The 57,671-nt window shown below is 67.8% G+C and carries 50 protein-coding genes and 4 tRNA genes (2 of these 54 cut by a window edge); 9 read left to right on the forward strand and 45 right to left on the reverse strand.

The features are described from left to right. The 9 genes from aroB to rpsD all read right to left on the reverse strand — a co-directional run. Positions 1–91, reverse strand: the start of a protein-coding gene (gene aroB, locus AACX88_RS09370; protein WP_339392743.1) for a 3-dehydroquinate synthase. Its footprint begins 1,022 nt before the window's first position; only the first 91 of its 1,113 coding nucleotides appear in the window; it begins with the start codon at positions 89–91; the stop codon falls past the left edge of the window. Beyond that, the gene (locus AACX88_RS09375; RefSeq protein WP_339392744.1) at positions 88–711 is read right to left on the reverse strand and encodes a shikimate kinase; all 624 of its coding nucleotides are present in this window, start codon (positions 709–711) and stop codon (positions 88–90) included. Before AACX88_RS09375 ends, aroB begins: the two co-directional genes overlap by 4 nt. Continuing rightward, entirely contained in the window at positions 708–1,907 is a 1,200-nt protein-coding gene (gene aroC, locus AACX88_RS09380) for a chorismate synthase (RefSeq protein WP_339392745.1), read from the reverse strand. Before aroC ends, AACX88_RS09375 begins: the two co-directional genes overlap by 4 nt. 10 nt (positions 1,908–1,917) lie before the next feature. Continuing rightward, on the reverse strand, positions 1,918–2,745 hold the full coding sequence (locus AACX88_RS09385; protein WP_339392746.1) for a prepilin peptidase: 828 nt from the start codon (positions 2,743–2,745) through the stop codon (positions 1,918–1,920). An 11-nt stretch (positions 2,746–2,756) separates the two neighbouring features. Further along, positions 2,757–3,620, reverse strand: a complete 864-nt coding sequence (locus AACX88_RS09390; RefSeq protein ID WP_339392747.1) for a shikimate dehydrogenase family protein — start codon at positions 3,618–3,620, stop codon at positions 2,757–2,759. Further along, the gene (mltG, locus tag AACX88_RS09395; RefSeq protein WP_339392748.1) at positions 3,617–4,744 is read right to left on the reverse strand and encodes an endolytic transglycosylase MltG; all 1,128 of its coding nucleotides are present in this window, start codon (positions 4,742–4,744) and stop codon (positions 3,617–3,619) included. The genes AACX88_RS09390 and mltG overlap by 4 nt, the downstream gene beginning before the upstream one ends. Continuing rightward, positions 4,741–5,211, reverse strand: a complete 471-nt coding sequence (gene ruvX / locus AACX88_RS09400) for a Holliday junction resolvase RuvX (protein ID WP_339392749.1) — start codon at positions 5,209–5,211, stop codon at positions 4,741–4,743. Before ruvX ends, mltG begins: the two co-directional genes overlap by 4 nt. After that, entirely contained in the window at positions 5,208–7,862 is a 2,655-nt protein-coding gene (gene alaS, locus AACX88_RS09405) for an alanine--tRNA ligase (RefSeq protein ID WP_339392750.1), read from the reverse strand. Before alaS ends, ruvX begins: the two co-directional genes overlap by 4 nt. Before the next feature lie 191 nt (positions 7,863–8,053). Beyond that, positions 8,054–8,653 carry a 30S ribosomal protein S4 gene (gene rpsD, locus AACX88_RS09410; protein ID WP_339392895.1) on the reverse strand — a complete coding sequence of 200 codons (600 nt, stop codon included), beginning with the start codon at positions 8,651–8,653 and terminating at the stop codon, positions 8,054–8,056. Between the two features lie 594 nt (positions 8,654–9,247). On the opposite strand from rpsD, the gene AACX88_RS09415 reads away from it, so the two are divergent. Further along, positions 9,248–9,802 (forward strand): NUDIX hydrolase, encoded by a 555-nt coding sequence (locus AACX88_RS09415; protein WP_339392751.1) that lies wholly within the window; start codon positions 9,248–9,250, stop codon positions 9,800–9,802. A 6-nt stretch (positions 9,803–9,808) separates the two neighbouring features. Here the strand turns inward: AACX88_RS09415 and AACX88_RS09420 are convergent, their stop codons facing one another. The 4 genes from AACX88_RS09420 to aspS form a co-directional block, all read right to left on the reverse strand. Continuing rightward, positions 9,809–10,459: a response regulator gene (locus AACX88_RS09420; RefSeq protein WP_339392752.1), complete on the reverse strand. Its 651-nt coding sequence runs from the start codon at positions 10,457–10,459 to the stop codon at positions 9,809–9,811. After that, a complete protein-coding gene (locus tag AACX88_RS09425) occupies positions 10,456–11,646 on the reverse strand; it encodes a sensor histidine kinase (RefSeq protein ID WP_339392753.1) in 1,191 nt (396 codons plus the stop codon). Before AACX88_RS09425 ends, AACX88_RS09420 begins: the two co-directional genes overlap by 4 nt. A 95-nt stretch (positions 11,647–11,741) precedes the next feature. Next, positions 11,742–13,388, reverse strand: a complete 1,647-nt coding sequence (locus AACX88_RS09430) for a replication-associated recombination protein A (RefSeq protein ID WP_339392754.1) — start codon at positions 13,386–13,388, stop codon at positions 11,742–11,744. A 7-nt stretch (positions 13,389–13,395) separates the two neighbouring features. After that, complete coding sequence (aspS, locus tag AACX88_RS09435) at positions 13,396–15,177, reverse strand: aspartate--tRNA ligase (protein ID WP_339392755.1); 1,782 nt, start codon at positions 15,175–15,177, stop codon at positions 13,396–13,398. 97 nt (positions 15,178–15,274) lie between these two features. Between aspS and AACX88_RS09440 the strand changes: the two genes are divergently transcribed. After that, complete coding sequence (locus tag AACX88_RS09440; RefSeq protein WP_339392756.1) at positions 15,275–15,616, forward strand: ArsR/SmtB family transcription factor; 342 nt, start codon at positions 15,275–15,277, stop codon at positions 15,614–15,616. 21 nt (positions 15,617–15,637) lie between these two features. On the opposite strand, the gene hisS is transcribed toward AACX88_RS09440, so the two are convergent. Together hisS and AACX88_RS09450 are read right to left on the reverse strand one after the other, a co-directional pair. Then, positions 15,638–16,972, reverse strand: coding sequence for a histidine--tRNA ligase (gene hisS / locus AACX88_RS09445; protein WP_339392757.1), 1,335 nt, complete (start codon positions 16,970–16,972; stop codon positions 15,638–15,640). A 61-nt stretch (positions 16,973–17,033) separates the two neighbouring features. Beyond that, positions 17,034–17,681 carry an MBL fold metallo-hydrolase gene (locus AACX88_RS09450; protein WP_339392758.1) on the reverse strand — a complete coding sequence of 216 codons (648 nt, stop codon included), beginning with the start codon at positions 17,679–17,681 and terminating at the stop codon, positions 17,034–17,036. A 106-nt stretch (positions 17,682–17,787) separates the two neighbouring features. Between AACX88_RS09450 and AACX88_RS09455 the strand changes: the two genes are divergently transcribed. Continuing rightward, entirely contained in the window at positions 17,788–19,140 is a 1,353-nt protein-coding gene (locus AACX88_RS09455) for a DUF349 domain-containing protein (protein ID WP_339392759.1), read from the forward strand. A gap of 95 nt (positions 19,141–19,235) precedes the next feature. Then, entirely contained in the window at positions 19,236–19,826 is a 591-nt protein-coding gene (locus AACX88_RS09460; RefSeq protein ID WP_339392760.1) for a hypothetical protein, read from the forward strand. On the opposite strand, the gene AACX88_RS09465 is transcribed toward AACX88_RS09460, so the two are convergent. The 19 genes from AACX88_RS09465 to AACX88_RS09555 form a co-directional block, all read right to left on the reverse strand. Continuing rightward, positions 19,805–22,102 (reverse strand): RelA/SpoT family protein, encoded by a 2,298-nt coding sequence (locus AACX88_RS09465; RefSeq protein ID WP_339392761.1) that lies wholly within the window; start codon positions 22,100–22,102, stop codon positions 19,805–19,807. The two genes, AACX88_RS09460 and AACX88_RS09465, sit on opposite strands and share 22 nt — an antisense overlap. 69 nt (positions 22,103–22,171) lie before the next feature. Next, complete coding sequence (gene secF / locus AACX88_RS09470) at positions 22,172–23,188, reverse strand: protein translocase subunit SecF (RefSeq protein ID WP_339392762.1); 1,017 nt, start codon at positions 23,186–23,188, stop codon at positions 22,172–22,174. After that, entirely contained in the window at positions 23,185–25,524 is a 2,340-nt protein-coding gene (gene secD / locus AACX88_RS09475) for a protein translocase subunit SecD (RefSeq protein ID WP_339392763.1), read from the reverse strand. Before secD ends, secF begins: the two co-directional genes overlap by 4 nt. A gap of 29 nt (positions 25,525–25,553) precedes the next feature. After that, positions 25,554–26,141, reverse strand: a complete 588-nt coding sequence (yajC, locus tag AACX88_RS09480; protein ID WP_339392764.1) for a preprotein translocase subunit YajC — start codon at positions 26,139–26,141, stop codon at positions 25,554–25,556. 87 nt (positions 26,142–26,228) lie between these two features. Then, the gene (gene ruvB, locus AACX88_RS09485) at positions 26,229–27,272 is read right to left on the reverse strand and encodes a Holliday junction branch migration DNA helicase RuvB (protein WP_339392765.1); all 1,044 of its coding nucleotides are present in this window, start codon (positions 27,270–27,272) and stop codon (positions 26,229–26,231) included. A gap of 125 nt (positions 27,273–27,397) precedes the next feature. Continuing rightward, entirely contained in the window at positions 27,398–27,994 is a 597-nt protein-coding gene (gene ruvA / locus AACX88_RS09490; protein WP_339392766.1) for a Holliday junction branch migration protein RuvA, read from the reverse strand. Between the two features lie 334 nt (positions 27,995–28,328). Continuing rightward, the gene (locus tag AACX88_RS09495; RefSeq protein WP_339392767.1) at positions 28,329–30,440 is read right to left on the reverse strand and encodes an HNH endonuclease signature motif containing protein; all 2,112 of its coding nucleotides are present in this window, start codon (positions 30,438–30,440) and stop codon (positions 28,329–28,331) included. Between the two features lie 1,052 nt (positions 30,441–31,492). Further along, complete coding sequence (ruvC, locus tag AACX88_RS09500; protein WP_339392768.1) at positions 31,493–32,089, reverse strand: crossover junction endodeoxyribonuclease RuvC; 597 nt, start codon at positions 32,087–32,089, stop codon at positions 31,493–31,495. Beyond that, complete coding sequence (locus AACX88_RS09505; RefSeq protein ID WP_198498907.1) at positions 32,089–32,841, reverse strand: YebC/PmpR family DNA-binding transcriptional regulator; 753 nt, start codon at positions 32,839–32,841, stop codon at positions 32,089–32,091. Before AACX88_RS09505 ends, ruvC begins: the two co-directional genes overlap by 1 nt. A gap of 312 nt (positions 32,842–33,153) precedes the next feature. Next, entirely contained in the window at positions 33,154–33,633 is a 480-nt protein-coding gene (locus AACX88_RS09510) for an NUDIX hydrolase (protein ID WP_339392769.1), read from the reverse strand. Beyond that, positions 33,620–34,240 (reverse strand): phosphatidylinositol phosphate synthase, encoded by a 621-nt coding sequence (pgsA, locus tag AACX88_RS09515; protein ID WP_339392770.1) that lies wholly within the window; start codon positions 34,238–34,240, stop codon positions 33,620–33,622. Before pgsA ends, AACX88_RS09510 begins: the two co-directional genes overlap by 14 nt. 4 nt (positions 34,241–34,244) lie before the next feature. Beyond that, positions 34,245–36,248: an alpha/beta hydrolase family protein gene (locus tag AACX88_RS09520; protein ID WP_339392771.1), complete on the reverse strand. Its 2,004-nt coding sequence runs from the start codon at positions 36,246–36,248 to the stop codon at positions 34,245–34,247. Beyond that, on the reverse strand, positions 36,245–36,856 hold the full coding sequence (locus tag AACX88_RS09525; RefSeq protein WP_422614425.1) for an HIT family protein: 612 nt from the start codon (positions 36,854–36,856) through the stop codon (positions 36,245–36,247). Before AACX88_RS09525 ends, AACX88_RS09520 begins: the two co-directional genes overlap by 4 nt. Beyond that, positions 36,853–38,859 (reverse strand): threonine--tRNA ligase, encoded by a 2,007-nt coding sequence (thrS, locus tag AACX88_RS09530; protein ID WP_339392772.1) that lies wholly within the window; start codon positions 38,857–38,859, stop codon positions 36,853–36,855. Before thrS ends, AACX88_RS09525 begins: the two co-directional genes overlap by 4 nt. Before the next feature lie 165 nt (positions 38,860–39,024). Beyond that, positions 39,025–40,365, reverse strand: coding sequence for a DUF4190 domain-containing protein (locus AACX88_RS09535; RefSeq protein WP_339392773.1), 1,341 nt, complete (start codon positions 40,363–40,365; stop codon positions 39,025–39,027). Positions 40,366–40,524: 159 nt separating this feature from the next. Further along, a tRNA-Val gene (locus tag AACX88_RS09540) sits at positions 40,525–40,596 on the reverse strand. 38 nt (positions 40,597–40,634) lie between these two features. Continuing rightward, positions 40,635–40,706: transfer RNA gene (locus AACX88_RS09545), tRNA-Val, on the reverse strand. Between the two features lie 33 nt (positions 40,707–40,739). Beyond that, a tRNA-Cys gene (locus tag AACX88_RS09550) sits at positions 40,740–40,810 on the reverse strand. Between the two features lie 26 nt (positions 40,811–40,836). After that, positions 40,837–40,909: transfer RNA gene (locus AACX88_RS09555), tRNA-Gly, on the reverse strand. Between the two features lie 134 nt (positions 40,910–41,043). On the opposite strand from AACX88_RS09555, the gene AACX88_RS09560 reads away from it, so the two are divergent. Beyond that, positions 41,044–41,523 carry a PGPGW domain-containing protein gene (locus tag AACX88_RS09560; RefSeq protein ID WP_339392774.1) on the forward strand — a complete coding sequence of 160 codons (480 nt, stop codon included), beginning with the start codon at positions 41,044–41,046 and terminating at the stop codon, positions 41,521–41,523. A gap of 26 nt (positions 41,524–41,549) precedes the next feature. Here the strand turns inward: AACX88_RS09560 and zapE are convergent, their stop codons facing one another. The 8 genes from zapE to hrcA form a co-directional block, all read right to left on the reverse strand. After that, complete coding sequence (zapE, locus tag AACX88_RS09565; RefSeq protein WP_339392775.1) at positions 41,550–42,563, reverse strand: cell division protein ZapE; 1,014 nt, start codon at positions 42,561–42,563, stop codon at positions 41,550–41,552. A 65-nt stretch (positions 42,564–42,628) separates the two neighbouring features. Then, positions 42,629–43,564 carry a GTPase Era gene (gene era, locus AACX88_RS09570; RefSeq protein WP_339392776.1) on the reverse strand — a complete coding sequence of 312 codons (936 nt, stop codon included), beginning with the start codon at positions 43,562–43,564 and terminating at the stop codon, positions 42,629–42,631. Position 43,565: 1 nt separating this feature from the next. Further along, the gene (locus AACX88_RS09575; protein WP_339392777.1) at positions 43,566–44,831 is read right to left on the reverse strand and encodes a hemolysin family protein; all 1,266 of its coding nucleotides are present in this window, start codon (positions 44,829–44,831) and stop codon (positions 43,566–43,568) included. Positions 44,832–44,835: 4 nt separating this feature from the next. After that, complete coding sequence (gene ybeY / locus AACX88_RS09580; protein ID WP_339392778.1) at positions 44,836–45,324, reverse strand: rRNA maturation RNase YbeY; 489 nt, start codon at positions 45,322–45,324, stop codon at positions 44,836–44,838. Then, positions 45,321–46,367, reverse strand: coding sequence for a PhoH family protein (locus tag AACX88_RS09585; protein ID WP_339392779.1), 1,047 nt, complete (start codon positions 46,365–46,367; stop codon positions 45,321–45,323). Before AACX88_RS09585 ends, ybeY begins: the two co-directional genes overlap by 4 nt. 34 nt (positions 46,368–46,401) lie before the next feature. Further along, positions 46,402–47,151 carry a 16S rRNA (uracil(1498)-N(3))-methyltransferase gene (locus tag AACX88_RS09590; protein WP_339392780.1) on the reverse strand — a complete coding sequence of 250 codons (750 nt, stop codon included), beginning with the start codon at positions 47,149–47,151 and terminating at the stop codon, positions 46,402–46,404. Next, positions 47,148–48,260 (reverse strand): molecular chaperone DnaJ, encoded by a 1,113-nt coding sequence (gene dnaJ / locus AACX88_RS09595; protein WP_339392781.1) that lies wholly within the window; start codon positions 48,258–48,260, stop codon positions 47,148–47,150. The genes AACX88_RS09590 and dnaJ overlap by 4 nt, the downstream gene beginning before the upstream one ends. 136 nt (positions 48,261–48,396) lie before the next feature. Next, the gene (gene hrcA / locus AACX88_RS09600; RefSeq protein WP_339392782.1) at positions 48,397–49,476 is read right to left on the reverse strand and encodes a heat-inducible transcriptional repressor HrcA; all 1,080 of its coding nucleotides are present in this window, start codon (positions 49,474–49,476) and stop codon (positions 48,397–48,399) included. Between the two features lie 136 nt (positions 49,477–49,612). Here hrcA and AACX88_RS09605 point away from each other — a divergent pair, with 136 nt between their 5' ends. Continuing rightward, a complete protein-coding gene (locus AACX88_RS09605; protein WP_339392783.1) occupies positions 49,613–50,470 on the forward strand; it encodes a DUF3097 domain-containing protein in 858 nt (285 codons plus the stop codon). 129 nt (positions 50,471–50,599) lie between these two features. Beyond that, a complete protein-coding gene (locus tag AACX88_RS09610) occupies positions 50,600–51,400 on the forward strand; it encodes a DUF4870 domain-containing protein (RefSeq protein WP_339392784.1) in 801 nt (266 codons plus the stop codon). 80 nt (positions 51,401–51,480) lie between these two features. Here the strand turns inward: AACX88_RS09610 and hemW are convergent, their stop codons facing one another. Then, positions 51,481–52,710, reverse strand: coding sequence for a radical SAM family heme chaperone HemW (gene hemW, locus AACX88_RS09615; protein ID WP_339392785.1), 1,230 nt, complete (start codon positions 52,708–52,710; stop codon positions 51,481–51,483). Beyond that, positions 52,711–54,579 (reverse strand): translation elongation factor 4, encoded by a 1,869-nt coding sequence (lepA, locus tag AACX88_RS09620; RefSeq protein WP_339392786.1) that lies wholly within the window; start codon positions 54,577–54,579, stop codon positions 52,711–52,713. A gap of 208 nt (positions 54,580–54,787) precedes the next feature. On the opposite strand from lepA, the gene AACX88_RS09625 reads away from it, so the two are divergent. Together AACX88_RS09625 and AACX88_RS09630 are read left to right on the forward strand one after the other, a co-directional pair. Then, positions 54,788–55,567 carry an endonuclease/exonuclease/phosphatase family protein gene (locus AACX88_RS09625; RefSeq protein ID WP_339392787.1) on the forward strand — a complete coding sequence of 260 codons (780 nt, stop codon included), beginning with the start codon at positions 54,788–54,790 and terminating at the stop codon, positions 55,565–55,567. Positions 55,568–55,612: 45 nt separating this feature from the next. Further along, positions 55,613–56,227: a type II toxin-antitoxin system PemK/MazF family toxin gene (locus AACX88_RS09630; RefSeq protein ID WP_339392788.1), complete on the forward strand. Its 615-nt coding sequence runs from the start codon at positions 55,613–55,615 to the stop codon at positions 56,225–56,227. A gap of 158 nt (positions 56,228–56,385) precedes the next feature. Here AACX88_RS09630 and AACX88_RS09635 read toward each other — a convergent pair whose 3' ends face one another. Then, positions 56,386–57,671 carry the 3' portion of an APC family permease gene (locus tag AACX88_RS09635; protein ID WP_339392789.1) on the reverse strand. It continues 16 nt past the right edge of the window, so only the last 1,286 of its 1,302 coding nucleotides appear in the window; the start codon falls outside the window, past its right edge — the gene reads right to left on this strand; the stop codon is at positions 56,386–56,388.

The raw sequence follows: 57,671 nt of genomic DNA on the forward strand, positions 1-57,671 counted from the left end.
CGAGCAGTTCGGGCAACTGGGAGAGGAGTCCGTGTCCGACGAGGACCGGGTACTTCCCTCCTGCGTCGACGTCGATCGTGGTCACGCTCATGTGCTCTCCTTCGTCTGTTGGTACTTCGCGTACTCCTCGGCGCGCTGGAGGCCCGTGAGCACGTCGACGATCCGGTTGACCACGGTCGACGGCGGCGAGCTCGAGGCCTGCACGCGGAAGGTCGCGACCTGTTCGTAGAGGGGTTCGCGATCGGTCACGAGCGCGAGCCAGTTCTCCACCGGGGTGCCCGCTCCTTTGAGGAGCGGCCGGTGAGGCGCGTTGAGGCGGGGGGCGACGGTCTCGACGTCGATGTCGATGTGGACGACCTTGATCGCGGGGTGGAGCAGCTGGGCGCGGGTGCCGGAGTTGAGTATCGCTCCCCCGCCGAGGGAGACGATGCCGGGCCGGTCGAGGAGACGGCGCAGCGCCCGACGGACGACTTCGCGTTCGAGCGTGCGGAAGTGGTCCTCGCCGCGGTGTTCGAAGATCTCGGCGATGACGCCGTAGCGGTCGACGATGTTCGCGTCGGTGTCGATGAGCGGCAGGGCCAGGCGGTCGGCGAGCAGTCTGCCGATCGTCGACTTCCCGGCCGCCGGCGGACCGGTGAGCACGATGCGCGAATGCGCGGCGGGCACCGGTTCGAGCGGCGGCACCGGTTTCGGAAGCGGGTGCTCGTTCATCGTCCGATGCGGAGGTTCTCCGGAATGGCGGCGAGGTAGCCCTCGAGGTTCCGCTTCGTCTCCGCCACGGAGTCGCCGCCGAACTTCTCGACGACCGCCTCGGCGAGGACGAGGGCGACCATCGCCTCGGCGACGACGCCGGCAGCGGGGACCGCGCAGACGTCGGAGCGCTGATGGTTGGCCTTCGCCGGCTCCCCGGTGGAGACGTCGACGGTTTTCAGGGCGCGCGGGACCGTGGCGATGGGCTTCATCGCCGCGCGCACCCGCAGCGGTTCGCCGGTGGACATGCCGCCTTCGGTGCCGCCTGCCCGGTTCGAGGACCTGCGGTAGCCGGAGCCTGCGACGAGGATCTCGTCGTGGGCGGCCGAACCCGGACGGGTCGCGGTGAGGAAGCCGTCGCCGACCTCGACGCCCTTGATCGCCTGGACGCCCATGAGGGCGCCGGCCAGGCGCGAGTCGAGGCGGCGGTCCCAGTGGACGTGGGAGCCGAGGCCCGGCGGCAGGTCGTACGCGAGGACCTCGACGACACCGCCGAGGGTGTCACCTGCCTTCTTCGCGTCGTCGATCTCGGCGACCATGCGGGCGGAGAGGTCGGGGTCGAAGCTGCGCACGGGGTCGCCGTCGAGGGCGTCGACGTCGCTTGCCCGCGGCAGCGGGGCGTCGGCGCCGGGGGCGTTCTCGACGCCGCCGATGGCCACGGTGTGAGAGACCATGGTGATGCCGAGTTCGGCGAGGAACTTCGCGGCGACCGTGCCGAGGGCCACGCGCATCGCGGTCTCACGGGCAGAGGCGCGTTCGAGGACCGGCCGGGCCTCGTCGAAGCCGTACTTCTGCATGCCGACGATGTCGGCGTGGCCGGGACGCGGGCGGGTGAGCGGGGCGCTGCGGGCCTGACCGTCGAGCTCGGATTCGTCGACGGCGTCGGCGCTCATCACCGTCTCCCATTTGGGCCATTCGGTGTTGCCGACTTCGATCGCCACGGGTGAGCCGAGCGTCTTGGCGTGCCTGACCCCGCCGAGGATGCGGACCTCATCGGCTTCGAACTTCATCCGTGCGCCGCGGCCGTAGCCCAGTCGGCGCCTGGCGAGGTTGACGCGGATGTCGTCCCTGGTGATGGGGATATGGGCGGGAAGCCCTTCGATGATCCCGATCAGCGCTTCGCCGTGGGACTCTCCTGCAGTCAGCCATCTCAACATTCCACCGATTCTATAGAACGAACGGTGCCGACACCGACCCCACCCACAATCCGGTCAGCATCGCGGGACCGAATGCGATCGTCACCCCGGCCAGACTGCCGGCGCGCAGTCCCGCGAGGATCGCCCACACGCCGGCGATGAGCATCGTGAGGACGAGGACGAGCGCCGGGGCCCACGGGTCGACGAGACCGGCGAGGCCTGCGACGACGAACGCGAGCTTGACGTCGCCGAGACCCATCGTCGGCCGTCGGAGCACGCGGCCGAGGAGGTGGAGGCCGCCGAAGAGGGCGAGCCCTGCCGCGGCCCAGGCGAGGGCGAACCACCACCTCGGCGAGGCGCCGAGGAGGATGCCGGTGACGATCACAGCGCATGTGAGGCCGATGAGGGGGTAGACGATCCGGTCGGGCAGACGCCGGACGAGGAGGTCGGTGACGATGAGGACCGGGGTGGCTCCGGCGACGGCGCCGAGGAGGAGGACCGTGAGTGCGAGGTCGACCCAGTTCGGTGCCAGCGGGGCGAACGTGGTCCCGCTGCCGGGTGCCGTGGCCGTCCAGGCGAGGGCAGTGAGGAGGTCGGAGGCCACGCTGAGGGCGGCGGCCCCGGCGATGAGCACGCCGATGAGGACGAGCAGCCACGGGCGGAAGGCGCGGGATCCGGTGACTTCGGCTGAGTGGGAGGCGTCGTGGAGCCAGCGCGCCGGGGTCGTGACGAGGAGGATCGCGGTGAGGGCCGCGAGAGCCATGGACACGACGATGAACAGGGCCGCGGCAGGCAGTCCGGCCGCGGCGGGCAGTCCGGCTGCGGCGGGCAGCCCCTCTGCTGCGGTCAGTCCGGCCATCGACGGCTCCGTCAGCTCGCGCGGTCGAGGACGGCCGAGTGCATCGCCGCAGCGACCGTCTCCAGCTGGGCGTCCGTCGGTTCGGTGCCCGTGGCGGCGGTGAGGAAGAGCGCGAACTGGGCGACGGCCTGCTCGACGAGCATCGCCGTGCCCGGCACGGGTACGTACCCGTGTGCGGCGGCGGAGGCGAGGAACGCCGAATCCGCGGCGTAGGCGACATCGAGCGCCGCACCCGAGCCCGCGTCCCAGCTCAGGGCGGGGGCCGCCTCGGCGGGCAGGGTCGAGACGACGATCGCGGAGGGACGGATCGTACTCAGCTGTCCGATCGACAGGGCGAACCCGAGGCGGTCGGCGAGTTCGGCGGCGGACTGTGCGCGGGAGGGATTCCGCACGAGGAGGTCGACCTCGGTGATCCCAAGACGATGACACGCGAGCAGCGCCGACCGGGCGGTGGCTCCGGCCCCGAGGATCGTCGCGCGCGACGCACTGTCGCTCGTCAACCACGGCGCACTGTCGCTTTCCGCCAGTGCCGGTGTGAGGGCGCGGACGATGCCGTCGACGTCGGTGTTGGCCACCGTCGGCGGGGTGGTGGCCACATACGTGTTCGCGACCCCCGTCGCCTCGGCGGTCTCCTCGATCCGCCAGCCCCGCTCACGGGCGAGGTCGACGAGACGCTCCTTGAGCGGCATCGTCAGGGAGAATCCGGTGTGCTCGGGGTGGGCGTCGAGGAAGTCGGCGAGGTCCTCCGAGCCGAGTTCGGCCCGGGTGTACTCACCGTCGCCCAGCCCGAGGGCTGAGAACGCGGCGCGGTGGAGGGCCGGGGAGAGCGAATGCGCGATCGGCCGGCCGAGCACCGCGGCGCGGACGGGACTCACCCGTTCTTCTCCCGCAGCCACTTCCGGTACTCCTCGACGTTCTTCTGATGCTCTGAGTACGTGTTGGCGAACTTCGTCTCCCCCGTGTCGGGGTTGGTCGCGACGAAGAACTGCCACGTGCCGTCGGCGGGGTTGAGTGCGGCGTCGACGGCGCCGGCGCTCGGGGAGTTGATCGGCCCGGGAGGCAGGCCCTTCTTCTTGTACGTGTTGTACGGACTGTCGGAGTTCCGCTCCTCCTTCGTCGTCGTCAGGTCCGCGCGGGCGCCGAAGATGTAGGCGACGGTGGCGTCGGACTGGAGCAGCTGACCGGTCTGCGACTTGTCCGAGATCCGGTTGAGGAAGACGCGGGCGACCTTCTTCCGGGTCTCCTCGTCGCCGGGCGATTCGACCTCGACGAGGCTGGCGAGGGTGAGGATGCGGTTGGCGTCCTTGTTCGCGATGCCGGCGGTCTCGAGTTCGAGCTTCGTCTTCGCGACCATCTCCTTGACGATGTCCTCAGCGGTCTTCGCCTTGTCGAGGTCGTAGGTCGCCGGGTAGAGGTAGCCCTCGAGGCTGGGGGCGTCGACCTCGAGGCCGTAGTCCTTCGGGGTCTTGTCGTCAATGGCCTTGTCGACCGCATCGGGCTGCATCCCGGATTCGATCATCGTCGCTTTGATCTGCTCGATCTTCCTGCCTTCGGCGATCGTCATCTTCGGAGGTTTGATCGGGTTGACGAGTGCGTCGACGGCGGCCTTCGAACTCATCTCCTTGCGCATGATCACCGGGCCCGCCTGGATCGTGACGTTGCGGCGTTCGACTTCCTTGAGGAAGGGCTTGGAGTCCTTGATCACGCCTTCCTCGACGAACTGGTTCGCCACCGACCGGGCCGACGAGCCGGGTTGGATCTCGAGGGTGACCTCGCTGGTGCCGTTGCCCTCGTAGTCGGCGCCGCCGCCGAAGAGGTCGTCGACGACGCCGCCGGCGGCGCGGATGCCGAAGAAGCCGCCGAGGCCGAAGACGAGCACGCAGATGAGGACGATGACGGTGGTGCGCCGTTTGCGCATCATCCGCCGCCGCTTCTTCGCTTTGAGCTCTGCGCGTGAGAGCCCTTCGTCTTCCGAGAACTCACCGGGGAACGGAATCATTGCTCACTCTCCTGTGGGGGCAGTTCGCGGCCTGCGGGGCTGCCCGTGTTGCGTTCGGACTCGAGCGCGTTCTGCAGAATGATGACGGCCGCCTGGGCGTCGACGATCTCACGGCGCTGGCGGGAGCTCTTGCCGGCCGCGGCCAGCGAGTTGTGCGCCTCGACGGTGGTGAAGCGTTCGTCGACGAGGCGGATGGGCACATCGGTGTCGATCCGGCGCGCGAAGTCGAGGGCGGCGCCGGCCGCGGCCCGGGCCGAGCCGTCGAGTGACCGGGGGTCACCGGCGAGGATCTCGATCGGCTCGTATTCGGCGATGATCTCCTTCAGCTGCCGCAGGGCCGCGGGTTCGTCGGTGCGGCGGACCACGGTGAGCGGGGTCGCGAGGATCCCGTCGGGGTCGCAGGCCGCGACCCCGATCCGCACCGAGCCGATGTCGAGGCCGAGTCGTCGGCCGCGCCGGAATGTCACGTGAGGGCCGCCTTGACCGCGGCGATCGCCGCGGGGATCTGCGTGGCGTCGCTGCCGCCGCCCTGCGCGAGGTCGGGTTTGCCGCCGCCTCCCCCGCCGAGGGTGGAGCTGGCCAGGGAGACGAGCTTGCCGGCCTGCGCTCCCGCGGCCCGGGCCGCCTCAGTGGTGGCGATGACGACGACGGGCTTGCCGCCGGCCACGCCGATGCCGAGGACGACGGCGGCGCGGTCGCTCACCCGGGCGCGGAGGTCGGTGACGATCGTGCGGACGTCTCCGCCGCTGGCGACCTCGCCGAGGTCGGCGACGACGAAGAGGTGCTCTCCCACGGTTTCGGCGGCCTCGAGGAAGCGTCCGGCCTGGGCGAGCAGCTGCTGGGAGCGGAGCCGGCCGATCTCCTTCTCCGCGTCCTTGAGCTTCGCCATGAGCTCGGAGACGCGGTCCTTGACGTCGGTGCCGGGCACCTTGAGCATGTCGGAGAGGGCGGAGACGATGGTGCGTTCGGCCGCGAGCGACCGGAACGCGTCCATGCCGACGGCGGCTTCGATGCGGCGGACTCCGGAGCCGACGGAGGCTTCGGAGAGCACGGAGATCGGTCCGACCTCCGCCGAGGCGCCGACGTGGGTGCCGCCGCACAGCTCACGGGAGAAGGGTCCGCCGATGTCGACGACGCGGACGATGTTCGGGTACTTCTCTCCGAACAGGGCCATCGCGCCCGAGCGCTTCGCGTCCTCGAACGGCAGGTATTCGGTGCCGACCTGGTAGTTCGAGCGCACAGCGAGGTTGGCGACGTCTTCGATCTCGCCGCGCATCTGCGCGCTCGGGGCCTCCGGGTAGGAGTAGTCGAAGCGCATGTAGCCGGGCTGGTTGAGCGAACCGGCCTGGACGGCGTGGGTGCCGAGGATCTCGCGCAGGGCGGCGTGGACGAGGTGCGTGGCGGTGTGCGCCTGCGAGCCCTGGAAGCGGTGGTCGTGGTCGACGGCGGCGAGCACGTCGGCGCCGACGGGGATCTCCCCGTCGACGACCTCGATGCGGTGGGCGGCGAGGCCCTTGACCGGGTTCTGCACGTCGAGGACGCGGGCGGTGAAGCCGTCGCCGGAGATCAGCCCGACGTCGGCGCGCTGGCCGCCGGATTCGGCGTAGAACGGGGTGAGGTCGAGGACGAGGTCGCCGGTCTCCCCGGTGGTGAGCCTGTCCCGGGATTCGCCGTCGACGACGATGCCGCGGATGCGGGAGTCGGCTTCGAGGTCGTCGTAGCCGACGAATTCGCTCGCCCCGCCCTCGAGGAGTGCCGAGTAGGCGGAGAGGTCGGCGTGCGCGCCGCCCTTCTTCGCCTTCGCATCGGCCTTTGCGCGGGTGCGCTGTTCGGCCATGAGCGTGCGGAAGCCGGCTTCGTCGACGTTGACACCGTGTTCGGCAGCCATCTCGAGGGTGAGGTCGATCGGGAACCCGTGGGTGTCGTGGAGGGCGAAGGCGACGTCGCCGGAGATCGTCTTGTCCGCGCTGCCGAGCTTCTCGTAGGCGGATTCGAAGAGCTGCGTGCCGGATTCGAGAGTGCGCAGGAACGCCGTCTCCTCGGCGTAGGCGATGCGCGAGATCCGGTCGAAGTCCGTTTCGAGTTCCGGGTAGGAGTGCTTCATCGCGTTCATCGACACGGGCAGCAGGGAGGGCATGACCTCGGTGGTGACGCCGAGGAGGCGCATCGCACGCACGGCACGGCGGATGAGGCGGCGGAGGATGTAGCCGCGGCCTTCGTTGCCGGGGCGCACGCCGTCGCCGATGATCATCAGGGCCGAGCGGACGTGGTCGGCGACGACGCGCATCTGCACATCGGAGTGGTGGTCGGAGCCGTATTCGCGGCCCGAGAGGCGGCTGGCCTCGGCGATGACGGGGAAGACCTCGTCGATCTCGTACATGTTCTCCACGCCCTGGAGGAGGAATGCGACGCGTTCGAGGCCCATGCCGGTGTCGATGTTCTTCGCGGGCAGTTCGCCGGCGATGTCGAAGTCGACCTTCGTGCGGACCTCGGAGAGTTCGAACTCCATGAACACGAGGTTCCAGATCTCGATGTAGCGGTCCTCGTCGGCGATCGGTCCGCCTTCGGCGCCGTAGGCGGGGCCGCGGTCGAAGTAGATCTCCGAGCAGTAGCCGCCGGGGCCGGGCTGGCCGGTGTGCCAGAAGTTGTCCTCGTTGCCGCGCAGCTGGATGCGCTCACGCGGGACCGAGGTCTCCTCGAGCCAGAGGTCGATGGTCTCGAGGTCGTCCTCGTGGACGGTGGCCCAGAGCAGGTCGGGGTCGAAGCCGAGTCCGCCCTCGGCGGTCGGGGCGGTGAGCAGTCCCCACGCGTAGCGGATGGCTTCGCGCTTGAAGTAGTCGCCGAAGGAGAAGTTGCCGTTCATCTGGAAGAACGTGCCGTGGCGGGTCGTCTTGCCGACCTCTTCGATGTCGGCGGTGCGCACGCACTTCTGCACGCTCGTGGCGCGGAGGAAGGGGGCGGGCTCACGTCCGGTGAGGTACGGGATGAACTGCACCATGCCGGCGATGTTGAAGAGGATCGAGGGATCCGAGCTGATGACCGACGCCGAGGGCACGACGACGTGTCCGTTCGCCTCGAAGTAGTCGAGCCAGCGCTGTTTGATCTCTGCCGTCTTCATCCATGGCCTTTCACGTGGTGCGTCGTGGCGCGGTGCGGGTGTCCGCGCTGCGTCTGTGCTGGTGCGTGCGTTCCCGCACCGATTCCAGACTAGTTTAATTGCTCACCATCACATTGTGGTGTGCGGCGGTCGCGGGGTGAATGCACGACTGCCCGGAACGCGGACGTTCCGGGCAGTCGTACGATCGTGGCTCAGCGCGAGTAGAACTCGACGACGAGCTGCACGTCGCAGGTGATCGGGACTTCGTCGCGCTTGGGGCGACGGAGCAGGGTGGCCTGCAGACCCTCGAGGTTGACATCGAGGTATCCCGGAACTGCGGGGAGGACGTCCTTGTGTCCACCGGCGGCGGCGACCTGGAACGGATCCATGTCGGCGCTCTTGGTGTGGACCTGGATCGTCTGGCCTTCCTTGACGCGGAAGGACGGACGGTCGACGCGCTGGCCGTCGACGGTGATGTGGCGGTGGACGACGAACTGGCGCGCCTGCGCGATCGTGCGGGCGAAGCCGGCACGGAGGACGAGGGCGTCGAGACGCATCTCGAGGAGCTCGACGAGGTTCTCACCGGTCAGACCTTCGAGGCGCTTGGCCTCCTTGTAGGTCTTGAGCATCTGGGCTTCGCGGATGCCGTACTGGGCGCGAAGACGCTGCTTCTCCTTGAGGCGGACCGAGTAGTCGCTGTCGTTGCGGCGACGGGCGCGGCCGTGCTCGCCTGGAGGGTAGGGGCGGCGTTCGAAGTACTTCTCAGCCTTCGGGGTCAGCGGCAGGCCGAGGGCGCGCGAGAGGCGGGCCATCCGGCGGTTACGTGCTGGTGCTGGCACTGGGTTACCTTTCCTAAGGTGCGGGTCGTCCCGGCAGGCTTCAGTCCTCGCCCTGGTCGGAACCGTTGTTTCCCCGGTTGGGAAAGAGGGATTGAGCGTCGAGAACCGCTCGCACCGACCGCCTATTCATATGAGGCACAACAGCAGACCATCTTAGCGGATTCCGGGCCTCCCCGGCAATGCCGCGCCCGCGTCGTGACGACCGTCACCCCGCTGCACTCCTCCCCTGCTGGCACTCCCCCGAAACTCCCGCGCCCCTCCACCGCCGCCTCCACTGCTGCCGGCACTCCACCGCCGCCTCCACTGCTGCCGGCACTCCAGCGCCCCTCCACTGCTGCCGGTACTCCAGCGATCTTCCCCTGATGCCAAGAAGTCCGAGCACCCGGACATGTTCGCAGCGCCTGGACATCACGCGAACGTGCACACAGCCGCCCAGACCATCGCGACCAAGAAGTCCTAGCGCCGCGCACATGTCCGCGACGCTAGGACTTCTTGTGTGCACTCCCCCACTGCGGCCGCCGACCAGACGTCGCCGCCCCGTTGCTCGCTCCCACTATGATTCCGACCATGCACGAACCGAAGTGGACTTTGCATGAAAAGCGTGAAGCGTACCGCGGTCATGTCGTGCTCAGCGAACACGAGGTCGGACTGCCGAACGGCGATCGCATCCGCTACGAGGTCGATGAGTCTGTGCCGTTCACCGTTGCGGTTCTCGGAATCACCGAGGCGGGAGACATGCGTCTGGCACGCGAGTTCCGCTACCCCGTCGGGCGCTGGATCTTCGATCTTCCTGGAGGCGGCGCCGAGGCGGGTGAGAGCCCGATCGAAGCCGCCGGGCGCGAGTACGAAGAGGAAACGGGCTTCATCCCCCTCGACCTCGAGCACCTGTACACGTTCAGCCAGAATCCCGCTCGGCTCGCCTACCCGATCCACCTCTTTGTCGCCCGCCGATTTGCGGTCGGTGAACGTGTCGCCGATGATCCGCAGGAGGACGTGCGTGTGGTCGAGATGCCGGTGGCCGAATTCGATGCCATGGTCGGTCGCGGCGAGATCATCGATCCGCCGCTGCTTATCAGCCGGATGATCGCGGCCGCGAAGGGATTGCTTCCCCGCGTGGGCTGATCAACGTCACCGCGGGTCGACGAAGCCGGTTTCGAAGGCGCGGATCACTGCCTGCGTGCGGTCGCGCGCTCCGAGCTTGAGGAGCACGCTGCTGACCTGGGATTTCACGGTCTCGACGGTGACGTGGAGTGCCTCGGCCACCTCGGAGTTGCTCTTCCCCGCGGCGATCTGTGTGAGGACCACCTGTTCCCGTGGGGTGAGGACGTGCTCGATCTCACCCGTGCTTCGCCGAGGCGGCGCCCCGTGTTCGGCGACGACCCGGGCCAGCGAATCCGGGAAGACGACGCTGTCGCCTGTTGCGGCGATGGAGATGGCCTCGGCGATCTTCAGGATCGGCCAGCGTTTGAGGAGGAAGCCGCGTGCGCCGACGTGCATGGCGCGGTAGACGTAGTCGTCAGAGTCGAAGGTGGTGAGCACAAGGACGGCTCCGGTGAAGCCGGAGTCCGCCGCCAGCTCTTCGGTGGCACTGAGTCCATCGCGGCCGGGCATTCTCACATCCATGAGGACGACATCGGGCGCGTGGTGCCGGACAGCGTCGATGCCGGTGTCGCCGTTGTCGGCTTCGCCCACGACACGCAGGTACGGAAATTGTGAGAGCGCCCCGACGAGTCCCGAGCGGATGAGCGGTTCGTCATCGACGATGAGGAGGTCGATCATGCTGAGATATCGACGTTGCGGGCGGGAATGCGCACATCGAGGATGAACTGGTCAGCGATGACCGATGTCGATGCAGAACCGCCGAGCAGCCGGGCGCGGGCTTCGATGCCGTGCAGTCCTCTGCCGCCGCGGCGATCATTGTTCCCGGCAACTGGGTTGCTCGTCAGCACGTGCAGTCCGCGATCATCATCGGTGACGGTCAGGCTGAATTCACGCGGACTTGCGTACCGCAGCGCGTTGGTCAGCGCTTCCTGGACGATCCGATAGAGCGCTTGCGAGCGGTCGGCAGAGATCTCGAGGTTGAGCGGGACGTCAACGTCGACGAGAAGACCCGCGCTCCTGGCGTCATCGATGAGGTCACCGATGCTACGCAGATCTCGCGCCTGCTTGAGCGCACTCGCCTCACCCGTTCTCAGCACCCGGAGCACGTCGTCGAGATCGGCTTGAGCCCTGCGACAGACAAGCAGGATCGTAGAGAGCGCGTCATCGGCGCAATCGGGGTCGTCCATGAGAACGGCACGTCCCCGTTCCGCTTGCAGGCTCGCGATCGTCAGGGTGTGACCAAGCGAGTCATGGATATCGCGTGCGAGATCGCTCTGGGCTTCGAGCCGTTCTCGGTCTGCTTCGCTCTCAGCGAGCTGCTTCTCGAGATTCGGGCCGAGAAGCTGACGGGCGACCATCGGCAGGCAGCAGATGAAGGTGGTTGCCCAGATTGCAGAGATGAACAGGATCAGCGCGAGGACGATCCGGGTCTCCGACCACGTCACGATTTCGAGATAGTTCTCGATTGCATCCGACCAACTCAGCGACCACTCAAAAACGCGTTCGGTCCGCCAGGAGAGTTCGCTGATCACAATGGGAACACTGATGATGCAGAGCAACGAAGACAAGCCGGCCATCAGGTGCAGCAGGGTGAAGACAGCCGAATTCCCGTACGTCCTCGAACCCGCCTCCCGGTCTACCTCGGTGCCGAGCAGCTTCGACGCGATTAGACGTTCGAACCGGTGGGCGCCCGGGACGAGGCAGAGAAGAAAAGCGATCAACGAACCCGATATGGCCACGAAGGCGATCTCTATGGGCTCGACTGCGCGATAGATCCAGACCAGGATCATCATCATCGGAACCGCGACGGCGACAGAAGGGAGCATGAAGAGCGTACGGGCGAGGAAAGGGTGTCTTCTGATCATGCTTCAATCCTCGATAATGTCGGTAGCCCGGTCATCCCCTATATGAGCGAAAAGTGGCACGGCAGTGTCGCAGGACACGGGTCGGCTCGCGTTGCTCACTCTCCGCGGAGGATCCCGCGGATGTTCGCGAGACGTTCGCTGATGGTCCGCTCGAGGCCGTTGGTGGTCGGCGTGTAGTACTCCTTGCCGCGCAGGACCTCCGGCAGCTGCTCCTGCGGGGCCACACCGTGCGGAAAGTCGTGGGCGTACATGTAGCCCTTGCCGTGCCCGAGCTGCTTCGCTCCCGGATAGTGGGCATCGCGGAGGTGGTTGGGCACTTCGCCGACGAGCCCGTTGCGGACATCGGCGATCGCCGCATCGAGGGCCTTGTAGCTCGCGTTCGACTTCGGTGCCATCGCCAGATAGGTCACCGCCTCGGCGAGCGGGATCCGCCCCTCCGGCATGCCGATGTTCTGCACCGCCGTCGAGGCGGCCACCGCGATCGGCAGTGCCTGCGGGTCAGCCATGCCGATGTCCTCGGCCGCGGAGATGACGACGCGACGGGCGATGAACCGGGGATCCTCGCCCGCGACGATCATCCGCGCGAGATAGTGGAGAGCCGCATCGACATCCGACCCGCGGATCGACTTGATGAACGCGGAGATGACGTCGTAGTGCTGGTCGCCGTTCTTGTCGTACCGGACGACGGCCTCACTGCTCGCCTCGGCAGCGGCCTCTTCCGTGATGAGGATCGGCGCCGTCATGTCGCTTTCGGCTCGATCGTCGTCGGCTGCGGTACTGTCGCTCTCGTCGTGCGCACTGTCAGCATCGTCGTCGGCGTTGCCGCCACCGCCCTCAGCGCCTGCCGCCGCTGCGGCTTCGTCGTCCGCACCGTCAGCGTTCTCTCCGGCCACGTCCGCACCGTCAGCGTCCTCGTCAGTGACGGCCTCGCCCGCGTCGGATGCAGCCTCGCCCGCACTCGACTGAGACGGCTCCGCCTCCGAACCAGCAGCCCGCGCCGCTTCCCCCTGCGCCGCAGCGATCCCCGCCGCGGCCTCGAGCACCGTGAGCGAACGGCGCGCATCCGCACCGGCGATGCGCACGATGTAGTCCTTCGCGGCAGGGTCGAGCTCGAACTGCCCGGCCAGTCCCCGCTCGCTCGTCATCGCCCGGTCGAGGAGTGCGGCGATGTCGTCATCGCCGAGCGGCCGCAGCGTGAGCATGAGGGAGCGCGAGAGCAGCGGCGAGATCACCGAGAACGACGGGTTCTCCGTCGTCGCCGCGACGAGGACGACGAGCCGGTTCTCCACGGCCGGCAGCAGAGCGTCTTGCTGCGCCTTCGAGAACCGGTGGATCTCATCGAGGAAGAGCACTGTGGTGCGCCCGTACATCTCCCGTTCGCGCCGCGCATTCTCGATGACCTGACGCACGTCCTTGACACCCGCGGTGATCGCCGACAGTTCGACGAACCGGCGTCCCGGGGCATGCGAGATGACGTGCGCGAGCGTCGTCTTCCCCACCCCGGGCGGACCCCAGAGGATCACCGAGGAGGCCCCGGCCCGGTCTCCCCCGCTCGCTTCGACGAGCTGGTGGAGCGGAGACCCGGGGAACGTCAGATGATCCTGACCGACGACCTCGTCGATGGTGCGCGGACGCATCCGCACCGCCAGGGGGTCGAGGGCTCGACCGCCCCCGGACGCACCCGTCCCCGGACCGGGGAGTTCCCGGTCCGGGTCGGAGAAGAGGTCAGGACCGTCGGTCATCGCGACATCAGTCGTCGCTCTCGGCGTCGGGATCGAAGTCGACGCCCGCCTCGGCGCGCTGAGCCTCCGTGATGGGGGCCGGTGCCTGGGTGAGCGGATCGTAGCCGCCGCCGGACTTCGGGAACGCGATGACCTCGCGGATCGAGTCGACTCCGGCGAGCAGGGACACGATGCGGTCCCAGCCGAAGGCGATGCCGCCGTGCGGGGGCGCACCGAACTTGAAGGCCTCGAGGAGGAAGCCGAACTTCTCCTCCGCCTCCGCCTCGTCGATGCCCATGATCTCGAACACGCGCTCCTGGACGGCGCGCTGGTGGATGCGGATCGACCCGCCGCCGATCTCGTTGCCGTTGCACACGATGTCGTAGGCATACGCCAGGGCCGCACCCGGATCGGATTCGAGCGTCTCGAGGTACTCGGGCTTGGGGGCGGTGAACGCGTGGTGGACGGCCGTCCACTGGCCTTCGCCCACGGCGACGTCGCCGGCGGCCTGCGCGGCCGCGGCGGATTCGAAGAGCGGTGCGTCGACGACCCACACGAACGCCCAGTCGCCGTCCTTGATCAGACCCACACGCTCGGCGATCTCACGACGGGCGGCGCCGAGGAGGGCGCGGGAGGAGCCTGCGTCACCGGCGGCGAAGAAGATCGCATCGCCCGGGTTCGCTCCGGCCGCCTCGACGAGTCCGGCCTTCTCCGTCTCCGAGATGTTCTTCGCCACGGGACCGGTGAGCGTGCCGTCCTCGGCGACGAGGACGTAGGCCAGGCCCTTGGCTCCGCGCTGCTTCGCCCAGTCCTGCCATGCGTCGAGCTGGCGTCGGGGCAGCGATCCGCCGCCGGGGTAGACGACCGAGCCGACGTAGTCGGACTGGAAGACCCGGAACGGGGTCTCGGCGAAGAACTCGGTGAGGTTGGTCAGTTCGAGGCCGAAGCGCAGGTCCGGCTTGTCCGAACCGTAGCGCTCCATCGCCTCGTGGTAGGTGATGTGCGGGATCGGCGTGGAGATGTCGTAGCCGATGAGCTTCCACAGGGAGACGAGGATCTCCTCGGCCAGGGCGATGATGTCGGCCTGTTCGACGAATGACGCCTCGATGTCGAGCTGGGTGAACTCGGGCTGACGGTCGGCCCGGAAGTCCTCGTCGCGGTAGCAGCGGGCGATCTGGTAGTAGCGTTCCATGCCGGCGACCTGGAGGAGCTGCTTGAACAGCTGCGGCGACTGCGGCAGCGCGTACCAGGAGCCGGGCTGGAGGCGCGCAGGGACGAGGAAGTCACGGGCGCCCTCGGGCGTCGACTTCGTCAGCGTCGGCGTCTCGATCTCGACGAAGCCGTGGTCGTCGAGGACGGTGCGGGCGGCCTTGTTCACGGCCGATCGCAGGCGCATCGCATGCGCGGGACCCGACCGGCGCAGGTCGAGGTAGCGGTAGCGCAGGCGCGTCTCCTCACCGACGGTGCCGGCGTCCTCCGCGTGGTCGGAGACCTGGAAGGGCAGCGGGGCCGCCTCGGCGAGGATCTCCACGGTGGTGTCGACGATCTCGATCTCACCGGTGGGCAGGTTCTCGTTCTGGTTGCCCTCGGGGCGCAGGGAGACGGTGCCGGTGACCTTGACGACGGTCTCGTTGCGCAGCGCGTGCGCATCGTCCTCACGGACGACGACCTGGACGATTCCCGAAGCATCCCGCAGATCGATGAAGGCGACACCTCCGTGATCGCGGCGACGGTCGACCCACCCGGCGAGGGTGACGGTCTCTCCTGCGTCGGCGGCACGCAGGCTTCCGGATTCGTGGCTTCGCAGCACTGAAGGGCTCCTTTACGATGGTCATGCGGGGAGTGCGTGAACCATGATAGTCGCTTGCATGGACATTCCCGCACGCACAGGCGCACGGAGAGGACGCATGGAGACGCAGCCCACGGAGACCGATCCGACCCCCACCTCGGCGCAGGTCGAGGTCGCGGCGGAGACGTTCCGCATGCTCTCCCAGGCGACCCGGCTGCGGGTCGTGTGGACGCTCGTCCACCAGGAGCTCGATGTGTCCTCCCTCGCCGAGGCGATCGGTGCGACCGTGCCCGCTGTGAGTCAGCATCTGGCCAAACTCCGGCTCGCCGGCCTCATCTCCTCCCGCCGGGACGGGCGGCGGATCTTCTACACCGTCGACGACCCGCACGTCGTCTCGATGGTCAGGGAGATGTTCGATCACATCGCCCCCGACGGATCGCTCGCCCCCGACCCGCTGTGACCCCGCCGAGGCGGCCGCCCCTCAGCTCCCCGTGACCTCCGGCCACCGGTCGCCGGCCGCCGGTTCCCAGGTCTGCGGGTCGGCCGGGGTCTGCTCACCCGAGCGGATGTCCTTGACCTCATGGCCGGACTCGCCGTCGGTGAACCACACGTACGGGATCCCCCGGCGTTCGGCGAAGCGGATCTGGCGTCCGAACTTCGCCGCGGACGGAGACACCTCGCAGGGGATGTCGCGGGCGCGCAGGGCTGCGGCCACGGCGTCGGCCTCACCTCGGCGGTCCTCATCGGTGACGGCGACGACGACGGCCGACGGGGTGCCGCGGGTGGCGGCGATGCCGCTGTCCTCGCCGAGGACGAAGGCCATGAGCCGGGAGACGCCGATCGACATGCCCACACCCGGGTAGGTCTTCTTGCCCACGGTCGCCAGCGAATCGTAGCGGCCGCCCGAGGCCACGGACCCGAGCCCTTCGTAGCCGACGAGCTGCGTCTCGTAGACGGCTCCCGTGTAGTAGTCGAGGCCGCGGGCGATCTTGAGCTGGGCGACGAGCACACCGGGGGCCCGCTCGGCGGCGGCGGTGAGCATCGTCGTCAGCGCGGTCAGGCCCTCCTCGAGGAGCGGGTGCTCGACGCCGAGGGCACGGACCTCGCCTGCGAAGTCAGGGGAATCCGATTCGATCGCGGCCAGGGCGAGGCAGAGTTCCTGCTGGCGCTCATCGGCGCCGGCTTCGGCGGCCAGCAGCCGCCCGACCTCCTCGGGGCCGATCTTGTCGTACTTGTCGAGGCAGCGCAGCACCGCGGGGATGTCGGTGAGTCCGATGCCGCGGGCGAAGCCCTCGAGCAGTCGGCGGTCGTTGACGACGATCCTGATCGGCGGCACACCGAGCGGGGCGAGCCGGGAGAAGGCGTCGGCGATCGTCAGCGGGATCTCGACTTCGAAGTGGCCGGGCAGCTCGGTGTCGCCGATGATGTCGACGTCGGCCTGGATGAACTCGCGGTACCGGCCGGCCTGGGGCCGTTCCCCACGCCACACCGGCTGGATCCGGGCGGCCCGGAACGGGAAGCTCAGCTCGTTCGCGTTCTCAGTGACGAAACGGGCGAGCGGTACGGTGAGGTCGAAGTGGAGGCCGAGCGGGTTGCGTTCGGGACCCTCGGCGTGGAGGCGGGAGACGGCGAAGATCTCCTTGTCGATCTCCCCGTCCTTGGCCAGCTGGCTCAGGGGTTCGACGGCGCGGTGGTGCAGGGCGGAGAAGCCGTGCAGGGCGAAGGTGTGGCCGAGGATGTCGATGATGCGCTTCTCGATCACTGCTTCGGCCGGGAGCCGTTCCGGGAATCCGGACAGACGGGCTGACTTCGCCATGGTTCTCCTTGCTCAGGGACCGTGCGGTCCTGTGGTTCTGGTGTCTCTGCGGTGCCTGCGGTCAGAGGAACGGGTTCGTCCGCAGTTCGTGGCCGACCCGCGATGCGGGGCCGTGTCCAGGATAGATGGGAACGTCGGGCAGGCCGGCGAAGGACCGCAGCGTGGCGGCCATCGTCTCGGCGTCGCCGCCGGGCAGGTCGATGCGTCCGATGGCGCCGGCGAAGACGACGTCGCCGGTGAAGATGACCTCCTCGCCGTCGGCGCTCACCCGCAGCAGGGTCGAGCCCTCCGTGTGGCCGGGGGCGGCGACCGCGGTGACGGTGAGTCCGGCGACGGTGACGACGCTGCCGTCGTCCAAGGGGACCACCTCGGCGGGGGCCTGCCAATCGGTGAGCAGGGGCGCGATCATCTGCGCGAACTGCGGTCCCAGGGTCTCCCCCGGCTTCTCGACCCGGTAGTGGTCCCCGGCGCCGAGGTGGACGGGGACGTCCCAGCGGGTGAGCAGTCCCGGCAGGCCGAGGATGTGGTCGGGGTGGCCGTGGGTGAGGAAGATCGCCTGCGGGTCCAGCCCCTCCTCGGCGAGGAGCTGGGCCAGGTCGGGGGCGGCGTCGTAGCCGGCGTCGACGAGGATGCAGTCGCTGCGGCCCTCGGCGCGCACGGCATAGCAGTTGACGTCGAGGAATTCGGCACGGGTGGTGAAGACATCCATGGCCGAAGTCTATCCAGAGGCGACCTGATGGTTATGCTGGGATGACGCAATGATCGAGTGATCGGCGAGACCGCCGGTTCGACCGATGAAGAAACAGGTGAGAGACATGTCGACCCCGACCCCCAAGCCGACTCCCCGCCCCTCCTCGGTGCCGCGCCCACAGGCGGCCCAGCCGGTGAGCGGGACCACCGTCGACCACGACGCCGAGGTGGCGCGCGCGGTCACGCACGGTCGCGCGGATGAGGCCGGGACGGTGTACGTCATCACCGCGGACGGCGAACGCGAGGTCGGCCAGTACCCGGACGCGAGCGGTGAGGAAGCCGTCGAGTACTTCGCGAAGAAGTACGTCGAACTCCTCGAACACGCCGCTCACCTGCGCAATCGCCTGTCCGCAGGAGCTCCGGGGCGTGAGGTGACGACGGCTGCGACGGCGCTGCGGGAGTCCCTGGCCGAGGCCAACGTCGTCGGTGACCTCAAGGGGCTCGCCGCCACCCTCGACACCCTGCTCTCGGATGCGAAGGCGACCGAGTCGAAGCAGGCCGCGCGCGCCGAGGCGGCCAAGCTCGAGGCCGCGCAGAAGCGCGAGGAGATCGTCGTCGAAGCCGAGACCCTGGCCGGGAAGGATCCCGAGAAGATCCAGTGGAAGGTCTCCGGTGCCCGTCTGCGTGAGCTCTTCGCGGCGTGGAAGGACATGCAGCGCAGCGGACCCCGTCTGCCGCGGGCCGTCGACCAGGAGCTGTGGGGCCGGTTCTCGCAGGCGCGGAACACCTTCGAACGCAAGCGCAAGGACTTCTTCGCCGAACTCGACAAGCACAACTCCGAGGGCAAGCGGATCAAGGAGAAGATCGTCGCCGAGGCGGAGTCCCTGTCCTCCTCGACCGACTTCCGCACGGTGTCCCAGAAGTACAAGGACCTCATGACCCAGTGGAAGCGCGCACCCCGTGCCTCCCGGAAGGACGACGACGCTCTCTGGGCGCGCTTCCGCGCCGCCCAGGACGTGTTCTTCGCGGCCCGGGATGCGGAGAACGCGGCCCTCGACGAGGAGTACAAGGGCAACCTCGAGGTCAAGGAAGCGCTCCTGACCAAGGCGCAGGCGCTGCTGCCGATCACCGACCCGACGGCGGCGAAGCGTGAGCTGCGCGCCATCCAGGACGAGTGGGAGGACGCGGGGAAGGTGCCCCGGGCCGACGTCTCGCGGATGGAGAACGGTCTGCGGGAGGTCGAACGCGCTCTCGCCGACGCCGAGGATGCGGCATGGAAGCGCAGCAACCCGGAGACGAAGGCCCGCACCTCGGGGGCGCTGAGCCAGCTTGATGAGTCGATCGCCGAACTCGAAGCCGCCCTCGAGGCGGCGAAGGCCGGTGGGGACGAGAAGTCCGTCGCCGAGGCGCAGGCCGCTCTCGACGCCCGCCGGGCCTGGCGCGATCAGCTCGCGCAGACCGCGGCCGAACTCGACTGACGGCCATCCACAGGGCGCTGCACGCGAGTTCCGGGTTGTCCACAGGCCGCGATCCGGGTCTTGCTCCCCGGCGGTGAGAGGACGATAGTGTCCTCATGGAGGACATCTTCCGCGTCAGCGACTACGGCTACGAGCACCTCACCGAGCTCACCCTCGACGGGCTGCTCACGCCGCTGACGGAGACGACGTGGGTGCGCTCGGGTGCCGTGCTCGACGCCGAGGATCGCATCCACGCTCTGGCCGCGCAGATCCCCGCGCGGCTCGTCGTCTCGCATGCGACGGCCTGGTGGGTCCATCTCGGTCTCGGTCGGGCGCCGAGTCCGCTGACCTTGACCACGCACCCGCGCAGGCGCGTGCTCGAACAGAACGGACTGATCGTCCATGAGCTCAATCTCGCCCGCAGCGAGTGGGAGACGATCGCCGGGGTGCCCGTGACGACGCCGATGCGCACGCTCTACGATCTGCTCCTGCCCCATGTCCGCTCCCCCGAGGCCGGTTCGCAGCGCGCGGTCGCCGAACTCATCGACGAGGTCCCGCAAACCGAGCGCATCCGGTTCGGTCTCTACCTCGACAGTGTCGCGCGCAGGCCGTTCGCCGCGCAGATGCGTGAGGTCGTCGAACGGTTCGCCCACACCCGACCCGCGGTCCCTGCGGTGCGCGAGTCTCAGCCGCCGGAGATGCGGTAGACGTCGAAGACGCCTTCGACCTTGCGCACTGCGGAGAGCACGGTGTCGAGGTGGCTGGCATCGGACATCTCGAAGACGAACTTCGACTGTGCGACGCGGGCCTTCGAGGTGGCCACAGAGGCGGAGAGGATGTTGACGTGCGTGTCCGTGAGGACCTTCGTGATGTCGGAGAGCAGTCCGGAGCGGTCGAGGGCTTCGACCTGGATCTGGACGAGGTAGACCCCGCTCGTCTTCTCCCCCCATGAGACCTCGACCATGCGTTCGGGTTCGCGTTCGAGGGAGACGACGTTGGGACAGTCGACGCGGTGGACGGAGACCCCGGAGCCGCGGGTGACGAAGCCGACGATCTCGTCGCCGGGCACCGGGGTGCAGCAGCGGGCGAGTTTGACGAGCACGTCGTCGACGCCCTTGACGACGACGCCCCCGGCCGATGAATGGTGCCCAGAGGACTGCCCGGTGCGGTTGCGCGGGGCAGGCGGGAGGACGGTGACCTCGTCGTCGTCGCCGACCTCCTTCGCGAGCAGGTCGACGACATGGGCGGCCGAGGTCACCCCGTTGCCGATCGCCGCGTAGAGGGCGGTGACGTCGGGCAGGCGCAGCTCGGTCGAGACGACCTGCAGGGCTTCCTGGCTCATCAGGGCGTTCGCGGACAGGGAATGCCGACGCATCGCGCGGGCGAGCTGCTCGCGCCCGTTCTCGATCGCCTCTTCGCGGCGCTCCTTGGAGAACCACTGGCGGATCTTCGACCGGGCGCGGGGGCTCTTGACGAAGCCGAGCCAGTCGCGGCTGGGTCCGGCGTTCTCGTCCTTCGAGGTGAAGACCTCGACGGAGTCGCCGTTCTTCAGTTCGGTGTCGAGGGCGACGAGCCGGCCGTTGACGCGCGCGCCCATCGTCTTGTGCCCCACCTCGGTGTGGACGGCGTAGGCGAAGTCGACCGGTGTCGCACCCGAGGGCAGGCTCATGACGTCGCCCTTGGGGGTGAAGACGTAGACCTCCTTCGAGTTGACCTCGTAGCGGAGGCTGTCGAGGAACTCGTCGGGATCGGAGACCTCGCGCTGCCAGTCGAGGAGTTGGCGCAGCCAGGCTGCGTCGTCGACGCCGCCGTCGTCGGAGACCTTGACGGAGCGGGCGGTGTTCGAGGTGATCGCCTTCGACGGGTTGCCGCGGTCCTTGTACTTCCAGTGCGCGGCGACGCCGAACTCGGCGCGCCTGTCCATCTCGTGGGTGCGGATCTGGATCTCCACGGGTTTGCCGCCGGGGCCGATGACCGTGGTGTGTAGGCTCTGGTACATGTTGTACTTCGGCATCGCGATGTAGTCCTTGAACCGGCCGGGGACCGGGTTCCAGCGGGCGTGGACGATGCCGAGGGTGGCGTAGCATTCGCGGACGGTCTCGACGAGCACGCGGACGCCGACGAGGTCGTAGATGTCGGCGAACTCGTGGCCGCGGACGACCATCTTCTGGTAGATCGAGTAGTAGTGCTTGGGTCGGCCGGTGATGGCGGCTTCGATCCCGGAGTCGACGAGTTCGGCCTGGAGTTCGGTCGAGACCGTGGAGAGGTACTTCTCGCGTTCGGGAGCGCGATCGGCGACGAGGCGGACGACCTCGTCGTAGACCTTGGGGTGGAGGACCTGGAAGGAGAGGTCCTCGAGCTCCCATTTGATCGTGTTCATGCCCAAACGGTGGGCGAGCGGAGCGTAGATCTCCAGCGTCTCGCGGGCCTTCTTCGTGCTCGAGGCGGCCGGGACGAACTTCCAGGTGCGGGCGTTGTGGAGGCGGTCGGCGAGTTTGATGACGAGGACGCGGATGTCCTTGGCCATCGCGACGATCATCTTCCGCACGGTCTCCGACTGGGCTGCCTGACCGTAGGTGAGCTTGTCGAGCTTCGTCACCCCGTCGACCATCGCGGCGACTTCGGGGCCGAAGGACTCGGTGAGCTCCTCGAGCGAGTAGTCGGTGTCCTCGACGGTGTCGTGGAGGAGAGCGGCGGCGAGGGTGACCGGCAGCATGCCGATCTCGGCGAGGATCGTCGCGACCGCCACGGGGTGGGTGATGTAGGGGTCCCCGGACTTGCGGGTCTGACCGCGGTGGGCCTCCTCAGCGACCGTGTAGGCACGGACGACGAGGTCGATGTCGGCCTTGGGGTGGCTCGATTGCAGGGCGCGGATCATCGGACCAAGCACCCGCGGGTAGTCGGCGTTGTTCTGCGCCCTGGCAGCCCACCAGGCCAGCCGGGAGATGCCGCGCGGACGGCGCGATTCAGCTGATGACGCCATCACATCCCCTCTCTGCTCGGACCCGCGCTCACCCGAGGATCAGACTCCCACCTCGGCGAGGAAGCGGACTCAGATCTCCGCGTGGATCACGGGCGGAACGTCCTCTGATCCGTTCCGTAAACGCAATTCTCGCACGGCTTGTTCCTGTTCCTTCACCGCGGGCTCGTTCGACCGCAGCAGCGCGTAGAGCGGGCTGGCGACGAAGAGGGTCGAGGCGGCGGCGACGATCGTGCCGATGAACAGCGACAGGGAGATGTCGACGAGGGTGCCGGCGCCGAGGAGGAACACGCCGATGAAGAGGATCGAGGCGATCGGCAGGACCGAGACGACGGAGGTGTTGATCGAGCGGACCGTCGTCTGGTTGACGCCGAGGTTGACGAGTTCGGAGAACTTCAGGCGCCGGTTGTCCTGGTAGCGCGCGGTGTTCTCTCTGATCTTGTCGAAGACGACGACCGTGTCGTAGAGCGAGAAGCTCAAGACGGTGAGGAAGCCGATGATCGCTTCGGGGGTGACCTCGAAGCCGGTGGCCGAGTAGATGCCCATCGTGATGATCATGACGACGAAGAGGCCGATGATCGCCGCGAGCGACATCTTCCACGTGCGGAAGTACAGGGCCATGACGATCATGGCGATGGCGACGAAGATGACGAGGGCGCGGATCATCTTCGAGGTCACGTCCGCACCCCATTGGGGTCCGACGAACGTCGAGGTGACGTCCTCGGCGTTGACCGAATAGCCGGTGGCCAGCGCGTCGCGGACCTCCTGCATCTGGGCGTCGCTGAGCTGGTTCGTCTCGATCTTCACACCGGTCTCACCCGTGGGGGTCAGTCGCGGTTCGGAGTTCGGGACGACGTCGTTGACGATGCTCTCGCCTTTGGCCGCCGAGGTGTCGGTGACGTTGTCGACCTGGAACTGGGAGCCGCCGCGGAAGGCGATGCCGAAGTTGAAGCCGGCGACGAGCGGGACGAGGAGGGAGAGGAGGACGAGGACGCCGGCGATGCCGAGCCACAGCTTCGCCTTGCCGACGAACGGGATCGACGACTCGCCGTTGTGGAGGCGGTTGCCCCATGCGAAGAACCGTTTCACTTCTCGGCTCCCTTCTCGTCGTCGTTGCCTTGTGCGGCGCGCTTGGCGGCCGCCTTCCGTTCGGCGATGGTGCCGCCGCTCGGGGCCGTCGCGCTGGAGTTGCCGCCTCTGCCACCGCGACGGCGGCGGGAGGTCTTCGCGTCCTTCGCCGAGGTGGTCGCGTCCTTCGCCGAGGTTGTCGTGTCCTCGGGCGCGTCCGTCGAGTCATCGTCGACCACGGTCTCGGTCGATTCGGTGACAGTCACGCTGTCGTCGGTCTCGGTGACCTCGGTCTCGGTGATGAGGCTGTCGGTCGCCGAGTCCTCGGTGGTCGCGTCCGTGTCGGTCGTCGAGTCGGCCGTCCGGACCTTCGTCGTCGTGCCTCCCGCCTCGGCGCGCGCGTTCTTGGCGGCCTTGGCGCGGCGGCTGGCGATCGTCTCCGTGTCAGCACTGTCCATACCCGCCTTGCGGGCGCGGGCCTTCTCACGGCGTTTCGCCTCGGGCGACTTCGCGGAGTCGTCGAGGTCGATGTTGAGGGCACCGCGGTAGGCGGCGGGTTTGACGCCGAGCAGGCGCGGGTCCATGCCCGACATCGGGTGGCCCTGGCCGAAGAACTTCGTTCTCGCGAGCACTTCGAGCATCGGGTGGGTGAAGAGGAAGACGACGATGATGTCGACGATCACCGTCAGCCCCAGGGTGAACGCGAATCCGCGCACCGAGCCGACGGCGAGGATGTAGAGGATCACCGCGGCGAGCATGTTGACCGACTTCGACGCCCAGATCGTGCGCTTGGCGCGGTCCCAGCCGACTTCGACGGCGGAGAGGAGGTTGCGGCCGCTGCGCAGCTCGTCTCGCACGCGTTCGAAGTAGACGATGAAGGAGTCGGCGGCCATGCCGATGCCGATGATGATGCCGGCGACACCGGCCAGGGAGAGCCGGTAGCCGTATCTCCACGAGGCGATGAGCAGCAGCAGATAGGTGAGGACACCGGCGACGACGAGGCTCGAGACCGTGATGAGGCCGAGCACGCGGTACTGCAGGAGCGAGTACACGACGACGAGGAGGAGGCCGACGAGGCCGGTGAGCAGGCCGATGTTGAGGTAGTTGGCGCCGAGCGTCGGGGAGATCTGCTCTTCGCTCTGGACCTGGAAGCTGATCGGCAGTGAGCCGTTCTTCAGCTGGTTGGCCAGGGTCTGAGCCTCATCCATGGTGAAGTTGCCGGAGATCTCGGCACGGCCGTCGGTGATGACGGCGTTCGAGGTCGGGGCGGAGAGGACGAGACCGTCGAGCGAGATCGCGAACTGGTTGTACGGCTGCTGGAGTCCGGTGATCGCCGAGGTGATCTGCTTGAAGATCTCGCGACCGGTGTCGTCGAACTCGAGGTTGACGGCCGGCTGGTTGGTCTGGACGCCGTTGGCGCCGGCGGCGTAGCCGAAGCTCGCGTCGTCGAGGTGGTCGCCGGAGAGTTCGACCGGTCCGAGCACGTACTTGGCCGAGCCGTCCTGGGCGCAGGAGACGACGGGCTTGTCAGCCGGCTGCTGCACACCGCCGGTGCGGTTCTTCGGGTCGGTGCAGTCGAGTTCGGTGTACTGCTTGACGATGTCCTCGGTCTGCCATTCCGCGGCGTCCTTCTCAGGATCGAACAGCGGACACGGAGTCGAGTCGGTGACCTTCTGGTCCTGGCCGCCTTCGGCCGGGGTCGAGGGTGCGCTGGTCGCTTCACCGGTGCCTGCCGGTCCGGGGACGTTGCCCCCGGCGTTCGGATCCGCGTTGTCGGCAGCGCCGGCATTGTCGGCAGTGCCCGCGGCACCGGGGTTGACGACGGCACCGCCGCCTGCCGGGGACTCCTGGTTTCCGCCGGTGAGGTCTTCGAGGCGCTTCTTCTCCTCGTCGGTCAGACCCTGGTCACCGCCGCCGCTGTCCTGGTTGGACTGCTGCTGGTTGATCTGCTCCTGGGAACGGGGGTCGCCGACGAGGGCGACGCGGCGGAACACGAGCTGAGCGGACGAGCGGACGAGGTTGCGGGTCTCCTCGTCCGGGTTGCCGGGCAGGTTGACGACGATGTTGCGGTCACCCTGCGTCGTGATCTCGGCTTCGGAGACACCGGTCGAGTCGACGCGCTGGCGGATGATCGCCACCGCCTGATCGAGCTGTTCCTTGCTGATGGTCGTGTCCTCGGACACCTGGGGTTCCAGGATGATCGAGGTGCCGCCTTCGAGGTCGAGGGCGAGCTTCGGTGTGGTCGTCGCATCGGACCAGATCACTCCCCCGGCGAGGACGCCGGCGAGGACGAGGGTGATGATCGTCAACCACAGGAACCGCAGACCTGGTCGCGGCTTTTCTTCGATGTCGGACACGCTTCAGCTTTCGATCGGGTTGCGGGGCGTCAGTTCTTCTTGTCGTCGGAGTCCGGCGCATCCGTGCCGGGCTTCGACGACTCGTCCTCTGTCGCCGAGTCGTTCTTCGCAGCGTCTGCGCCGTCGACGGTCGCAGCGTCGTCCTTCTTCGCCTCGGCGGCCTTCGCCTCAGCGGTGTTGGCGTCGGCGTCGGCCTTCGCGATCGCCTCGATGTCGTCGGCGGGCGCGGTCTCGTCGGCCTTCGCCTCGGCGGTCTCGTCGAGGTCGCCGTTCTCGGCGCGCTTGCGTTCGTTCATGGCGTCGAGTTCGGCGTCGGTGATGGCCGGGGTCTCGGCGTCGTCGGCGGCGGGTGCCACATCGGCAGGGGTCTCGGGGTTCTCGATCTGACCGATGGCCTGGCGGTGGACGCGCAGGATGGTGCCGGGACCGGATTCGATGGTGACCTGGTTGTCGGCCTCATCGATGGAGAGCACGGTGCCGAAGACGCCGAACGTCGTCATGACCTTGGCACCGGGGACCAGACCGGACTTGATCTGCTCCATGCGCGCCTTCTGCTTGCGGCGGGAGTTGAACAGGAAGAAGATGAGCAGCGCCGCAAGTGCGAGCGGAAGGAGCATTTCCAAGGAATTCTGCCTTTCATAAGGACGGACCAGTGCACTAGCTTAGTTCGAACTCCGCACTCAAGGCGAACTCATCGGACCGGATCAGAACTCATAGTTTGCTGGGACGTGCAGTCCCAGGTGCTTCCACGCCGCCGAGGTGGCGACCCGGCCGCGGGGTGTGCGGCTGATGAGTCCTTCGCGCACGAGGTAGGGTTCGGAGACCGTTTCGACGGTGTCGGCTTCCTCTCCGACGGAGACGGAGAGGGTGCCGAGTCCGACGGGTCCTCCCCCGAAGCGGCGGCACAGGACGTCGAGGACCGAGCGGTCGAGGCGGTCGAGGCCGAGGGCGTCGACTTCGTAGACGGTCAGCGCGCTCAGCGCTGCGGCTTCGTCGATGATGCCGGTGCCGCGGACCTGCGCCCAGTCGCGGACTCGGCGCAGCAGGCGATTGGCGATGCGGGGTGTGCCGCGGGAGCGGGTGGAGATCTCCTGCAGGCCGCGGTTCTCGGCGTCGATGCCGAGCATGCGCGCCGAGCGGGTGAGCACGGTGAGCAGGTCGGCGCTGGAGTAGAAGTCGAGGTGGCCGGTGAAGCCGAAGCGGTCGCGCAGCGGGGCGGGCAGCAGGCCCGAGCGGGTGGTGGCGCCGACGAGGGTGAAGGGAGGGAGGTCGAGCGGGATGGCGGTGGCTCCGGGACCTTTGCCGACGATGACGTCGACGCGGAAGTCCTCCATCGCGACGTAGAGCATCTCCTCGGCGGCACGGGCCATGCGGTGGATCTCGTCGATGAAGAGGACTTCGCCCTCTTCGAGGGAGGAGAGGATCGCGGCGAGGTCGCCTGCGTGCTGGACCGCCGGGCCCGAGGTGACGCGCAGGCTCGCCTGCATCTCGTGCGCGATGATCATCGCCAGGGTCGTCTTGCCCAGTCCGGGAGGGCCGGAGAGCAGGACATGGTCGGGGGTCCTGCTGCGGGCCTTGGCTGCGTCGAGGACGAGGGAGAGCTGCTCGCGGACCTGCGGTTGGCCGATGAAGTCGTGGAGTCCTTTGGGGCGCAGCGCGGCTTCCGCATCGCGTTCGGCGGCTTCGGCTGTCCCCGAGACGAGGCGGTCATGTTCGGCACCGGTGAGCCGCTGGTCGCCGAAGTCCATCTCATAGGACTCGGCCCGCCGGTCGAATGCCTCTGGCTCTCGACCGAATGCCCCGGAATCCCGGCCGAATGACTCTGGCTCTCGACCGAATGCCTCAGTACCGCGTGAGGACGGTGTCGGACCGGTCATTTCCGCGCACCCAGGACCTTGAGGGAGGCTTTGAGCAGCGCCGAGGTGCCGGCGTCGGCACCGAGGTCGCTGACGACCTCTTGGACCACCTCGGCGGCTTGGGGTTCCTTCCAGCCGAGGCCGACGAGAGCGTCGACGACCTGCTGGTTGGACCCGCCGAAGGACAGGGCGGGGCCGGGTGCGGCGGCGGCGAACTTCGGAAGCTTGTTCTCGAGTTCGAGGATGATGCGCGAGGCGCCTTTCTTCCCGATGCCGGGCACCCGGGTGAGCGCGGTGGCGTCCTGACCGGCGATCGCCGCGGCGAGTTCGTCGGGTCCCATGACGGAGAGGATGGCCATGGCGAGGCGCGGGCCGATCCCGGAGATCGTGAGGAGGACTTCGAAGGTGTGGTTCTCGTCCTCGGTGCCGAATCCGAAGAGCGTCATCGAGTCCTCGCGGACGACGAGAGTGGTGACGAGATCGATGTCGGCACCGTGGCGGGTCCCGGCGAGCGTGTCCGGTGTCACGTGCACTTTTCGTCCGACTCCGTAGGTGAGGACGACGAGGTGGTCAGCTGCGATGCGATGAACCGTACCGCTGAGGAAACTGATCACGGACAGCCTTTCGGGTGGGAACACTTGTACGAATCCAGACTAACAGGAACGCACTGCTGGTCCTGGCCGACATGCCCGGGCCGACGCTCGCGTCCGACCTGCCCCGGCCGACGCTCGCGGCCGACATGTCCGAGCCGACCGCCCCGACCGGGATGCCCAGGGCGACAGCCCCGTCCGACGTTTCCCGTGGCCGACGCATCGTCAGCACTCGTCGACTCATCCGAAGCGACACTCGCGTCACTGCGCATTGGCGCGCGCAACGACCTGCGCAGCGCAACAGCTGCTCGGGGCCGCGACGCAGTGGCCCGCTCACTGCCATTCCAGCGTGGCGCACTCACGCTCGCTCCCCCGGATCATCGTCTCCACGCGAGTCGCTGTATCCGGGCGGGTCTCTGTCTTCACGCGGACCGCCGACTCCGCGCTGACCGCCGATTCCCCACGGGTCCGCATGCCCACCCCGCTCGTTGTCCGCCCGTGACGGATCCGGATCACGGACTGGACCACCTGCGTCGATTCGACCGTCGACCGTCGCACTTGTCCCCTGGTGACCGGTTCCGGGCCCGCTTGCCTCATCCGGTCCTGCCGTAGGCGCACTTGTTCCCTTCGGGCCGACCTGGGCCGCACTTGTCCCCCGCTGCCCCGCCTCGGCCTCACTTGTCCCCCACGTGCTCACCCCGGCCTCACTTGTCCCCCGCTGGCGCACCCCGGCCGCACTTGTCCCCGCGACTTCGTCGAAGAGCGATTCGGCTGCTTCGCGGGCGATGAATCGGGCATGGAGGACAGGCCGACGTTCGACGTCAATCGACGCGGGAGGGATCCATGCCGGTCGACCGTCGAAGAGCATGTAGGCATACCAGTCCGACTTGTCGATGAGATGGTGGTGCAGACCGCAGGCCAGGGTGAGGTTGTTGATGTCGGTCTTCCCACCGTTGGACCACGGGACGATGTGGTGAGCATCGCACCAGCCGGGCGGCGTCTCGCATCCGGGGAAGGTGCATCCCTGATCGCGAGCGGCGAGAACGGCGAGCTGCTTCGGAGTCGCGTACCGCTGTTCGGTGGCCAGGCTCAGAGACTTGGCTCTGTCGCTCATGAGGTGGAAGAACACCGAGCCGTTGAGACCCTCATCGACGGCGAGGTCGACGGGGAAGTCCGCTTCGTCTCCGGTCTCTGCGCGCCCTTTCTTCTCCGCGAGGTTCTCCGCGGTCGCCGTGACGACCAACGCGAACGGTGCTCCCCTGCCGACTCGACCCATTTCGATCCGGGAGAGAAGCGTGGCGAAGCGCTCGTACATGAGGTTCTTCACCGAGCCTTGGGCGTCGGTGGTATCGACGAACGAGCCGTCCTCGCGGACTCCCCATCCCCGATTCTGCTGAGCCGTCGCACCGGTGAAGGCGTCGGTGGTCGGCGCCGCGTCGGTGTGGCTGGGGTCAGTGGGGAAAGGATCAGCCGGGATGCGGGCGTCGGAGATATCTCCCGAGAGCACACTGCCGAAGAGGTCGATGATCTCCTGCTCGTCCGCGGCTCGGCCGCCAGTCGGCTCCGTGAGCTGGCCGGAATCCGGGGCTGCACCCTGATCGTCAGGTGGCACCTCGCCCTGGCCTGCACGCTGTACCGCACCCGAGCTGTCAGGAGCTGCGGAGTCGGGGCTGCCGGTCATAGCCGTCCCGTCGGGCGGGGCCGCGTGATTGCCGGCTGCCGAGTCGCCCTCACCTGATGCGGGATCGTCAGCCTTGATCCGCGAGGTCAGCCAACCCTGGAGGATTCCTCCGGAGATCGGGTCGAGGAGACCGGAGAGGTCCCAGTCGCCGTCACGGCGCTGCCGGACGTTGACCCGATAGTGCGACCGATCGTGAGAGTCCTTGGGTTCCTCCCCGTCCGGGTCGAGACGGTCGAGCATGTCCGCGAAGATACGCCTGATGTCGGAGACGCGCACGGTGGGGGCTCGCGTCACGAGCTTCTGTTCGACCTTGGTCCGCATGTCAGCGCCGAGCCAGAACGGCAGATCCTTCAGGCATTCGGTGATGGCCGTCGCCTGACTCGACGAGAGTCTGCCTGACTGGAGTCCTTCGGCCACAAGTGGATACTTCGGCGGTCGGGACTGGCCCGTGATGTCGACCCTGTTGCCGAGATTCTTCGCGAGCTCGGTCCGACGGTGAGCCTCGGTTCCGCTGAGCTTGAGCTTGTCCTGCACGAGCGCCTTGGTCGTCTTCGCCCCGTAGTCCTTAGGGGTGCCGGTGCGTTCGAATACCGAGAGCGTCACCGCTGAGAGCAGATCGACGATGCGACTGAGCGCTTCGAGCCCCTGCATCACCGTGACCGCCTCATCGGGCCCCATCGGTCGACGGAAGTCCTGGAGCTGGGCGGCCAGTTCGGTGAGTGAGCCGAGACTCTCGGTCACTTCGGGAACCTTCGCCTTGAGGTCGGCCCACTGCTCGTTGCTGAGCATGGGATGTGGGGAGTCGGGAATCGAGGTGTCTCGGTGCTCGTCTGCTGCCGTCTGGAAGGGACTGGCGATATCGCTCACGCACGGGCGCTCGGCGTCGGCTGTGCCGCCGCCACTTCCGGTGGCGCACACATTGCCCCCGGCTGCGCCCACAGCGAAGTCGCCAGCATTGTCGCCTCCGCCGCCCTTCGGCCGGCGACGCTTCGACGTCGACTTCGAACTGGTCTCAGACCGCGAGCCGGACAGCGACCCTGTAGCGGGCTTGGACTTCGAATCGGACGCCGGCTGCGAATCGCAGGTCGAAAGTGAATCCGTGTTCGATCGTGAATCAGCAGTCGATTCCCGGTCCGTCCTCGGATCTGGTTCGTCGAGTGTGCCGAAATCCCGCGGAGTCACCGGCGCGATGTCGCCGAGACGCTCGGCGAGCTGATGCCCGCTGAGATCCATCCCTGCAGCCTCGAGCTGTTCGAACAGCGACTGAGGCTGGCCGTCTCCCTGCGAAGGGTTCCGACTCCCCCGCCCCGGCCCGCGCGACTTGCCTCGACGACGGAGACCCTGCTGTCCCTTTCCGCCCGCACCCGACCCATTGCCCGGGGAGCCTTCGCCCCGGGGATTCGGTGTGCGATCCGGTGTCAATGTCATGGTCTCGATGTTCTATCCGTCAACGCCTTCGTTGTGCGGTTAGTCACATCCTACGCCCATCACCATCTCACGTCTATAGTTTCGTTCGATTTATTCAAGGTTTTTTCGACGCTGTTCGACGTCATTCCAATTTTCGGCAGTGTGCACGTTCGACCAGGGACAATGCGCCGAAGCTCGTGGCTTCGATGGTGCCGACGGCGGGTTCACCAACGCTGCTGCACGCTCCCGCGACGGTGGACGTGCTTGTGACAGCGCGCGTAAGCGCGCCCGCACTGCGAGCGCATGACGATCAGAGCACAGATCCAGGGAACAGCGCCGACCCTGGCGGTGCGTCCCGGGTCAGGTCAGACGAACACAGCGGTGAGCAGAGAAACTCAGCAGTCCGTTATCACGAGCAGCCCGCGCTCCCGCGTTCACTTCGCGTCGCGCAGGGCCCTCGCCCACTGCTCCTGGGCCTTGGTCAGCCCGCTCCCCTGCCGGCCGCTGCCTTTGCGTTCGGTGAGGTCCTTGTTCGCCCCCGGCGTCGACTGGGCGCTCAGCGCTCCGCGCCATGAGTGGCAGATCGCGATCGCCAGCGCGTCGGCGGCGTCGGCGGGTTTGGGTGGGGCGTCGAGTCCGAGGATGCGGGTGACCATGTTCGTCACCTGCTTCTTGTCGGCGCGGCCGGATCCGGTGATCGCGGCCTTGACCTCGGACGGGGTGTGCATGGCCACGGGGATCCCGCGACGCGCGGCGAGTCCCATGGTCAGTCCCGACACCTGGGCGGTGCCCATGATCGTCGAGACGTCGTTGCGGGCGAACACCCGTTCGATGGCCACCACATCGGGACGGTGCTCGTCGAGCCAGGTGTCGAACGCCTCGGCGAGGCTCCCCAGCCTCAGATCCACGGAATCCGCGGACGGGGTGCGGACGACGTCGACCGCCACCATGGCGACCTTGCGGGCTGGCAGGGTCGCGATGACGCCGAGCCCGCACCGGGTGAGGCCGGGGTCCACGCCGAGGATGCGCATCAGGCGTCGAGTTCTGCGAGAACCTCGTCGCTGACGTCGGCGTTCGAGTAGACGTTCTGCACCTCATCGCTGTCTTCGAGAGCGTCGATGAGCTTGAACACCTTGGTGGCGGTCGCCGCGTCGAGGCTGACCTTGAGTCCGGGCACGAACGACGCCTCGGCGGAGTCGTAGTCGATGCCCGCGTCGACGAGCGCGGTGCGCACGGCCACGAGATCGGTCGCCTCGGAGATGACCTCGAAGGTCTCCCCTTCGTCGTTGACCTCTTCGGCGCCGGCCTCGAGCGTCGCTTCGACGATGGCGTCCTCATCGGTGCCTTCGGCGGGGACGACGATGACGCCCTTGCGGTTGAAGTTGTACGACACCGAACCGGGGTCGGCCATCGACCCGCCGTTGCGGGTCACGGCCACACGCACCTCGGAGGCCGCACGGTTGCGGTTGTCGGTGAGGCACTCGATGAGCAGCGCCACGCCGCCGGCCGCGTAGCCTTCGTACATGATCGTCTCGTAGTTGACGGCCTCGCCGTCGAGTCCGCCGCCGCGCTTGACCGCACGGTTGATGTTGTCGGCGGGCACGGAGTTCTTCTTCGCCTTCTGGATCGCGTCGAAGAGGGTCGGGTTGCCATCGGGATCAGGTCCACCGTTGCGTGCGGCAACCTCGATGTTCTTGATCAGCTTGGCGAACAGCTTGCCGCGCTTGGCATCGATGGCAGCTTTCTTGTGCTTAGTCGTTGCCCATTTGGAATGACCTGACACTGGTGTTCCTTCCTCTAGATACAGCCCTACGATTCTATACGCTCTGCCCCGCGCACCCTGCAAGCGCGCCGAACCGCGGGACCCGGAATGATTCCGATCCCGCCGAGGCGGCCGTCGGTCGCCCGTGCATCCGCGGTTCCGGGTCCCGCAGTGCTCCGCGCCGAGGCGGCCGTCGGTCGCCCGTGCATCCGCGGTTCCGGGTCCGGGAGTTCCCCGCCGAGGCGGCAGTCCTCCACCGTGCCGCCGCCGGCCGCTTCCCGCCCCCAGCGGCACCCCGAGCGTCCGCCGTCCGGGTGCAGTCCGTCGAGCTCCTCAGTCGATGACGAGCGGCACGTCGGGCACCGCGCCCCGAGAGGCGAGTTCCATGAGGCTGAGCAGGTTCTTCGGGTAGATCGTCTCCGTCGTCTCGAGCAGCTCCTCGCGGCTCCACCAGCGGAATTCGAGCAGGCTGCGCTTCTCGATGTCCGTCCACACGGCGTCTTCGAGTTCGACGTCCTCGCTCGTCCGGTAGGCGAAGTACGTCTCGAGCTGCCGCATCTCCTTCTCTGTGAACCGGAAGACCTCGTCGCGGATCGCGAGCGGACCGATGAGGTCACCGGGCTCGCATTCGATGCCGGTCTCCTCGGCGAGTTCTCTGGCCGCGGTCTGCGCCGGGGACTCCCCCATCTCCGAACCGCCGCCGCACGTCATCCACCACTGGTGGGAGGGCGTGAGCAGGTCCTGGGCCCGGATGAGCAGAACCTCGTCGCGCTCATTGAGCAGTACGACCCGCGAAGCTTTACGAGGTTTCATGGTTCTCCAGGAGTTGGCGGCGGACAGATGAGATTCTCTGCAGGATGGTGATGCAGCAGGCGATCATGAGAACACCCAAGGCGACCGTCAGAACGATATCGGGAACTCCCATTCCGACCAAGCCGGTGACGACGAGTGTGACCAACAACCGGTCGGCGCGTTCGGCGATGCCGCCCGAGGCGTGGACGCCCAACCCCTCAGCCCGCGCCCGCACATAGGACACGATCGAGCCGGTCACCAAGCACCCGAGTGCGAGCAGCGCGGTGAGCGGATCGTCGGCGCCGAGGAAGAACCACAGTGCGAGCCCGATGAACACCGCAGAGTCAGCGATCCGGTCGAGCGTCGAGTCGAGGAACGCACCCCACAGGCTGTTGCGACCGGTCTCCCGCGCCATGATCCCGTCGAGCATGTCGCAGAAGACGAAGACCGTGATGACGACGGTGCCCCAGAACAGGTGCCCGAGCGGGTAGAACACCAGCGCTCCCGCGCACACCCCGATGGTCCCGATGTACGTCACGGCATCGGGTGTCAGCCCTAGGCGCAGAAGCAGCCTCGCCAGGGGACGGAAGAGTCGGGTGAATGCCGCGCGGGCAATGGTGTTGAGCATCGGGTCAGCGAACCACCGCGGCAGCGAGCGGACGGTCTGCGGGCTCGTCGGCCTCCGGACGCGCACCGAGGTGGACGTCCCACCAGTCGATGATCGCGTCGAAGCGCTGACGTCGGTGCCGCGGCTGCCCCGACCGGGACAGCTCATGGTTCTCACCGGGGAAGATGAGCATCTCCGTGGGCACCCCGGCGCGCTGGAGCGCAGCGTAGTACTGCTGCGCCTGCCCGAGCGGACACCGGAAGTCGAGCTCCGAGTGCATGACGAGGGCCGGTGTGCGCACCTCGGCGGCGTGGGCGAGCGGCGACTGCCGTTCGATCGCCTCGGGATCACGCGAGGTGTACTCCTCGGTGAAGAAGCGACCGATGTCGGAGGTGCCGAGGAAGCTGTGCGGGTCGAGGTAGCCGCGTTCGACGATCGCGGCCCGGAACCGGTGGTCGTTGGCGATCGTCATCGCCGTGAGGTATCCCCCGTACGATCCGCCCTGCACGCCGAGGCGGTCGCCGTCGAGGTCGGAATCGGCAGCCAGCGCGTGGTCGAGGACGGCGAGCACGTCGGCCATCGCCGGTGCGGCCATATCGCCCTGGACAGCGGTCCCCCAGGTCCGGGTGCGCCCGCCCGAGCCGCGCGGGTTCGCGTAGACGACGGCGAAGCCCGCCGAGGTGAGCACCTGGGTTTCGTCGAACCACCCGTGCGTGTACTGCGCGAACGGTCCGCCGTGGATGTTGAGGACGACCGGGAACGGCCCCTGACCTGCAGGTTTGGCCAGCCATCCGGTGATCGTCCCGCCTTCGCCGGGAACCCGGAGCAGCTGCGGGAGCACGGAGTTCGCCGGTGCCGGATGGGTCCGCAGCACCGCCTCGGCGCTCACTCCCTCGGCGCCGGTCCCGTCGAGGTCGACCTGGACGAGCACGGCCGGGGAGTCCGGGGTCACGGCCGTGACGAACGCGGAGTCGCCGGAGACGGTGAAGCCGGTGACGACGCTGAGCTCATCGGTGAGGAAGCGCAGATCCTCGAGGCCGACCGTCTCGGCGCTGAGATCAAGGCGGGCCAGCCGCGTCGCCCCGTCGGTGTCGACGGCGAAGACGACGGAGGAGCCGTCGACGATGACCGGCGGCAGGGTGGCGGCCGCGACGGTCTCGCGGTCGGTGAGGCGACGGGTGGTGCCGGTGCTCATCTCATGGACGAAGAGGCCGGGCATCTGCCCGACGAAGTCGAGGTCGTCGCGGGTGAGCTCGCTGCCGAGGAGGAGCACGCGGTCCTCATCGATCCACCGGTGCAGCTGCACGCTCATGCGCGGCAGCTCGAGTGCTTCGGGACCGCCGGCGCCGAGGAGCCACACGGTCGAGCGGAGGTCCGGGGCACCTGTGTCGGGGGCGACGGCTGCGACGACGCTCATGTGCGCCCCATCGGGGGCGAACTGGGGGTCGTGGACGTCGGAGTCCGGGGTCGGCAGCATCGTCGACAGCGGCACCTCGGCGCTGCCGGTGATCCCGGCCTTGCCCAGCCCGGGTTCGGTGAGGTCGACGAGGAAGGCGCGGGCCGGGCGGTCGCCGACGTACCCGATGCCGTTGGACTGGTAGGCCGCCTTGCCGATCCGGCGCGGGGCCTCCTCCTCGGCGGGGATGTCGTCATCGGTGCCGTAGCGGCCCGGTTCGGCGACCCGGGCGACGTAGAGGGCCCGACTGCCGGCGTCGTCGATGTCGAATTCGGCGACGCCGAGGTGGCTGTCCGTGACCCGGTGCGCCGTCGTCAAGCTCGGCCCGGCGAAGAGCTGTGGGCGTTCGGACCGTTCGGCGCTGAGGTAGCCCGACCAGTGCTGCCCGACGTGCGGTGCCGTGTCCCGCCAACCGTGGGTGAGGCGCCTGGAGGTCTCCCCGCGGAACGCGAAGAGCTGGGACAGGTACGTGTTCGACTCGAGGTCGGGGCGGGTGATCGTGATGATCACGTCTTCGCCGTCGACGACGGGGGTGGTGTACTCGGCGAGCGAATCGAGGTCTTCGGGGTTCATCGGTTCCATTCTTGACTCAGCGCTGCCCAGGCATCGGCGTGCACCTGGGGCAGGGCCTTCGTCTGCGCGACGACGGGCAGGAAGTTCGCGTCACCGCTCCAGCGCGGGACGACGTGCTGGTGGAGGTGCGCGGCGATCCCCGCGCCGGCGACCTCACCCTGGTTCATCCCCAGGTTGAAGCCGTCGGGTCCGGAGACGGCGCGGATGACCCGCATCGCCTTCTGCGTGAAGTGCGCGAGCTCGACGGTCTCCTCCTCGGTCAGGTCCGTGTAGTCGGCGACGTGCCGGTACGGGCAGATGAGGAGGTGGCCCGGGTTGTACGGGTAGAGGTTGAGCACGGCGTAGACCGAGTCGCCCCGGCCGACGATGAGCCCCTCCTCGTCGGACTTCTTCGGCGCCGCGCAGAACGGGCATTCGGCCTCGCCGGAGTCCTTCGGCTTGTCCTGACCGCCGATGTAGACCATCCGGTGCGGGGTCCACAGCCGCTGGAACCCGTCGGGTTCCCCGGGGAAGCCGGAGGCGGCTTCGATGTCGGACAGGGACATGCCGAGCTCGGGTGGGACGTCACCGCCGTCGCCGAGGTGCTCGGACGTCCTGTCCTCGGTCATACCTGGGCCTTGGTCTCGATCGCTTCGACGATGCGCTCGATGGCCTCGGTGACGGGCACGCCGTTGTCCTGCTCGCCGTCGCGGAAGCGGAACGAGACGGCACCGGCGTCGCGGTCCTCGCCGCCGGCGATGAGGACGAAGGGCACCTTCGACTTCGAGGCGTTGCGGATCTTCTTCGGGAACCGGTCGTCGGAGTCGTCGACCTCGACGCGCACCCCGGCGGCCCGCAGCTGCTCGGCCACCTCGTAGAGGTAGTCGTTGAACTCCTCGGCGACGGGGATCGCGGTGACCTGGACGGGTGAGAGCCACACCGGGAAGGCGCCTGCGTAGTGTTCGGTGAGCACGCCGAGGAAGCGTTCGATCGAACCGAACTTCGCCGAGTGGATCATCACCGGCTGCTTGCGGGTGCCGTCGGCGGCGACGTATTCGAGGCCGAAGCGCTCAGGCTGGTTGAAGTCGAGCTGGACGGTCGACATCTGCCAGGTGCGGCCGATCGCGTCCCTGGCCTGGACGGAGATCTTCGGGCCGTAGAACGCCGCGCCGCCGGGATCGGGGACGAGTTCGAGACCCGACTCCGCGGCGACCTGCTCGAGGGTCGCGGTGGCTTCGGCCCACTGCTCGTCGGAGCCGATGAACTTGTCCTTCTTCTTCCCGTCCTCGTCGCGGGTGGAGAGTTCGAGGTAGAAGTCGTTGAGTCCGAAGTCGCGCAGGAGGCTGAGGACGAAGCCGAGGAGGTGTCGGATCTCTGCGGCGGCGTCTTCGACGGCGACGTACGAGTGCGAGTCGTCCTGGGTCAGCGCCCGCACGCGGGTGAGCCCGTGGACGACGCCGGAGGGCTCATCGCGGTAGACGGTGCCGAACTCGAACAGCCGCAGCGGCAGGTCGCGGTAGGAGCGGCCGCGGGAGCGGTAGATGAGGTTGTGCATCGGGCAGTTCATCGCCTTGAGGCGGTACGGGGTGCCGTCCTTGACGATCTCGCCCTCCTCGTCGCGGACTTCGTCGACGAGCATGGGCGGGAACATGTTCTCGCCGTAGTAGGGCAGGTGTCCCGAGGTGAAGTAGAGGGTCTCCTTCGAGATGTGCGGGGTGCCGACGTACTCGAAGCCCTCCTCGATGTGGCGGGCGCGGACGTAGTCCTCCATCTCCCGCTTGATGACCCCGCCCTTGGGGTGGAAGACGGGCAGTCCGGAGCCGAGCTCCTCGGGGAAGGAGAAGAGGTCGAGTTCGGCGCCGAGCCGACGATGGTCACGACGTTCGGCCTCGGCGAGGCGGTCCTGGTAGGCCTTGAGATCGTCCTTCGACGCCCATGCGGTGCCGTAGACGCGCTGGAGGCTCGCGTTCGCCTGGTCGCCGCGCCAGTACGCCGCCGAGGAGCGGGTGACGGCGAAACCGTTGCCGATGAGCTTCGTGTTCGGCAGGTGGGGTCCGCGGCACAGGTCCTGCCACACGACCTCGCCCTTGCGGTCGACGTTCTCATAGACGGTGAGTTCGCCCGCCCCGACCTCGACGGCCGCGGAGTCGTCCTCACCGGCGCCCTTGTCGGCGATGAGTTCGAGCTTGTACGGCTCGTTCGCCATGCGCGCCCGGGCTTCGTCCTCGCTGACGACGACGCGGTTGAAGGTCTGGCCGGACTTGACGATCTGCGCGGCCTTCTTCTGGATGGCCTTGAGGTCGTCGGGGGTGAACGGCTCGGCGACGTCGAAGTCGAAGTAGTAGCCGTCGGTGATGTACGGGCCGATGCCGAGCTTGGCATCGGGGAAGAGATCCTGCACGGCCTGCGCGGTCACATGCGCGGTCGAGTGCCGGAGGATGTCGAGTCCCTCGGGGGAATCGATGAGGATCGGGGCGATCGAGTCGCCCGGTGAGAGTTCCCGGCTGAGGTCAGCCGGCTCCCCATTCAGCCACATCGCCACCACCGCGCGGTCCGTGGAGAAGATCTCCGTCCCGGTCAGACCCTGTCTGAAGGGAATGCTCTCGCCCGCGCAGTCGATGCTGTCTGCCACTGAATCTCTCCGATCGTTGTTGCCGTGCTGTCGCTCTTAGAGTCTAGTACCAAAACGGGCCTGGGAAATCAGTCGGGGGGCAGTCATCTGACTGCCGCCCAACTGCGTCACCGTCTGGTCTCCGACTGGCCCCGTCGCCGGGTCGTCGGAGTGTGCCGTCGGTTCTCAGACCTTCTTGAAGTCGAAGGTCGTGCCCTGGCCGAGGTCTTCGAAGAGGGTCAGCTGCAGCTGCATCTGATCGATCTCGCTCGCAGAGACACCGTAGGCGAATTCGAAGGTCTTCTCTCCTCCGGCAGGAACCGGTCCGTCGGCGAAGGCGAGGCTGCCGCGGTACTTCGTGCCGTCGAAGACGTCCTGGTAGGTCGCACCTGAGCCGTTCGAAGCGGTCAGGCTCGCCAGGGTGAGGTCGACGTCCGAGCTCGAGTTGTTCTTGATCGTCACGGTGACGACGGCGATCTCACCGTTGGTCGTCTCGGCGCCGATGGCGGTGTCGCTCACGGTGCCCGGGGCGACGCCGATGGCCGCCGTGATGTCGGTGCCGATCTCGGTCTCACTGCCTTCGACCGGTGCCGGCTCGGTGTCACCGGAGTCCGGCGATTCCAGGCCCGGATCGGACGGATCGATGGGGGCGGGCATGGTCGGCGAGTAGCTCGACATCTGGTCGTCGACGGCCTTGCCGATGAGGCCGATGCTGATGATCGTGGCGATGACGACGATGATCGAGATGACGACGGAGACGAAGCCGAGGATGAGGCCCGTGATCGTCATGCCCTTGTTGCTGGCCAGGTTCTTCTTGATCGCGGAGAGCCCGATGAAGCCGAAGATGATCGCCGCGATGCCGAAGATCGCACCGATGCCGAAGACGAACGCGAGGACGACGCCGACGATGCCGCCGATGAGGGCGAGGATGCCCCAGATGTTCTTCGACGTGTTCCCGCCGGATCCCGAGGAGTAGCTGCTGCCGTAGGCGGCGTTCGGGTTCGCCGGGGTGAACTGGTCGGCTCCGCCGCTGCTCGCCGCGTAGGACGGCTGCTGGCCGTACTGGTTCGCGTCGTAGCCCTGGGCGTTGGCGTCGTAGCCCTGACCGTACTGGTTCTGGTCATACCCCTGGGCGTTGGCATCGTAGCCCTGGCCGTAGTTCTGGTTCTGGTCGTAGCCCTGAGCGTTGGCATCGTAGCTCTGGCCGTAGTTCTGGTTCTGATCGTAGGAGCCCTGGGAGCCCTGCGCGTCCTGGCCGTACTGCGGCTGCTGCGAACCGTAGTTCGGCGCCTGGTCGCCGGATCCGTACGAGGGAGCCTGGTCACCGGAACCGTAGTTCGGGGCCTGGTCGCCCGATTCGTAGGAGCGGGTCGGCTCGTTCGACCCGTACTGGGGAGCGTGATCGCCGGAGCCGGCGTCGCCGCCCTTGTCCGAGGCTGAACGACCCTGATCGCTCGCAGAGCTCTGGTCGGGGTTCTGGTTGTCCGAATCGCGATTCGGATCGTACGGATTCTGCGGGGTAGACATAGTTGCTCCGAGTCCTCGTCTGGGCTGTGCTCTGACTAGCGTACAGACATAAGAGTAGCCTCAACCAGGCCTTTTGCGTGGCAGAACTGCCACACGACTTCTCGGGTCACCGGGTCGTGAATGCACAGAACCCCGGACCGAAGTCCGGGGTTCTCATTGTGCGCGATACTGGGATCGAACCAGTGACCTCTTCCGTGTCAGGGAAGCGCGCTACCGCTGCGCCAATCGCGCTCTATTCATTTGTTGCACCGGAACCGTGATGGTCCCTGTGCGCGATACTGGGATCGAACCAGTGACCTCTTCCGTGTGAAGGAAGCGCGCTACCGCTGCGCCAATCGCGCCGAATCACCGACAGCGGACTGTCGGAGAATCCGAGGTGGCGACGGGATTCGAACCCGTGTATACGGCTTTGCAGGCCGCTGCCTCGCCTCTCGGCCACGCCACCGCCAAGGCAGTGCCATGACGCCTCCGAGCGGATGACGGGACTCGAACCCGCGACCCTCACCTTGGCAAGGTGATGCTCTACCAACTGAGCCACATCCGCGTTTCGCTGCCCGGTTTCCCTGGCAACGAGATATAACTCTATACGCAGCCGGTCGCCGACGCAAAATCGGAACGCGGTGATCGTGGTCACAGATCCGAATCAAGCTTTCAGGCTCCTCGGGTTGAATGGTCTGCGTGACTGAGCGATCCCCCGACAAGCGGCCCAAAGGCTGGCTGTCGCGCCGACACAAGCACGGCCGGCGCCCGTGGCGCCGGTTCCGTCTGAGCTTCCTGCGCTGGCGCATGGGGGTCACGGCGAACCCGCACACGGCACGGCTCTACAAGATCATCGTCGGCGGCGTGGGCACGCTCATCGTGCTCATCGGGCTCGTGCTCGTCCCCCTGCCCGGTCCGGGGTGGCTCATCGTCATCATCGGGCTCTTCGTCATCTCCACCGAATTCCACTGGGCCAGGCATCTGCTCCACTTCGTGCGGGTGCGCGTGGAGGCGTGGACGCAATGGATCATGCGACAGCCGCTGTGGGTGCGGTGGACGGTCGGTGCGCTCACTGCGGCCTTCGTCGCCGTCGTCGTCTGGCTGACCCTGCGACTCATCGGCATCCCGGACTGGGTGCCCGACCTCGGCGGGATCTTCGAAGCCCTCAACCTGCGCTGACAGAAGCCCTGCGCAGGCACGCGCCCTTACTCCGGTGCCGAGAGCGCGGTGAGGCGGGAGAGGCAGCGCATGTACTTCTTCCGATAGCCGCCTGTCAGCGACTCCTCCGTGAAGACCTCATCGAGGCGCTGACCGGAGTTGATGATGCGCACATCACGGTCGTAGAGACGGTCGACGAGGGCGACGAAGCGCAGCGCCACGCTCTCGTTGTCGATCGTGTGGACGTTCTCCCACACCGCCGCATCGATGCCGTCGACCATCCGGCCGTACTTCGAGGGATGGACGGTCGCAAGATGCTCGAGCAGGGTCGAGAAGTCGTCGCGGGCCACGGTCCCGGTCAGCTGTGCGGCCGCCGCATCGAGCTCCTCCGGAGTCAGCGGCTCGGCCGGGGCGGTGAGACCGCGGTGCCGGTAGTCCTGGCCGTCGATGCGGTAGACCTCGAACTGGTCGGACAGCGCCTGGATCTCCCGGAGGAAGTCCTGGGCGGCGAAGCGTCCCTCGCCGAGCGACCCCGGAAGGGTGTTCGAGGTCGCGATGATCTTCACCCCGGCGTCGGTGAGCTCGCGCATGAGCCGGGACATGAGCACGGTGTCACCGGGGTCGTCGAGCTCGAACTCGTCGACGCACACGAGCTTCATCTCCTTGAGGTCGTCGCGCGCTTTGACGAAGCCGAGCGCGCCGACGAGGTTCGTGTACTCGACGAAGGTGCCGAAGGTCGCCGGCTTCTCATTGGCGTGCCACGCCGAGGCGAGCAGGTGGGTCTTGCCGACGCCGTAGCCGCCGTCGAGATAGACGCCCTTCGGCCCGTCCTTGCCCTTCGCGAAGAGCTTGCCGAAGAACCCCTTCGCGCGGTCGTCGGCGACGAACTCCTCGAGCTTGTTCCGCGCCTCGGCCTGCGAGGGCTGGGCGGGATCGGTGCGATAGCTCGCGAAGGAGACGTTCTCGAACTGCGGGGGCGGGACGAGTCCGGCGATGAGTTCTTCGGGCGCGACCTTGGGGTTGCGCTCACTCAGAGAGGTCAGAGTCTGCTCGGCATTCACTCGCCCAAGTCTATGGCAGGCTCCGCGACCCGGACCATGAGCCCGGACACACGGATGCCGCGACCTCAGCTGAAGTCGAAGCCGAGACGGCCGAGCTGCTTGGGGTCGCGCTGCCAGTCCTTGGCGACCTTGACGTGGAGGTCGAGGAAGACCTTCGTGCCGAGCAGCGCCTCGATGCCGCGACGGGACTCCGAGCCGATCTCCTTGAGCCGCTTGCCGCCCTTGCCGATGATGATCGCCTTCTGGCTGGGCCGCTCCACGTAGAGGTTGACGTGGACGTTCCACAGCGGGTTGTCCTCGCTGCGGCCCTCGCGCGGGTACATCTCCTCGACCTGGACGGCCAGGGAGTGCGGCAGCTCGTCGCGGACGCCTTCGAGGGCGGCTTCGCGGACAAGTTCGGCGATCATCACCTCTTCGGGTTCGTCGGTGAGCTCGCCTTCGGGGTAGAGCGGCGGGGACACCGGCAGGTAGCCGGCGAGCACCTCGTCGACGGTTCCGACCTGGAAGCCGTCGACGGCGGAGACGGGGATGACGTCGGCGAAGTCGGCGAGCTCGCTGACCGCGAGCAGCGCCTCGGCGACCTTGTCCTGGCTGACGGTGTCGACCTTCGTCACGAGCGCGACGATCGGGGTCCGGCCGTCGAGGAGTGCGAGCTGGGAGGCGATGTAGCGGTCGCCGGGACCGATCGGCTCGTCGGCGGGCAGGCAGAAGCCGATGACGTCGACCTCGCTCAGGGTGGCCACGACGAGGTCGTTGAGGCGGGAGCCGAGCAGGGTCCGGGGCTTGTGGAGGCCGGGGGTGTCGACGATGATGAGCTGGTGGTCGGGCTTGTGGACGATCCCGCGGATCGTGTGGCGGGTGGTCTGGGGCTTCGCCGAGGTGATCGCCACCTTCTCCCCCACGAGCGCGTTCGTCAGCGTCGACTTCCCCGTGTTGGGGCGGCCGACGAAGCAGGCGAAGCCTGCGCGGAAGTCCTCCGGGTAGTCCGTGCGAAAGTCCATCTCAGCTCTCTTCCGTGGTCGTCTCCCGCGTCACCCTGACGTGGGCGATGCGGTGCCGTCGGCCCTGACCTTCGAGGGCGGTCAGGCGCAGTCCGGCGATGTGGGCACTCGATCCGGCGATGGGCACACGGCCGATGAGCTTCGTGAGCAGACCGCCCACACTGGTCACGTCCTCCTCGTCGATGCGCACGTCGAAGTACTCGGCGAAGTCGGTGATCGACATCCGCGTGCTGATGAGGAACGAGCCGTCGTCGTCGACGACGAGGTCCTCATCGCCGACGTCGTATTCGTCCTCGATCTCCCCGACGATCTCCTCGACGATGTCCTCGATCGTCACGAGCCCCGCGGTGCCCCCGTACTCGTCGACGAGGATCGCCAGGTGCGTCGACTCAATCTGCATCTGCTCGAGCAGGTCGTCGGCGGGCTTCGTCTCCGGGACGAAGAGGACGCTGCGGGCCAGCGTGTTCACCGGTCGTTCGGCGTCCTCGGGATGCTGGTGGAGGCGCCGGGCGACGTCCTTGAGGTAGGCCACGCCTTCGATGTCGTCGAGGTCCTCGCCGCTGATCGGGATGCGGGAGAACCCGGAGCGGAGGAAGAGGTTCATCACCTTGTTCAGGGGCGTGCCCGAGGTGACGGTGACGAGGTCGGTGCGCGGAACCATGACCTGCTTCGCCGAGGTCTCGGAGAGGGTGAAGACCGACTGGATCATCTCGCGTTCGCCGTCTTCGATGATGTCGGACTCGCTCGCCCGCTCGACGAGGTCGCGCAGCTGATCGGAGGTGACGAACGGTCCGTCCTTGTAGACCTTGTCGGGGGTGAGCAGATTGCCCAGCCACACGAGGACCTTCGTCAGGGGGCGGAGGACGACGAGGAGGAACGTGACGATCCCGCTCAGCCCCAGGCTCACGGACAGGGACCGCCGTCGGCCGATCGTGCGCGGGGAGACTCCGGCGACGACGAAGACGGCGATCGAGGAGGTGAGCACCGTGAGGACGACCATGAGCGGGCCCACCGAGTACAGCGAGTCGTAGGCGAGGGCGATGAACACCGTCGCGAGCGCTTCGAGGAAGAGGCGGACGAAGATGATGACGTTGATGTTCGTCGGCAGGTCGGAGAGGATCCGCTCGACCCTCGCCGCCGCGGGCTTCCCCTCCTCCTTCGCATCCTGGATCGCGTGGTGGGAGACGCTGAGCAGCGCGGCGTCGACGGCCGCGAGGGTCGCGGAGACGATGAGGCAGGCGAGGGCGGCGAGGAAGAACCAGACCACGGGCTCAGACCTCGGTCGGTGACGGAATGTCCGTCCGGCCGTCGTAGCGGGCGGCGAAGAAGGTCAGCAGCAGGTGGCGCTGGAGGGCGAACATCTCCTCGCGTTCGGCCGCCTCGCCGTGGTCGTAGCCGAGCAGGTGGAGGAAGCCGTGGACGGTGAGCAGGAGGATCTCGTCCATCGTCGAATGCCCTGCCGCCCCCGCCTGCGTCGCCGCGACGGCCGGGCAGATGATGATGTCGCCCATCTGGCCCTCGGTGGGGGCGCCGGCCCGGCCCTGCGTGAGCTGGTCCATGGGGAAGGACATGACGTCGGTGGGTCCCTCGAGGTCCATCCAGGTCACGTGGAGTTCGGCCATCGCGGTCTCGTCGACCATCGTCACCGACAGCTCCGCGCCCGGGTGCATGTGCAGCGCCTCCCCGAGGTATTCGGTCAGGGCGACGACCTCGTCGAGGTCGACCTCGGCGTCGGTCTCGTTGGCGATCTCCGTATTCACTTCGAGTTCCCCCACAGGTCGTAGGCGTCGACGATCTTCGTCACCAGCGAATGCCGCACGACGTCCTTGCTGCCGAGCTGGCAGAACGCGAGGTCGTCGATGTCGGCGAGGATCTTCTGGACCACCTTGAGTCCGCTCTTCGTGTTCCCCGGCAGGTCGATCTGCGAGACGTCGCCGGTGACGACCATGCGGGAGCCGAAGCCGAGGCGGGTGAGGAACATCTTCATCTGCTCCCCCGTCGTGTTCTGCGCTTCGTCGAGGACGATGAAGGCGTCGTTGAGCGTGCGGCCGCGCATGTAGGCGAGCGGGGCGACCTCGATCGTGCCGGATTCGATGAGCATGGGGATCGATTCGGGGTCGACCATGTCGTGGAGTGCGTCGTAGAGCGGACGGACGTACGGGTCGATCTTCTCCCCCAGCGTGCCGGGCAGGAAGCCGAGGCGCTCCCCGGCTTCGACGGCCGGGCGGGTGAGGATGATGCGGGAGACGTCCTTGTTCTGCAGGGCGTTGACCGCCATCGCCATCGCCAGGTACGTCTTGCCGGTGCCGGCGGGGCCGATGCCGAAGGTGATCGTGTTGTTCCGGATCGCCTTGACGTAGTCGTGCTGTCCCATCGTCTTCGGGCGGATCGACTTCCCGCGGGTGGAGAGGATGTTCGTGCCCATCACCGCCGAGGCGGCCTTGCCCTCGGAGGAGAACGACGCGACGCGTTCGATCGTCTCCGCATCGATCCGGTGCCCGGACTGGTGGAGCTTCTTCAGCTCTCCGATGACGGAGACGAACGCGCCGACCTGGTCAGGTGCGCCTGCGGCCTGGAGCTGGTTGGCGCGCAGGTGGAGGTCGAGGCCGGAGAAGACCTGCTCGAGCGTGCGGAGGTTCGACTCGCCAGGACCGAAGAACTCGACCAGGTCGATCGAGTCGGGGATGACGAGGCGAACGGTCTCCGAGTCGGCGGTGTTCGCGGTGGACTGCGAATCGGTGGTGGTGTCCAGGATGGTCCTTCGTTCGTAGGTCACGGTCGGCAGGTCCACGCCTGCGGCCATGAGGACAGGGCTGCTTCTATCGTAGTCCGGTTCGTCACCAGCGGCCCAGGGAATTCTCCACGAGCACGAGTCCGGCCGGCCCCGCCGAGGAGGACCGCAGCACGGTGTCGCCGAGGACGACGGTCCTCGCCCCGGCGGCCTCGAGGGCTGAGAGTTCGCCGTCGCTGATCCCGCCTTCGGGTCCGACGATGAGGACGATGCGGTCGACGCCGCCCGGATCGAGGTCGTACAGGGCCGCCGAGAGCCGGTGGTCGGCGGCTTCGTGGAGGACGAAGACGGCATCGGCCGCGCCGAGGCGGGCGGCGAGTCCCGTGCCGCGCGCGAGCTCCCCGAGGACGGGGAAGCGCGAACGGCGCGACTGCAGGGAGGCGGCGGTAAGGAGGTTGTCCCACTTCTGGGCCATCCTGCCGGCCTTCTTCGCCGGCCAGTCGGCGATCGAGCGCTCGGCCGCCCACGGGATGACCTCGTCGACGCCGATCTCGGTGGCCGCTTCGATCGCCTGCAGGTCGCGGTCGCCCTTCGCGAACGCCTGGACGAGGACGAGACGGGGTCCGTCCTCGGGGGCACGGGTGACCTCGGTGACGTCGAGGACGAGTTCGGTCGCCGAGGCGGTCCTCACCTCACCGCGGGCCCGGACTCCGTGACCGTCGACGACGTCGATGTGCTCGCCGGGTCCGATGCGGCGCACGCGCACCGCGTGGCCGGCGACGTCCTCACCGAACGTGAGCGCGCTGCCGACGACCGCCTCGGCGGCGGTGGGCGAGTGGAAGACGGGACGGCTCACCGACCGGCGAACTTCTCACGCATGCGGGAGAACATGCCCCGGCTCTCCGTCGTGATCTGGGCGCGCGGGGTCTCCTCTCCGCGGACCTTCGCGAGCTGGGCGAGCAGCTCGCGCTGTTCGTCGTCGAGCTTGTCGGGGGTGGTGACGTCGACGGTGATGAGGAGGTCGCCGCGGGTCTCGCTGCGCAGGCGGGTCGCGCCGAGGCCGGGCAGCCTCACGACCGTGCCGGACTGGGTGCCGGGTTCGATGTCGAGATCCTGCGCGCCGTCGAAGGTCTCGAACGGGATGCGGGCGCCAAGTGCGGCCGCGGTCATCGGCACGGACACGGCCGCGCGGAGGTTGTCGCCGTCGCGGCGGAAGACCTCGTGGCGGGTGACCATGACCTCGACGAAGAGGTCGCCGGCGGGTCCGCCGCCGGGGCCGACCTCGCCTTGGGCGCTCAGCTGGATCCGGGTGCCGTCGGAGACGCCGGCGGGGATGCGGATCTTCATCGTCCGCTGCTTGCGGACGCGGCCGTCGCCCTGGCAGTTGAGGCACGGGTGCGGGATGACGGTGCCGTAGCCGTGGCACTGGTTGCACGTCTGGTTCGTCACCATCTGGCCGAGCAGGGTCCGGGTCATGCGCTGGATGCTGCCGGAGCCGTGGCACAGCGAGCACGTCTCGATCGAGGTGCCGTCCTGGGTGCCGGCTCCGCTGCACGTCTCGCACACGACCGCGGTGGTGACGTCGAGGTCGACGGTGCCGCCGAAGGCCGCGGTGCGCAGGTCGATGTTGACGCCGACAAGGGCGTCCTTGCCGCGCTGCATGCGCGGGATGGGACCGCCGGCGCCGCCGCCTCCCCCGCCGAAGAACGTCTCGAAGATGTCGCCGAACCCGCCGAAGCCGCCGGCCGGGAAGCCCTGGCCGTTCTCTCCGCCGCCCATGTCGTAGTTGCGGCGCTTCTCCGGGTCGGAGAGGACGTCGTAGGCGAGCGAGATCGCCTTGAACTCCTCGTCAAAGCCGGGGTTGACGTCGGGGTGGTACTTGCGGGCCAGCTTGAGGTAGGACTTCTTGATCTCAGCCGCTGAAGCGTCCTTGGACACTCCGAGTGTTTCGTAGTGATCGGCCACTGAAACTTCTCTCTCCCTGATGGTGGTCTCCGTCGTGTGCGACGGGGTCTCTTTCGTCGATGTGCTCTGTGGGTCAACGCGGGCGGACCTGCGCGATGTTCCCGGGTCTGGGTGTCTGTCTCTGGGTCAGTGTCGTCTATCCCCGGTCGAGCGCCGAGGAGACGTACTTGGCGACGGCGCGCACGGCCGAGATCGTCGTCGGATAGTCCATGCGGGTGGGGCCGAGCACGGCGAGACGGGCCGATGAACCCGCCACCCGACCATATTCGGCGGCGACGACGGATGTCGAGCTGAAGGACTCGTGAGTGTTCTCACGGCCGATGCGCACGCTGATCTCCGCGTGGTCCTCGGCCATCGAGGTGAGCAGTTTGAGGAGGACGACCTGCTCTTCGAAGGCCTCGAGGATCGGGGCCATCTGCTCGCCGAACTCCTGGCCCGAACGGGCGAGGTTCGCCGTCCCCGCCATGATGATCCGCTCTTCGCGGGTCGCTGCGACCAAGTCGATCACGGCGTTGCGGATCCGTGCGATCGTCGCCTCTGCGGGCACACTGTCAGCGGAGTCCTCACGGGCCGTCTCGGTGCTCGTTGGTGTGCCGGCGGCCGCCTCGGCGTCCGTCTGCTGCTGCGATGTCCGGGCGTCGATGCGCGAGAGCCTGCGGCCCGCGTACTCGGCGTTGATCCGCTCGCGGATGCGGGCGAGACCGTCCTCGTCGACCGCCTCGGCGAGGACGACGATCTTCTGCTCGACCTGGCCGGCATCGGTGATGAGGACGACGAGGACCCGGCCGGCGGCCAGACCCACGACCTCGATGTGCTTGACCTTGGCCTGCGAGACCATGGGGTACTGGATGAGCGCGACCTGGTGGGTGAGGCCCGCGAGCAGGCGGACCGTGCGGTCGAGCATCCCGTCGAGGTCGCTCTCGCCGTCGACGAGCTGGAGGATCGCCCGGCGTTCGGCCTGGCTGAGCGGTTTGAATTCGTCGATGCGGTCGACGAACATCCGGTAGCCGAGATCGGTGGGGATCCGGCCCGCCGAGGTGTGCGGCTGGGCGATGTACCCCTCGGCCTCGAGCTGGGCCATGTCGTTGCGGATCGTGGCGGGTGAGACCCCGAGGGTGTGCCGCTGGACGATCGCCTTCGACCCCACGGGTTCGTTCGTGGCGACGAAGTCCTCGACGATCGCGCGGAGCACCTGCGCGCGCCTGCTGTCGTTCATCGGACTCCTCCCCGGATTTGGCACTCGAACACTCCGAGTGCCAATTCTACGCCTCTTATCCTGTGATTTCACTTTCCGTCCCGGGACCCGCGGGTCACCGCCGTGCCGGGTGCCGCATTCACTACGCTGGTGGGCTGTGAATGCTTTTGATCGCTACGGTTCGGACGTGCTCTCGGGTGCGTCGTCGTCCTCCCACCGTCCCAAGAAGTCGCGTCCCGTCGAGCTCGGGCTCGGCATGGTGCTCGAAGACGCGATGAGCGGCTTCGTCGGCGCCGTCGTCGGGGCGGAGAAGACCGCAGGCGGGATCGTCGTCAAACTCGAGGATCGGCGCGGCGGCCTCAAGGCGTTCCCGCTGGGACCGGGGTTCCTCCTCGAGGGCGAACCGGTCGATCTGCGGCTGCCGAAGCGCAAGCCCGCGGCTCCGGGCCGGACGGCGTCGGGGTCGCGTGCCGTGGCCGGGGCGAAGGCACGAGTGGCCCGCGGGTCGCGGATCTGGGTCGAGGGCAAGCACGATGCCGAGCTCGTCGAGAAGATCTGGGGCGATGATCTGCGGATCGAGGGAGTCGTCGTCGAGCCGCTGGGCGGGCTCGACGATGTCGCGGACAAACTCGCGGAGTTCGCCCCCGACCGGGGGCACCGGGTCGGGATCCTCGCCGACCATCTCGTGGCCGGGACGAAGGAGTCGAAGATCGCCGAGGCGGTCCGCGCCGATTCCCGGTACCGGGAGACCGTGCACATCATCGGCCACCCCTACGTCGACATCTGGCAGGCGGTCAAACCCCATGTCGTCGGCATCAGCGCGTGGCCGACCGTGCCGCGCGGGGAGGACTGGAAGACGGGGATCCTCGCCCGCATCGGCTGGCCGCACGCCGATCACCGGGACGTCGCCGCCGGTTGGGTGCGGATTCTCAAGTCCGTGACCACGATCGCCGATGTCGAGCCGACGCTCTCAGGCCGGGTCGAGGAGCTCATCGACTTCGTCACCGTCGACTGAAGGTCGAGGACGCTGCGCTGAGGGGCGGGTCTCCGGGGCACTTGTGATGAACTTGGAACGCCTCTCCCACGCTTTGCAGGGCGCGCCTCGACTAGGGTGGGGGTGCAGAAGCTTCTCGAAAGGACCCTCATGTCGAACTCCCCGCAGCCTCCCAACGGAGAGCAGAACCAGTCGCGTCCGATGCCGCCGAACTACTCGCAGGCGTCCGGCCCGCAGCAGCCCTACAGCCAGCAGCAGAACTACGGCAGCCATCAGAGCCACGGCTCGCAGCAGCAGAACTATGGGTCTCAGCAGCAGCAGAACTACGGAAGCCAGCAGCAGTACGGCTCGCAGCAGCAGAGCCACGGCGGTCAGAACTACGGATCGCAGCAGCAGTACGGCAGCCAGCAGCAGTACGGTTCGCAGCAGAACTCCGGCGGCCAGCCCGGCTACGGTGGCCAGCCGCAGTACGGAGTCCAGCAGGGCTACGGAGGTCAGCCCGGCTACGGCGCGATGCAGGCCAACCCTGCGATGTTCGACTCGACCGCGCTTCCCGAGTCCGCCTACGGTCCCGGTTCCGCGCAGTTCTGGCACGCCAACGACTCCGAGCGCACGACGGCACTGTGGACGAACATCGGCGCCCTCTTCATCGGCTTCCTCCCGCTCATCATGTTCCTCATGAAGAAGGACGAGTCGCCCTTCGTCCGCGAGTACGCCCGTCAGGGCACGAACGCGTGGATCACGAACATGATCGTCACGTTCGCCGCCTCGATCGTCCTCGGGATCATCGGCACCATCCTCGCGTTCGTGACGATGGGCTTCGGATTCCTCATCGTCTACTTCGCGTTCCTCATCCCGCTCGTCTACGCGGTGATCTACATCATCGCCGCCGTGGCCGCGAACAAGGGCGAAGGCTACAAGTTCCCGCTGACGTTCAACTTCGTCAAGTGACCCGGACCATCAGCGCGTGAGCGCACGCGGCGCCTGAGCCGCACCAGCCGAGGGCCGTCTCCGATCTCCGGAGGCGGCCCTCAGTGCACGTAGTCGGTGAGCACCCGAACCATGTGATCGGCCATCAGCCGTCCCTGCAGGGTCGGGGAGAAACGGCCCTCGGCGACCGCCTCGGCGTCGAGGAGTCCCTGCTTGACGAACGTCCGGATCGCCGCTTCGCTGCCGGGGGCGAGCGAATCCAGCGGCAATTCGGAGTCGATGCGGGCTGCGAGCATGATCCGCTCGATCTCCCGGGTCGACTCCGAGAGCACTTCGCGACCGATCGCCGGGGAGTCCCCGCCGAGCAGCCGGTCGGACCAGGCCCGCGGATGCTTCGCGTTCCAGAACCGCACACCCCCGATGTGGGAGTGCGCACCCGGGCCGAAGCCCCACCAGTCGGCATTGCGCCAGTACGCCATATTGTGCTCGCACCGGGTCTCCGGTGTCTTCGACCAGTTGCTCACCTCGTACCAGCGCAGACCGGCCGCGGTCATCGCAGCATCGGCGATCTCGTACTTGTCGGCGAGGTCGTCCTCATCGGGCATCGGCAGCTGCCCGCGCCGGACCATGGCCCCCATCTTCGTGCCCGGTTCGACGATGAGCGAATACGCCGAGACATGGTCGACATCGGCCGCCAGCGCCGAGTCCAGCGAGGCCCGCCAGTCGGCGATCGACTCCCCCGGGGTGCCGTAGATGAGGTCGAGGCTGAGTTCGAGACCCGTCGCCTTCACCCAGCGCGCGACGTCGGGGATCTTCGCCGGATCGTGCGTGCGGTCGAGGGTCGCGAGCACATGCGGCACCGCCGACTGCATGCCCACGGAGATCCGGGTGAAGCCGGCACTGGCGAGCGTGTCGAGATACGCAGGATTGAGTGTGTCCGGGTTCGCCTCGGTGGTCACCTCGACATCGGGACTCAGCCGGTAGCGGGCGCGGATGTCGTCCATGACCCCGGCGAGCACCTCGGCGGGCAGGAGCGTCGGAGTGCCTCCGCCGAAGAAGATCGTCCCGACCTCACGGTCCCCGGCCCCCACCTCGGCGAGCACCCGGGTCGAGAGATCGAGTTCCCGGGAGATCATCTCCCGGTAGTCCTCCCGGTTGGCTCCGGGACCGAGCTCATCGGCGGTGTAGGTGTTGAAGTCGCAGTACCCGCAGCGGACCCGGCAGTACGGGACGTGGACGTAGAGGCTCAGCCCCTGCCCGTTCCCCGTGCCCGCCGAGGCGGGAAGGGAGCCGTCCAGGGGCGGAATCTCACCGATCGGCTGCTCCGGCACCTACTTCTTGGCGTCCTTCTTATCCGGTTCGTCCGAGGACAGGGCTGCGATGAAGGCCTCCTGCGGCACCTCGACGCTGCCGACCATCTTCATCCGCTTCTTACCCTCCTTCTGCTTCTCGAGCAGTTTGCGCTTACGGCTGATGTCGCCGCCGTAGCACTTCGAGAGCACGTCCTTGCGGATCGCGCGGATCGTCTCGCGGGCGATGATGCGCGAGCCGATGGCGGCCTGGATCGGGACTTCGAACTGCTGACGCGGGATGAGCCCGCGCAGCTTGCCGGCCATGAGCACACCGTACGAGTACGCCTTGTCGCGGTGGACGATCGCGGAGAACGCATCGACCTGGTCGCCGTGGAGGAGGATGTCGACCTTGACGAGGTCGGCGGCATCCATGCCGTCGTCGGCGTAGTCGAGGGAGGCGTAGCCCTTCGTCCGGGACTTCAGCTGGTCGAAGAAGTCGAAGACGATCTCCGCGAGCGGCAGCCGGTAGCGGATCTCGACGCGGTCGGAGGAGAGGTAGTCCATACCCTGGAGTTTGCCGCGACGGTCCTGGCACAGCTCCATGACCGCGCCGATGTAGTCGCTCGGGGTGAGGATCGTCGCCTTGACCATCGGCTCGCGGACCTCACGGATCTTGCCGGTCGGGAACTCGCTCGGGTTCGTCACGACGACCTCGGAGCGGTCCTCGAGGGTGACGTCGTAGATCACGCTCGGGGCGGTCGAGATGAGGTCGAGGTCGAACTCGCGCTCGAGGCGTTCACGGACGATCTCGAGGTGGAGGAGGCCTAAGAACCCGCAGCGGAAGCCGAAGCCCAGCGCCGTCGAGTTCTCCGGTTCGTAGACCAGGGCCGCGTCGTTGAGCTTGAGCTTGTCGAGCGCGTCGCGCAGCGCCGGGTAGTCCGAACCGTCGATGGGGAAGAGTCCGGAGAAGACCATGGGCTTGGGCTCTTCGTAACCGGCGAGCGGTTCCTCGGCCGGGGCTGCGGTCGCGGTGACGGTGTCGCCGACCTTCGACTGGCGGACGTCCTTGACGCCGGTGATGAGGTAGCCGACCTCGCCGACGCCGAGGCCCTTCGTCGCATTCGGCTCCGGGGAGGACACGCCGATCTCGAGGAGCTCGTGGGTCGTGCCCGTCGACATCATCGTCACCTTCTGGCGCGGCGAGAGATCCCCGTCGACGACGCGGACGTAGGTGACCACACCCCGGTAGGTGTCGTAGACGGAGTCGAAGATCATCGCCCGGGCCGGGGCGTCGGCGTCGCCGACGGGGGCCGGGATGTCGGTGATGATCCGGTCGAGGACGCCTTCGACACCCTCACCGGTCTTGCCGGAGACGCGCAGCACGTCCTCGGGGTCGGCGCCGATGAGGTTCGCGAGCTCCTCGGCGTACTTGTCCGGCTGCGCGGCGGGCAGGTCGATCTTGTTGAGCACGGGGATGATCGTGAGATCGTTCTCCATGGCCATGTAGAGGTTCGCGAGCGTCTGGGCTTCGATGCCCTGCGCGGAGTCGACGAGGAGGAGCGCACCCTCACAGGCGGCCAGCGACCGGGAGACCTCGTAGCTGAAGTCGACGTGGCCGGGGGTGTCGATCATGTTGAGCGCGTACGGGGTGCCGTCGGTCTCCCACGGCATGCGCACGGCCTGCGATTTGATCGTGATGCCGCGTTCGCGTTCGATGTCCATCCGGTCGAGGTACTGCGCGCGCATGTCGCGGGGCTGGACGACGCCGGTGATCTGGAGCATCCGGTCGGCCAGCGTCGATTTGCCGTGGTCGATGTGGGCGATGATGCAGAAGTTGCGGATCAGCTCGGGTGAGGTCGCGGAGGGTGTGATCCGCTTCAGTGATTGCGCGTTCACCTGAGGTGACATTGACGCCCTTTCTTCGTGTCGAACCGCCGGATCGGCCGAACCTCCATTGTTCCATGAAGTGCCCGGCGGGTCTCAATCCGCCGAGGCGGGGCGAGGTCGTGTGCAGCCCGTCGTCCGCGCGTGGTCCGTCGCCCGTGGTCGTCCGCGCGTGGTCCGTCGTCCGCGCGTGGTCCGCCGGGCAGGGCAGCCCATGCGCGATGATGGTCCCATGAGCGACTTCACCGTCATGAGCTTCAACCTCCGCTACCCCGCCCGCGACGGGCACCCCGTCGAGGCGCGGCTGCCCGTGGCCGCCGAGCTCATCACCGCAGCCCACCCGCACCTCATCGGCACGCAGGAGGGTGAGCTTGATCAGCTCGAGAAGCTCATCGAGCTCCTCCCCGACGAGTACATCTGGCTCGGCGAGGGCCACTCTGGCGGCAACGCCGGAGAGTTCACCGCCGTCATCTGCGACTCCTCCCGCTTCGAGGTCCAAGCCGTCGACATCAGCTGGCTGTCGGAGACCCCGGAGACCGTCGCCTCCGAATCGTGGGGCGTCTCCCATGCCCGGACGCTGACGACGGTCGACTTCACCGACCTCGAGGCCGGCCGGTCCCTGCGCCTGCTCAACACCCACCTCGACCACAAGTCCGAACGGGCGCGTCTCGAGTCCGCGAAGATCATGGCCGAGACCATCGCCGAGGTGGACGTCCCCAGCATCGTCACCGGCGACTTCAACGTCGCCACCGGGGCTCCCGTCTACGAGTACTTCGTCTCCGAGCTCGGTCTCACCGACACCGCAGCGAAAGTGCCCGGGGAGGACATCGGCACGTTCCACCGCTACAAAGGTCCGAAGGCCGGGGCACCGCGCATCGACTGGATCCTCACGACGCCGGGGATCGAGACGATTGCGACCCGCATCGACACGTACAGTTCGGGCGGCACCTACCCCTCCGACCACTTTCCCGTCGAGGCGACCCTGCGCTGGAGCGAGGTCACCGGGGCGTAAGACGCCTCGGGCAGGACGTGGGCTGCGTCGACTAGGCTGACTGGCATGAGCTGGAGATCGATCGTCAACCGCGCCGTCCAGATCGGCGTGCGCGAGGGCATGAAGTTCCTCAGGGAATCGCAGAGCAGGTCGCAGTCGCAGAAGGGGCCGAGCGGTGCCCCAGACTCTCGGGGCACAGACCGCCCCTCCCCGCCGCGCACCCAGGGTCAGTCGTCTGGCGGAAACGCGAGGACCACCTCGGACCGCCCGGACACGGCCGGCGGGTACCCCGGTGACTACCGCGGTCCCGTGCGGGTCAGCTACTCCCCCGATCTCGACGGGGACGCCGATCCCGGTGAGGTCGTGTGGGGCTGGATCCCCTTCGAGGAGGACCACACGCAGGGCAAGGACCGACCCTCGCTGGTCATCGGCAAAGACGGGGCGTGGGTGCTCGTGCTCATGCTCACGAGCAAGGACCACATCCCAGGCGGCATCGGCGAGGTCCGGTCGGACAACGGGGCCAGGTGGATGAACATCGGCAGCGGTGACTGGGATTCGCAGGGACGTCCCTCGGAGGTCCGACTCGACCGCATCATCCGCCTCGACCCGAACGGCATCCGCCGCGAAGGCGCGATCATGGACCGCGGGGTCTTCGCCCTCGTCGCCGCCGAATTCGACTGAGACGACCGTTCACGACTGAGCTGTCCGATCACGGCTGAGCAGTCCGATCACGACGGCGCAGTCCGAAGTCGACCGATCCGCCGGAAGTCGACTGCTCGGGCCGATCGTGAGCGCGGTCCTGTACCCCCACCGCATCACTCGGCCTGCGGGTCCCCCTGCTACCCGAGTCTCCGGGCCCTGCGCATCTGCAATCGACGCGTCGGCAATCGCCGACCCCGCACCCGCAGACCCACCGCGACGACGGCGAACAGACCGACCGGCACGAGAAGATGCCAGCCGGCGAAGGGCACGGCGATGAGGAGGAGGACGAACGCGAGGACCGCGACGAGACGCGCCCTCCCGGCGAATGTCCTCATCGCGGCCGCCGTGCCGATGAGATAGGTCGCGAGCACGAGGACCGCAGGGATGAAGACGAGGTCCTCGGCACCCCAGCCGAACACCGCGCACCCGATGAGTCCCGCCGCCCCGATCCCGGCGACGGTGAGCAGGGAGACCGCGGGCACACCTCGGCGATCGAGGACCGCCAACGATCGGGGTGCCCACCCGCGCTGGGCGAGCGAGAACCCCAGACGGGAGACCGACTGCGCGAAGGCGAGAGTCGTGCCGGTGCAGATGACGACGGCGGCCACAGCGACGACGGCCGCCGCGGCGATCCCCCATCCGGTCTCGACGATGAGCCCCAGGGAGACCCGGTCAACCGCGGCTCCCCCGTACGTGCCTGTGCCGACGACGGCCGTGGCGACGGAGAGATAGAGCACGGTGACGATGAGGACCGTGAGCAGGGTCGCCCGCGGCAGGGTCGTGCGCACGTCCCTGAACTCGGCGGAGAGGTGCGCGATCGCCTCCCAGCCGGCGAACGCGAAGAAGAGGACGACGACGGCCTGCCCGACCCCGGCGATGCCCGCCGGGGCGAAGGGAGCGAACGCCGCGGGGTCGAACTGTCCGAGCGAGACGATGACGACGGTGACGAGGATTGCCGCGACCCCGATCGCCAACCCCATCTGCACCCGCGCCCCGATCGCGACATCGGCTAGCGCCGCGGCCACGGCGAGGGCGAGGATGACGAGACCGAAGACGGGGGCGGCGAACGCCGGGAGGCTCAGCGCTGCGGCGAGGTAGTAGCCGGCGGTCAGGGGGACGATCGTCTGGCCGACGGCGACGGCGATGAAGTACCACCAGCCGGCGGTCGCTCCCGCAATCGGGCCGAAGGCGCGTTCGGCGTAGCTGGCGACTCCCCCGGCGTCGGGGAACCGGGAGGCGAGCCTGGCGAAGGTGAACGCGAGGGGAATCCCGAGGAGGGCGCTGATCAGCCACGCGATGAGCGAGGCCGGTCCGGCAAGGGTCGCGACCTGGCCGGGCAGGACGAGGACGCCGGCGCCGAGGATCGCGCACGTGTAGAGCGCAACGCCCTGACCGAGTCCGATGTGGGGCTGCACGCGGGAGG

The sequence above is a fragment of the Brevibacterium metallidurans genome (genome assembly GCF_037101285.1).
GTDB lineage: Bacteria > Actinomycetota > Actinomycetes > Actinomycetales > Brevibacteriaceae > Brevibacterium > Brevibacterium metallidurans.

Bases quoted from the DNA above. Each gene is read 5' to 3' on its own strand.
- AACX88_RS09375 (WP_339392744.1), bottom strand. From the start codon at position 711: ATGAACGAGCACCCGCTTCCGAAACCGGTGCCGCCGCTCGAACCGGTG.
- aroC (WP_339392745.1), bottom strand. From the start codon at position 1,907: ATGTTGAGATGGCTGACTGCAGGAGAGTCCCACGGCGAAGCGCTGATC.
- AACX88_RS09385 (WP_339392746.1), bottom strand. From the start codon at position 2,745: ATGGCCGGACTGACCGCAGCAGAGGGGCTGCCCGCCGCAGCCGGACTG.
- mltG (WP_339392748.1), bottom strand. From the start codon at position 4,744: ATGATTCCGTTCCCCGGTGAGTTCTCGGAAGACGAAGGGCTCTCACGC.
- alaS (WP_339392750.1), bottom strand. From the start codon at position 7,862: ATGAAGACGGCAGAGATCAAACAGCGCTGGCTCGACTACTTCGAGGCG.
- rpsD (WP_339392895.1), bottom strand. From the start codon at position 8,653: ATGGCCCGCCTCTCGCGCGCCCTCGGCCTGCCGCTGACCCCGAAGGCT.
- AACX88_RS09415 (WP_339392751.1), top strand. From the start codon at position 9,248: ATGCACGAACCGAAGTGGACTTTGCATGAAAAGCGTGAAGCGTACCGC.
- AACX88_RS09420 (WP_339392752.1), bottom strand. From the start codon at position 10,459: ATGATCGACCTCCTCATCGTCGATGACGAACCGCTCATCCGCTCGGGA.
- AACX88_RS09425 (WP_339392753.1), bottom strand. From the start codon at position 11,646: ATGATCAGAAGACACCCTTTCCTCGCCCGTACGCTCTTCATGCTCCCT.
- AACX88_RS09430 (WP_339392754.1), bottom strand. From the start codon at position 13,388: ATGACCGACGGTCCTGACCTCTTCTCCGACCCGGACCGGGAACTCCCC.
- AACX88_RS09440 (WP_339392756.1), top strand. From the start codon at position 15,275: ATGGAGACGCAGCCCACGGAGACCGATCCGACCCCCACCTCGGCGCAG.
- hisS (WP_339392757.1), bottom strand. From the start codon at position 16,972: ATGGCGAAGTCAGCCCGTCTGTCCGGATTCCCGGAACGGCTCCCGGCC.
- AACX88_RS09450 (WP_339392758.1), bottom strand. From the start codon at position 17,681: ATGGATGTCTTCACCACCCGTGCCGAATTCCTCGACGTCAACTGCTAT.
- AACX88_RS09455 (WP_339392759.1), top strand. From the start codon at position 17,788: ATGTCGACCCCGACCCCCAAGCCGACTCCCCGCCCCTCCTCGGTGCCG.
- AACX88_RS09460 (WP_339392760.1), top strand. From the start codon at position 19,236: ATGGAGGACATCTTCCGCGTCAGCGACTACGGCTACGAGCACCTCACC.
- AACX88_RS09465 (WP_339392761.1), bottom strand. From the start codon at position 22,102: ATGGCGTCATCAGCTGAATCGCGCCGTCCGCGCGGCATCTCCCGGCTG.
- yajC (WP_339392764.1), bottom strand. From the start codon at position 26,141: ATGCTCCTTCCGCTCGCACTTGCGGCGCTGCTCATCTTCTTCCTGTTC.
- ruvB (WP_339392765.1), bottom strand. From the start codon at position 27,272: ATGGACTTCGGCGACCAGCGGCTCACCGGTGCCGAACATGACCGCCTC.
- AACX88_RS09495 (WP_339392767.1), bottom strand. From the start codon at position 30,440: ATGCTCAGCAACGAGCAGTGGGCCGACCTCAAGGCGAAGGTTCCCGAA.
- ruvC (WP_339392768.1), bottom strand. From the start codon at position 32,089: ATGCGCATCCTCGGCGTGGACCCCGGCCTCACCCGGTGCGGGCTCGGC.
- AACX88_RS09510 (WP_339392769.1), bottom strand. From the start codon at position 33,633: ATGAAACCTCGTAAAGCTTCGCGGGTCGTACTGCTCAATGAGCGCGAC.
- pgsA (WP_339392770.1), bottom strand. From the start codon at position 34,240: ATGCTCAACACCATTGCCCGCGCGGCATTCACCCGACTCTTCCGTCCC.
- AACX88_RS09520 (WP_339392771.1), bottom strand. From the start codon at position 36,248: ATGAACCCCGAAGACCTCGATTCGCTCGCCGAGTACACCACCCCCGTC.
- AACX88_RS09525 (WP_422614425.1), bottom strand. From the start codon at position 36,856: ATGACCGAGGACAGGACGTCCGAGCACCTCGGCGACGGCGGTGACGTC.
- AACX88_RS09535 (WP_339392773.1), bottom strand. From the start codon at position 40,365: ATGTCTACCCCGCAGAATCCGTACGATCCGAATCGCGATTCGGACAAC.
- era (WP_339392776.1), bottom strand. From the start codon at position 43,564: ATGGACTTTCGCACGGACTACCCGGAGGACTTCCGCGCAGGCTTCGCC.
- AACX88_RS09585 (WP_339392779.1), bottom strand. From the start codon at position 46,367: ATGGCCGCAGGCGTGGACCTGCCGACCGTGACCTACGAACGAAGGACC.
- hrcA (WP_339392782.1), bottom strand. From the start codon at position 49,476: ATGAACGACAGCAGGCGCGCGCAGGTGCTCCGCGCGATCGTCGAGGAC.
- AACX88_RS09610 (WP_339392784.1), top strand. From the start codon at position 50,600: ATGTCGAACTCCCCGCAGCCTCCCAACGGAGAGCAGAACCAGTCGCGT.
- lepA (WP_339392786.1), bottom strand. From the start codon at position 54,579: ATGTCACCTCAGGTGAACGCGCAATCACTGAAGCGGATCACACCCTCC.
- AACX88_RS09625 (WP_339392787.1), top strand. From the start codon at position 54,788: ATGAGCGACTTCACCGTCATGAGCTTCAACCTCCGCTACCCCGCCCGC.
- AACX88_RS09630 (WP_339392788.1), top strand. From the start codon at position 55,613: ATGAGCTGGAGATCGATCGTCAACCGCGCCGTCCAGATCGGCGTGCGC.